Annotated in this window: 57 protein-coding genes and 1 tRNA gene (2 of these 58 cut by a window edge); 23 read left to right on the plus strand and 35 right to left on the minus strand. The window is 68.0% G+C overall.

Going from position 1 to position 56,035, the window contains the following annotated elements:
• The 3 genes from DW307_RS05880 to DW307_RS05890 form a co-directional block, all read left to right on the plus strand.
• On the plus strand, positions 1-515 hold the end of the coding sequence (locus DW307_RS05880; RefSeq protein WP_136024282.1) for a sensor histidine kinase. It extends 748 nt beyond the left edge of the window; only the last 515 of its 1,263 coding nucleotides appear in the window; its start codon lies beyond the left edge, outside the window; it ends in the stop codon at positions 513-515.
• Positions 512-1,183, plus strand: a complete 672-nt coding sequence (locus DW307_RS05885) for a response regulator (RefSeq protein WP_029260246.1) — start codon at positions 512-514, stop codon at positions 1,181-1,183. Before DW307_RS05880 ends, DW307_RS05885 begins: the two co-directional genes overlap by 4 nt.
• Positions 1,184-1,281: 98 nt before the next feature.
• Complete coding sequence (locus DW307_RS05890) at positions 1,282-2,607, plus strand: acyltransferase family protein (protein ID WP_136024283.1); 1,326 nt, start codon at positions 1,282-1,284, stop codon at positions 2,605-2,607.
• A gap of 1 nt (position 2,608) precedes the next feature.
• Here DW307_RS05890 and DW307_RS05895 read toward each other — a convergent pair whose 3' ends face one another.
• Together DW307_RS05895 and DW307_RS05900 are read right to left on the minus strand one after the other, a co-directional pair.
• Positions 2,609-3,202 (minus strand): CbiQ family ECF transporter T component, encoded by a 594-nt coding sequence (locus DW307_RS05895; RefSeq protein ID WP_136024284.1) that lies wholly within the window; start codon positions 3,200-3,202, stop codon positions 2,609-2,611.
• Positions 3,199-3,897 (minus strand): energy-coupling factor ABC transporter ATP-binding protein, encoded by a 699-nt coding sequence (locus DW307_RS05900; protein ID WP_029260243.1) that lies wholly within the window; start codon positions 3,895-3,897, stop codon positions 3,199-3,201. The genes DW307_RS05895 and DW307_RS05900 overlap by 4 nt, the downstream gene beginning before the upstream one ends.
• A 62-nt stretch (positions 3,898-3,959) precedes the next feature.
• On the opposite strand from DW307_RS05900, the gene DW307_RS05905 reads away from it, so the two are divergent.
• On the plus strand, positions 3,960-4,544 hold the full coding sequence (locus DW307_RS05905; protein ID WP_136024285.1) for a TetR family transcriptional regulator: 585 nt from the start codon (positions 3,960-3,962) through the stop codon (positions 4,542-4,544).
• Here the strand turns inward: DW307_RS05905 and DW307_RS05910 are convergent.
• The 7 genes from DW307_RS05910 to sufB form a co-directional block, all read right to left on the minus strand.
• Entirely contained in the window at positions 4,507-5,877 is a 1,371-nt protein-coding gene (locus tag DW307_RS05910; RefSeq protein WP_029265032.1) for an MFS transporter, read from the minus strand. The two genes, DW307_RS05905 and DW307_RS05910, sit on opposite strands and share 38 nt — an antisense overlap.
• Positions 5,874-7,028, minus strand: coding sequence for a MalY/PatB family protein (locus tag DW307_RS05915; protein WP_029265031.1), 1,155 nt, complete (start codon positions 7,026-7,028; stop codon positions 5,874-5,876). The genes DW307_RS05910 and DW307_RS05915 overlap by 4 nt, the downstream gene beginning before the upstream one ends.
• Before the next feature lie 89 nt (positions 7,029-7,117).
• Entirely contained in the window at positions 7,118-7,447 is a 330-nt protein-coding gene (locus tag DW307_RS05920; RefSeq protein WP_021200756.1) for a metal-sulfur cluster assembly factor, read from the minus strand.
• 9 nt (positions 7,448-7,456) lie between these two features.
• Positions 7,457-8,227: a Fe-S cluster assembly ATPase SufC gene (gene sufC, locus DW307_RS05925; protein ID WP_021200757.1), complete on the minus strand. Its 771-nt coding sequence runs from the start codon at positions 8,225-8,227 to the stop codon at positions 7,457-7,459.
• A gap of 3 nt (positions 8,228-8,230) precedes the next feature.
• A complete protein-coding gene (locus DW307_RS05930; RefSeq protein WP_017830403.1) occupies positions 8,231-8,557 on the minus strand; it encodes a non-heme iron oxygenase ferredoxin subunit in 327 nt (108 codons plus the stop codon).
• Positions 8,554-9,771 (minus strand): Fe-S cluster assembly protein SufD, encoded by a 1,218-nt coding sequence (gene sufD / locus DW307_RS05935; RefSeq protein WP_136024286.1) that lies wholly within the window; start codon positions 9,769-9,771, stop codon positions 8,554-8,556. The genes DW307_RS05930 and sufD overlap by 4 nt, the downstream gene beginning before the upstream one ends.
• Positions 9,771-11,189 (minus strand): Fe-S cluster assembly protein SufB, encoded by a 1,419-nt coding sequence (sufB, locus tag DW307_RS05940; protein WP_021200759.1) that lies wholly within the window; start codon positions 11,187-11,189, stop codon positions 9,771-9,773. Before sufB ends, sufD begins: the two co-directional genes overlap by 1 nt.
• Before the next feature lie 233 nt (positions 11,190-11,422).
• Here sufB and DW307_RS05945 point away from each other — a divergent pair, with 233 nt between their 5' ends.
• Together DW307_RS05945 and DW307_RS05950 are read left to right on the plus strand one after the other, a co-directional pair.
• Entirely contained in the window at positions 11,423-12,529 is a 1,107-nt protein-coding gene (locus DW307_RS05945) for a COX15/CtaA family protein (protein ID WP_021200760.1), read from the plus strand.
• Between the two features lie 66 nt (positions 12,530-12,595).
• Positions 12,596-13,102: a tetraspanin family protein gene (locus DW307_RS05950; protein ID WP_136024287.1), complete on the plus strand. Its 507-nt coding sequence runs from the start codon at positions 12,596-12,598 to the stop codon at positions 13,100-13,102.
• Positions 13,103-13,178: 76 nt separating this feature from the next.
• Here DW307_RS05950 and DW307_RS05955 read toward each other — a convergent pair whose 3' ends face one another.
• Positions 13,179-14,084, minus strand: coding sequence for a heme o synthase (locus DW307_RS05955; protein ID WP_136024288.1), 906 nt, complete (start codon positions 14,082-14,084; stop codon positions 13,179-13,181).
• Between the two features lie 220 nt (positions 14,085-14,304).
• Between DW307_RS05955 and tkt the strand changes: the two genes are divergently transcribed.
• Genes tkt through pgl form a run of 6 tightly spaced genes read left to right on the plus strand, consistent with a single transcriptional unit; the run spans position 14,305 to position 22,418 of the window.
• Positions 14,305-16,416 (plus strand): transketolase, encoded by a 2,112-nt coding sequence (tkt, locus tag DW307_RS05960; RefSeq protein ID WP_031207717.1) that lies wholly within the window; start codon positions 14,305-14,307, stop codon positions 16,414-16,416.
• Entirely contained in the window at positions 16,413-17,525 is a 1,113-nt protein-coding gene (tal, locus tag DW307_RS05965; RefSeq protein ID WP_136024289.1) for a transaldolase, read from the plus strand. The genes tkt and tal overlap by 4 nt, the downstream gene beginning before the upstream one ends.
• On the plus strand, positions 17,522-19,129 hold the full coding sequence (locus DW307_RS05970) for a glucose-6-phosphate isomerase (RefSeq protein WP_029265026.1): 1,608 nt from the start codon (positions 17,522-17,524) through the stop codon (positions 19,127-19,129). The genes tal and DW307_RS05970 overlap by 4 nt, the downstream gene beginning before the upstream one ends.
• A gap of 21 nt (positions 19,130-19,150) precedes the next feature.
• On the plus strand, positions 19,151-20,701 hold the full coding sequence (gene zwf, locus DW307_RS05975; protein WP_021200766.1) for a glucose-6-phosphate dehydrogenase: 1,551 nt from the start codon (positions 19,151-19,153) through the stop codon (positions 20,699-20,701).
• Positions 20,698-21,633 (plus strand): glucose-6-phosphate dehydrogenase assembly protein OpcA, encoded by a 936-nt coding sequence (locus DW307_RS05980; RefSeq protein WP_029260234.1) that lies wholly within the window; start codon positions 20,698-20,700, stop codon positions 21,631-21,633. The genes zwf and DW307_RS05980 overlap by 4 nt, the downstream gene beginning before the upstream one ends.
• A 5-nt stretch (positions 21,634-21,638) precedes the next feature.
• A complete protein-coding gene (pgl, locus tag DW307_RS05985) occupies positions 21,639-22,418 on the plus strand; it encodes a 6-phosphogluconolactonase (protein WP_029260233.1) in 780 nt (259 codons plus the stop codon).
• A 52-nt stretch (positions 22,419-22,470) separates the two neighbouring features.
• On the opposite strand, the gene DW307_RS05990 is transcribed toward pgl, so the two are convergent.
• Positions 22,471-23,580: a DMT family transporter gene (locus tag DW307_RS05990; RefSeq protein ID WP_036330954.1), complete on the minus strand. Its 1,110-nt coding sequence runs from the start codon at positions 23,578-23,580 to the stop codon at positions 22,471-22,473.
• A 61-nt stretch (positions 23,581-23,641) separates the two neighbouring features.
• Here DW307_RS05990 and def point away from each other — a divergent pair, with 61 nt between their 5' ends.
• Together def and DW307_RS06000 are read left to right on the plus strand one after the other, a co-directional pair.
• Positions 23,642-24,208 (plus strand): peptide deformylase, encoded by a 567-nt coding sequence (gene def / locus DW307_RS05995; protein ID WP_084487383.1) that lies wholly within the window; start codon positions 23,642-23,644, stop codon positions 24,206-24,208.
• A 168-nt stretch (positions 24,209-24,376) separates the two neighbouring features.
• Positions 24,377-24,844 (plus strand): septum formation family protein, encoded by a 468-nt coding sequence (locus DW307_RS06000; RefSeq protein WP_231479813.1) that lies wholly within the window; start codon positions 24,377-24,379, stop codon positions 24,842-24,844.
• 60 nt (positions 24,845-24,904) lie between these two features.
• Here the strand turns inward: DW307_RS06000 and DW307_RS06005 are convergent, their stop codons facing one another.
• A complete protein-coding gene (locus tag DW307_RS06005; protein ID WP_136024290.1) occupies positions 24,905-26,323 on the minus strand; it encodes a PucR family transcriptional regulator in 1,419 nt (472 codons plus the stop codon).
• Positions 26,324-26,436: 113 nt separating this feature from the next.
• Here DW307_RS06005 and DW307_RS06010 point away from each other — a divergent pair, with 113 nt between their 5' ends.
• Both DW307_RS06010 and DW307_RS06015 read left to right on the plus strand, forming a co-directional pair.
• Positions 26,437-27,534, plus strand: a complete 1,098-nt coding sequence (locus DW307_RS06010) for an alcohol dehydrogenase catalytic domain-containing protein (protein WP_021200773.1) — start codon at positions 26,437-26,439, stop codon at positions 27,532-27,534.
• Positions 27,535-27,590: 56 nt separating this feature from the next.
• Positions 27,591-29,027 carry an APC family permease gene (locus DW307_RS06015; RefSeq protein WP_136024291.1) on the plus strand — a complete coding sequence of 479 codons (1,437 nt, stop codon included), beginning with the start codon at positions 27,591-27,593 and terminating at the stop codon, positions 29,025-29,027.
• A gap of 228 nt (positions 29,028-29,255) precedes the next feature.
• Here the strand turns inward: DW307_RS06015 and DW307_RS06020 are convergent.
• The 5 genes from DW307_RS06020 to dusB all read right to left on the minus strand — a co-directional run bounded on the left by DW307_RS06020 (position 29,256) and on the right by dusB (position 34,627).
• Positions 29,256-29,331: transfer RNA gene (locus DW307_RS06020), tRNA-Asn, on the minus strand.
• A gap of 97 nt (positions 29,332-29,428) precedes the next feature.
• Positions 29,429-30,202 carry an ATP-binding cassette domain-containing protein gene (locus DW307_RS06025; RefSeq protein WP_029265019.1) on the minus strand — a complete coding sequence of 258 codons (774 nt, stop codon included), beginning with the start codon at positions 30,200-30,202 and terminating at the stop codon, positions 29,429-29,431.
• A gap of 36 nt (positions 30,203-30,238) precedes the next feature.
• Entirely contained in the window at positions 30,239-32,098 is a 1,860-nt protein-coding gene (gene dnaG, locus DW307_RS06030; protein ID WP_136024292.1) for a DNA primase, read from the minus strand.
• Positions 32,098-33,483, minus strand: a complete 1,386-nt coding sequence (locus DW307_RS06035) for a deoxyguanosinetriphosphate triphosphohydrolase (protein WP_096359506.1) — start codon at positions 33,481-33,483, stop codon at positions 32,098-32,100. The genes dnaG and DW307_RS06035 overlap by 1 nt, the downstream gene beginning before the upstream one ends.
• Entirely contained in the window at positions 33,473-34,627 is a 1,155-nt protein-coding gene (gene dusB / locus DW307_RS06040) for a tRNA dihydrouridine synthase DusB (RefSeq protein ID WP_021198588.1), read from the minus strand. The genes DW307_RS06035 and dusB overlap by 11 nt, the downstream gene beginning before the upstream one ends.
• A 59-nt stretch (positions 34,628-34,686) precedes the next feature.
• Between dusB and DW307_RS06045 the strand changes: the two genes are divergently transcribed.
• The gene (locus tag DW307_RS06045; RefSeq protein ID WP_021198587.1) at positions 34,687-35,181 is read left to right on the plus strand and encodes a glutathione peroxidase; all 495 of its coding nucleotides are present in this window, start codon (positions 34,687-34,689) and stop codon (positions 35,179-35,181) included.
• Positions 35,182-35,214: 33 nt separating this feature from the next.
• Here the strand turns inward: DW307_RS06045 and DW307_RS06050 are convergent, their stop codons facing one another.
• Complete coding sequence (locus DW307_RS06050) at positions 35,215-35,901, minus strand: DsbA family oxidoreductase (RefSeq protein ID WP_021198586.1); 687 nt, start codon at positions 35,899-35,901, stop codon at positions 35,215-35,217.
• 69 nt (positions 35,902-35,970) lie between these two features.
• Here DW307_RS06050 and DW307_RS06055 point away from each other — a divergent pair, with 69 nt between their 5' ends.
• Positions 35,971-36,582, plus strand: a complete 612-nt coding sequence (locus DW307_RS06055) for a hypothetical protein (RefSeq protein ID WP_021198585.1) — start codon at positions 35,971-35,973, stop codon at positions 36,580-36,582.
• Here the strand turns inward: DW307_RS06055 and DW307_RS06060 are convergent.
• Positions 36,522-37,325, minus strand: coding sequence for an isoprenyl transferase (locus DW307_RS06060; RefSeq protein WP_136024293.1), 804 nt, complete (start codon positions 37,323-37,325; stop codon positions 36,522-36,524). The two genes, DW307_RS06055 and DW307_RS06060, sit on opposite strands and share 61 nt — an antisense overlap.
• Positions 37,322-38,065: a DNA repair protein RecO gene (gene recO / locus DW307_RS06065; protein ID WP_021198583.1), complete on the minus strand. Its 744-nt coding sequence runs from the start codon at positions 38,063-38,065 to the stop codon at positions 37,322-37,324. Before recO ends, DW307_RS06060 begins: the two co-directional genes overlap by 4 nt.
• Positions 38,066-38,099: 34 nt before the next feature.
• Here recO and DW307_RS06070 point away from each other — a divergent pair, with 34 nt between their 5' ends.
• Positions 38,100-38,798: a trimeric intracellular cation channel family protein gene (locus tag DW307_RS06070; protein ID WP_021198582.1), complete on the plus strand. Its 699-nt coding sequence runs from the start codon at positions 38,100-38,102 to the stop codon at positions 38,796-38,798.
• Between the two features lie 19 nt (positions 38,799-38,817).
• Here DW307_RS06070 and DW307_RS06075 read toward each other — a convergent pair whose 3' ends face one another.
• Positions 38,818-39,552, minus strand: a complete 735-nt coding sequence (locus DW307_RS06075; protein WP_136024294.1) for a TetR/AcrR family transcriptional regulator C-terminal domain-containing protein — start codon at positions 39,550-39,552, stop codon at positions 38,818-38,820.
• Between the two features lie 67 nt (positions 39,553-39,619).
• Between DW307_RS06075 and DW307_RS06080 the strand changes: the two genes are divergently transcribed.
• Complete coding sequence (locus DW307_RS06080; RefSeq protein ID WP_029260223.1) at positions 39,620-40,000, plus strand: VOC family protein; 381 nt, start codon at positions 39,620-39,622, stop codon at positions 39,998-40,000.
• An 82-nt stretch (positions 40,001-40,082) separates the two neighbouring features.
• Here DW307_RS06080 and leuA read toward each other — a convergent pair whose 3' ends face one another.
• The gene (gene leuA, locus DW307_RS06085) at positions 40,083-41,837 is read right to left on the minus strand and encodes a 2-isopropylmalate synthase (protein WP_029260222.1); all 1,755 of its coding nucleotides are present in this window, start codon (positions 41,835-41,837) and stop codon (positions 40,083-40,085) included.
• A gap of 193 nt (positions 41,838-42,030) precedes the next feature.
• Here leuA and DW307_RS06090 point away from each other — a divergent pair, with 193 nt between their 5' ends.
• Together DW307_RS06090 and DW307_RS06095 are read left to right on the plus strand one after the other, a co-directional pair.
• Positions 42,031-42,678, plus strand: coding sequence for a hypothetical protein (locus DW307_RS06090; protein WP_029260221.1), 648 nt, complete (start codon positions 42,031-42,033; stop codon positions 42,676-42,678).
• A gap of 56 nt (positions 42,679-42,734) precedes the next feature.
• Positions 42,735-43,235 carry a hypothetical protein gene (locus tag DW307_RS06095; RefSeq protein WP_136024295.1) on the plus strand — a complete coding sequence of 167 codons (501 nt, stop codon included), beginning with the start codon at positions 42,735-42,737 and terminating at the stop codon, positions 43,233-43,235.
• 52 nt (positions 43,236-43,287) lie between these two features.
• On the opposite strand, the gene DW307_RS06100 is transcribed toward DW307_RS06095, so the two are convergent.
• The 12 genes from DW307_RS06100 to hrcA form a co-directional block, all read right to left on the minus strand.
• Complete coding sequence (locus tag DW307_RS06100; protein WP_205810404.1) at positions 43,288-44,244, minus strand: NADP-dependent oxidoreductase; 957 nt, start codon at positions 44,242-44,244, stop codon at positions 43,288-43,290.
• A gap of 15 nt (positions 44,245-44,259) precedes the next feature.
• Positions 44,260-44,733 (minus strand): hypothetical protein, encoded by a 474-nt coding sequence (locus tag DW307_RS06105; RefSeq protein ID WP_136024296.1) that lies wholly within the window; start codon positions 44,731-44,733, stop codon positions 44,260-44,262.
• The gene (locus DW307_RS06110) at positions 44,730-45,710 is read right to left on the minus strand and encodes a hypothetical protein (protein WP_136024297.1); all 981 of its coding nucleotides are present in this window, start codon (positions 45,708-45,710) and stop codon (positions 44,730-44,732) included. The genes DW307_RS06105 and DW307_RS06110 overlap by 4 nt, the downstream gene beginning before the upstream one ends.
• The gene (locus DW307_RS06115; RefSeq protein ID WP_021198573.1) at positions 45,703-46,230 is read right to left on the minus strand and encodes an RNA polymerase sigma factor; all 528 of its coding nucleotides are present in this window, start codon (positions 46,228-46,230) and stop codon (positions 45,703-45,705) included. Before DW307_RS06115 ends, DW307_RS06110 begins: the two co-directional genes overlap by 8 nt.
• A gap of 54 nt (positions 46,231-46,284) precedes the next feature.
• Positions 46,285-47,181 carry a GTPase Era gene (era, locus tag DW307_RS06120; protein ID WP_029260215.1) on the minus strand — a complete coding sequence of 299 codons (897 nt, stop codon included), beginning with the start codon at positions 47,179-47,181 and terminating at the stop codon, positions 46,285-46,287.
• Positions 47,174-48,469 (minus strand): hemolysin family protein, encoded by a 1,296-nt coding sequence (locus DW307_RS06125; protein ID WP_021198571.1) that lies wholly within the window; start codon positions 48,467-48,469, stop codon positions 47,174-47,176. Before DW307_RS06125 ends, era begins: the two co-directional genes overlap by 8 nt.
• Positions 48,466-48,924 (minus strand): rRNA maturation RNase YbeY, encoded by a 459-nt coding sequence (gene ybeY, locus DW307_RS06130; RefSeq protein WP_021198570.1) that lies wholly within the window; start codon positions 48,922-48,924, stop codon positions 48,466-48,468. The genes DW307_RS06125 and ybeY overlap by 4 nt, the downstream gene beginning before the upstream one ends.
• Entirely contained in the window at positions 48,921-49,946 is a 1,026-nt protein-coding gene (locus DW307_RS06135; protein WP_208323627.1) for a PhoH family protein, read from the minus strand. Before DW307_RS06135 ends, ybeY begins: the two co-directional genes overlap by 4 nt.
• 79 nt (positions 49,947-50,025) lie before the next feature.
• Positions 50,026-50,376 carry a histidine triad nucleotide-binding protein gene (locus DW307_RS06140; RefSeq protein WP_021198568.1) on the minus strand — a complete coding sequence of 117 codons (351 nt, stop codon included), beginning with the start codon at positions 50,374-50,376 and terminating at the stop codon, positions 50,026-50,028.
• Between the two features lie 67 nt (positions 50,377-50,443).
• Entirely contained in the window at positions 50,444-51,172 is a 729-nt protein-coding gene (locus tag DW307_RS06145; RefSeq protein ID WP_136024298.1) for a 16S rRNA (uracil(1498)-N(3))-methyltransferase, read from the minus strand.
• A gap of 2 nt (positions 51,173-51,174) precedes the next feature.
• Complete coding sequence (gene dnaJ / locus DW307_RS06150) at positions 51,175-52,290, minus strand: molecular chaperone DnaJ (protein WP_029260212.1); 1,116 nt, start codon at positions 52,288-52,290, stop codon at positions 51,175-51,177.
• Between the two features lie 37 nt (positions 52,291-52,327).
• Positions 52,328-53,359, minus strand: a complete 1,032-nt coding sequence (gene hrcA / locus DW307_RS06155) for a heat-inducible transcriptional repressor HrcA (RefSeq protein WP_029260211.1) — start codon at positions 53,357-53,359, stop codon at positions 52,328-52,330.
• Between the two features lie 103 nt (positions 53,360-53,462).
• On the opposite strand from hrcA, the gene DW307_RS06160 reads away from it, so the two are divergent.
• Positions 53,463-54,881 (plus strand): carboxylesterase/lipase family protein, encoded by a 1,419-nt coding sequence (locus tag DW307_RS06160; protein ID WP_240750525.1) that lies wholly within the window; start codon positions 53,463-53,465, stop codon positions 54,879-54,881.
• Positions 54,882-54,894: 13 nt separating this feature from the next.
• Here DW307_RS06160 and hemW read toward each other — a convergent pair whose 3' ends face one another.
• A protein-coding gene (hemW, locus tag DW307_RS06165; protein ID WP_136024300.1) for a radical SAM family heme chaperone HemW crosses the window boundary here: on the minus strand, positions 54,895-56,035 show its 3' portion. 77 nt of this gene lie beyond the right edge of the window; only the last 1,141 of its 1,218 coding nucleotides appear in the window; the start codon falls outside the window, past its right edge; it ends in the stop codon at positions 54,895-54,897.

Below are 56,035 nucleotides of genomic sequence, written 5' to 3' on the forward strand. Positions count from 1 at the left end.
CCGCCCGGACCTCGCTCACGGAGATGCGACGCATGCTCGGGGTGCTCCGCACCGAAGACCAGAGCGCCGAACTGGCCCCGCAGCAAGGCGTCGACGACATCCCCGCCCTTGTCGACAGCATCCGCCGCGCCGGTGTCGACGTCGGACTCGTCCTCGAAGGAACCGAAACCGCCTCCGCCACACCTGCTGTCCAGATCGCCGCCTTCCGCGTCGTGCAGGAGGCATTGAGCAACGCCGTGCGACACGCACCCGGTGCGCGCATCGCTGTGCGCGTGCGCGCAGAGGCGCGCAGCATCCACATCCAGGTGCACAACGACGCACCGCCGCACCGCGCCGAGAGTCACGGCACCGGCTACGGGCTCCGGGGCATGCGGGAGCGCGCCGAGATCCTCGGCGGCAGTCTCTCCGCCGGCCCCGCGTCCGACGGAGGATGGGATGTCGACGCCGTCCTCCCCCTCGACGCCGCCCCGGCCGGCACGCTTTCATCCCCTTCCCCTGACAAGGAGAGCCTGTGACCATCAGCGTCCTCATCGCCGACGACCAGGCCATGGTTCGAGCGGGGTTCGCCGCGCTCCTCGACGCCCATGACGGCATCCATGTCACCGGGCAGGCGGCGAACGGTGCGGAAGCGGTCACCCTCGCCGCGCGTCTCGATCCCGATGTGATCCTCATGGATGTGCGCATGCCGGAGCTCGACGGGATCGAGGCGACGAGGCGCATCCTCGGCCCCTCCTATCCGGCCGCGCACGTACCTCGAATCCTGATGCTCACCACATTCGACATCGACGACTACGTGTACGACGCGCTCGAGGCCGGCGCCAGCGGCTTCCTGCTGAAGGATGCTCTACCGGAGGAGCTCGTGCACGCGGTTCGGGTCGTCGCGGACGGCGATGCGCTGCTCGCGCCCAGCGTGACGCGCCGCATGATCGAGCAGTTCGCCGGCCGCCGCCCCCGCGCACCGCGCTCGGCGACGGCTCTCGCCGAGCTCACGGATCGCGAGCGCGAGGTGCTCGTACTCATCGGTCGAGGTCGTTCCAACACCGAGATCGCCGCCGATCTCTTCATCGCAGAGCAGACCGTCAAGACGCATGTCGGCAAGGTGCTCGCCAAACTGAGCCTGCGAGACCGCGTGCACGCCGTGATCCTCGCGTACGACACCGGACTCGTCGAACCGTCGTCCTGACTCACCCCGTCGTAGGGGGTCGTGACGGCACCCACGGGTGATGCCCTCGCCGGCACCACCTCCATAGTCTCCTGGAACACCGCTTCCGAGGAGGACTCATGGCCATCGTCCAGGCACCGCGCGCCGTCAGCACCACGGCTCCCCCACGCGCATCCCGCGACACCGGGATCGACTTCCTCCGGGCCCTCTGCGTCCTCGGGGTCGTGCTCCTGCACGCCATCATGGTCGGCGTCACCGTGACCGATTCCGGACCGGTCTTCGCCAATGCCAGCGACGGGACCGGATGGATCGCGCCGCTCAGCTGGTTCCTCCAGGTGATGCCCCTGTTCTTCGTCATCGGAGGGTTCTCGGGTCTGCTGGCCTACCGGCGGATGCATCAGCGCGGAGGCACGGCCATCGGCTTCGTCGCCGGCCGTGTGCATCGACTGCTGCGTCCGGCGATCTTCACGATCGCGGTCATCGCACTCGCACTCGCGCTGCTCACGGTCTTCGGCGTTCCCGCCGACCTCATCGCGACGGCGGGATTCCGATACGGGCAGCCGCTGTGGTTCCTGGGCGTCTTCCTGCTCTGTCAGGCTCTGCTCCCTCTTCTCGCCTCCGCCCATGAACGCGCACCGCTGCGCACGATCGGCGCGCTGGTGCTCGCCTCGATCACCGTCGACGTGCTGCGCACAGCCACCGGCATCGACGGGCTGGGGTTCCTGAACCTCGCTTTCGTGTGGATGACCCTCCAGCAGCTCGGGTTCTTCCTGGCCGACGGCAGCATCGACCGCCTCGCCAGGCGCGTACGCGCCACCGCCGGGATCACGGCCCTCCTTCTGCTCGTCGCGACCTTCGCCTTCGGCATCTACTCCCCCGACCTCATCGCGAACATCAACCCGCCGACCGCGGCGCTCCTCCTCGTCGGAATTGCGCACACCAGCCTGCTGTCACTGCACCGCGAGCGTCTCGAACGGTTCAGCCGTCGGCCGCGGGTCGCCGCGTTCACCGCCTTCGTGACGGTGCGCACCATGACGATCTACCTCTGGCACATGCCGGTACTGCTCCTGATGGCCGGTGTCACCGCAGTGTACGCACTCGTCGCCGGAGCCAGCCTGCCGGCGTTGGACAGCGCGGGATGGTGGGCCGGGCGTCCCCTCTGGCTGGCGACGGCTCTCGCTCTCACCGCTCTCGTCGCCGTCGCCTTCACGCGATTCGAGTCGCAGCCCGCGCCCTCGGCGACGACCTCGATGCACCGCATCGTCATCGGAACCTTGAGCGGTCTGGTCGGGATCGTGCTCCTTCTGGTGCTCGGCACCTCGGTATCGACCGCGCTGATCGCGATCGCGCTGATCGGCGCCGCGCTGCGACTCTCGTCGCTGTCGACTTCTCAGCGACCGACACAGCGAGCACGAGTCGCAGTCAACGCGCCCGTGCCGGCCTGAGTCAGACGATGCCCCGGGCCGCCAGCGCTTCGCCGACGTCATCCGCGTGCCGCAATGCGAGCACCAGCAGCGGCACGACGGTGCGGATCCCCAGGCGCACATCGCGGGCCTGCTCGGCTTCTCGCACGCGTGCGGCGAACCCGGCGATCACCGGGACTGTCGTGAGGGTGAGCGATATCGTCAGCGCCACCGCCTCCGGATCGACCCCCATGCTGCGAAGCGGACGGAGGAGACGATGGAGCACCGCGAGAAGGTCCGACATCCGAGTGGTCAGGGTCAGCAGGCTCGCCAGGAGGAGCACCGCCACGACCCTCCCTGTGCTGATCCACGCGGCGACGGGCGACACGAAGATGAGCAGCGCCGCGGCGAGGACGAGGACGATCCAGCGCAGACGCCAGGCCTCCGTGACGAGCACACGGAACGGCAGTCCGCTCAGGCCGTACAGCCCCACGACGATCGCGAGCGAGACGCCGATGCTCAGCGAGTCGTGCGGATACAGCGAGAGCACGAGGGCGCCGACAGCCAGGGCCGCGAGTTTGAAGCCTGCCGGCGCTCGATGGATGAGCCCCGTTCCCGGACGGTAGAGCGGGATCATGCGCACGCCCGCCGGTAGGCGTCGATCACGCGCGCCGGCTCACCGGAGGCGGCGATCCTCCCGTCCTCGAAGAGCAGCGCGGCGTCGCAGCGGGCAGCGAGGTCGAGGTCGTGCGTGACCACCACCACCTGCGCCTGCTGTGCGAGCAGGAGGTCGCCGATGCGGCGGGCGTTCCGTAGATCCAGCAGCGTGGTCGGCTCGTCGGCGACGATCACGCGCGGTTGCGCGATGAGCACCGACGCCAGCGCGAGCATCTGCTTCTGCCCACCGGACAGCATCGATGCCGGGACCTCGGCGTGCGCGCCCAGTCCGTTCGTCTCGAGGGTCTCCTGGACGCGCGCGGCCACTTCCGCCTTCGGGCGACCGCGCAACGACAGCGCGAGATCCTCGGCCGGTGTCGGCATGAGGATCTGCGCATCCGGATTGGTGAAGACGAAACCCACGAGGCGGCGCACCGCTGCACGCTCCTGCACGGTGTCATGTCCGTGCACACGCACGGTGCCGCTGTGGGGTGTGACGAGTCCGTTCAGCAGCCTCGCGAACGTCGACTTCCCCGAACCGTTCGCCCCGATCACGGCGATCGTGGAAGCCGTGAGCTCGACGCTGATGTCATGCAGCACCGAACGTCCGTCGAGTTGCACCGACACCCGCTCGAGCGTGATCGGAGCCCCGGCGACCTGAGGGCACCCCGTCATCTGATCTCCCCGTCACGGTCCTGAACACTGTTCACCTGAACGTCGTTCACTATAATCGGAGCATGAGTCCCGAGCACAATCCGGCACGTCACGACCGCGACAGCGTGGCCAGGTGCGCTCTCGCCCTGCTCGACGAGGTGGGACTCGCCGATCTCTCGATGCGGCGCATCGCCGCCGGGCTCGACGTGCAACCCAGCGCGCTCTACTGGCACTTCGCGAGCAAGCAGGAGCTGCTGGCCGAACTCGCCGACCGGATCACCGCATCGATCCCTCACGGGAGCACCGACGTCCTCACGACCGCGCGCGGCATCCGCGACGCACTCTTCGCCTACCGTGACGGCGCCGAACTGGTCCTCAGCACCTATGCGCTCCAACTCGGCTCGTCGCAGGCGCAGACCGCGCTGACCGATGCGCTCCGCGCGCAGGGAGCCCCCGATGCGGATGACCGTGGAGCCGCGATCCTGCATTTCGTGCTCGGACACGCAACGCTCGTCCAACAGCGCATGCATGCCGACAGCCACGGCGCTCTGCCCGACGCCGGCGCTCTCGACGTCACCGCCGGACTCGATGGCGTGTTCGACCTCGGGGTCACCGCCCTCGCGGGAGCCCTCAGCGCGCCGGCGCCTCCGCCGCGTGCCCGAGTCTGAGCCCGGGTACGACAGCCAACGCGACGAGAGCGATACAGAACGCGAAGACCGCGCTGAACGCCCCGGCCTCGCCGCCGAGCGTCGCGACACCGAGACCGGCGAGTGCGATGGCGACGGCCGATCCGGCCGCGTCCGAAATCGACAACGCGGAGGAGTTGAACCCCTGATTGGTCTCGTCCGAGTAGGCCAGGGTCAGGACGGTGAGGCGTGGATAGAGCAGTCCCATCCCGCCGCCAGCGAATGCCCAGCCCACCACCACGACGGCCGCCGAGACGTCGAACATGGCGGCGGTGAGCACGCACAGCATCGCGACCAGGAGTGACCCCAGGCTGATCGTCGTGATGCGGTGATTGCCGAGTCTCTCGCCGAACCGCCCCTGCAGGGCCGAGGCACCCGCCCACGCGAGGGCCGCGAGCATGAGGGCGACGCCCGCCCAGGTCGCGCTGAAGTCGAACTTCTTCATCAGCAGATAGGGGATGTAGGCCTCCGCAGCGAAGAAGGCTCCCGCCACGATTCCTCGCATGAGCACCACGCTGGGAAGCCCCAGCCCTGCCCGCAAGGTACGCCGCGGCAGCAGTGGCAGCACGGCGAAGCCGATCGCCAGCACGGCGCCGAGCGCCACCGGCCATCTGATCGAGGGGGTCATCTCGGCGGAGAAGCCGACGACGACGGCGAGGACCGCGACGACGACCGCGAGCAGCAGGCGGACGATGAGCGTACGGCGATCCTGCGGCTCGCCACGCCCGAGGTCGACCCCACGGAGGCGGACGGCGATCATCAGGAACGCCGCAGCGGTGAGCACGGCCACGCCCAGGAAGGCCCAGCGCCAGTCGAGATACTCGGCGACGGCGCCCGCCAGAAACGGACCGACCATGGACGGCACGACCCACGCCGCGGCGAAGGCGGCGAAGATCCGACCGTGCAGATGGGGCGGATACAAGCGTGCGACCACGACGTACAGTGCGACCGTCTGCCCTCCCGTCCCGAGCCCCTGGACGAGGCGTCCGACCAGGAACTGATGCATCGTGACGGCGAAGCCCGAGAGGAGCAGACCGATGATGAAGAGCGTCACCGCGACGTAGAGGGCGCCACGGGGGCCGCGGGCATCCGACCAGGCTCCGGTCGCGACCATGCCGATCACGCTCGTCGCGAGGGTTCCCGCGAAGGCCACGGCGAACAGCGCCTCCCCATCGAGAGCCTCGCTGACGATCGGCATCACCGTCGTGACGGCCAGAGCCTCGATCGCCGCGAGGAAGATCAGCGCGACCGCGCCGAGAGTCACCCAGATCCGTTGGCGGTCCCAGATCGTCGCGTCGTCGGCGGCGACGGTCATCGGCCGACGAGCGACGCGATGCGTTCGATGGCCTCGGTGAGGATCTCCGGACTGGTGCCGAAGTTCAGTCGCACGTGGCCCGCGCCCTCCGCGCCGAACGACGGCCCGAAGTGCAGGGCGACCTTGGCGTCCTTGAGGATGCGTCGAGCAGGGTTGTCGCCCCACTCCAGTGCGGAGAGATCGATCCAGGCGAGGTAGCCCGCATCGGGGATGCGGTAGCGCGCGCCGGGAAGACGGGCGGAGAGAAGATCCTCGAGCAGCACGCGGTTCTCGTCGAGAGTGCGCAGCAGACCGTCGAGCCACTCATCGCTCTCCTCCGAGAACGCCGCGACGGCCGCGAGCAGCCCGAACTGCCCCGTTCGCCATTCGACCTCGACCGGAAGACCTCGGACGACGGCGCTGGTCGCGTCGTCGGCCGTGACCATGAGGGCGCACTTGAGCCCGGCGAGGTTGAACGCCTTGCTGGCGCTCACGACGGCGTAGCCCACCCGCTGCGCGGAGTCGCTCACGGACAGGAAAGGGGTGAACCCCGTGCCCGGCTGGGCGAGCGGAGCATGGATCTCGTCCGAGACGACCGCGACGCCGTACTCGTCGGCCAGCTCCGCCAGCGCAGCAAGACTGTCCCGATCGTGCACCGTGCCGGTGGGGTTGTGCGGGTTGCAGAGCAGGATCGCCGTCGCACCGTCGTCGAACGCCGCGCGGATCCCGTCGATGTCGAGCTCCCAGCCGGTGCCGGTGTCGCGAAGCGGTACCCGTTCGACCTCTGCACCGGCCTCGGCGACCAGATCATAGAAGGGCGGGTACACGGGCGGCGTCACGACGATCCGCTCCCCCGGCTGCGTCACGCGACGCAGGATCTCCACGATCCCCATGCTCACGTCAGCCGTGCTGCGCATCCGGGCCGGGTCAGGGTCCCACCCGTAACGTCGGCTCGCGAAGGCCGCGAACGACTCCGCGAGTGGCGTGCGTGAGGCGACATACCCCGTGTCACCGATCTCCACCGCACGCTGCAACGCCGTCGAGATGGCCGGAGCCAACGGGAAATCGGTCTCCGCGACGAACAGCGGCAAGACGTCGGCGGGGTACTCCCGCCACTTCTCGCTGCTGCGCTCGCGGAGTTCCGCAAGAGGCAGGGCCTTCACCTGAAGCATTGGTTCTCCCGAGGTTCCGACACGCGCCGTCGCGGTGCCATCCGATCCGACGCACGCCGATGATGCCTTCCGGCAATGCTCCTGCGGGGTCAGATAGCGAAGCCGAGGGCGCGCATCATGTCGCGTCCGTCATCCGTGATCCGCTCCGGGCCCCACGGTGGCATCCAGACCCAGTTGATCCGGAAGCGATCGACGACGCTGTCCAGAGCCTGGGCGGTCTGGTCCTCGAGGACGTCCGTGAGCGGGCAACCGGCGCTGGTCAGCGTCATGTGGATGACGAGAGCATCGTTCTCGTCATCCCAGGCGAGGTCGTAGATGAGGCCGAGGTCGACGACGTTGATCCCGAGCTCGGGGTCCATGACGTCTTTGAGAGCCTCGGTGACCGCGTCGTACTTCTCGTCCGTGAGGGTCGCTGTCATGCGATCAGCCTACGCCTCGATGGGGGCTGCAGGGTCGAGGAAACGGTCGTATCCCTCGTTCTCCAGCCGGTCCGCGAGCTCGGGGCCACCCTCTTCGACGATCTTGCCCGCGACCACCACGTGGACGAAGTCGGGCCGGATGTAGCGGAGGATGCGGGTGTAGTGCGTGATCAGCAGCACGCCGAGCCCGGTGGACTCCTTCGCACGGTTGACGCCCTCGGAGACGATCTTGAGCGCGTCGACGTCGAGGCCGGAGTCGGTCTCGTCGAGGATCGCGAACTTCGGCTTCAGCACCTCGAGCTGCAGGATCTCGTGACGCTTCTTCTCGCCACCGGAGAAGCCCTCGTTGACGTTGCGCTGCGCGAACTTCGGGTCCATGCGCAGGTTCGACATGGCCGCCTTGACGTCCTTGGTCCAGCCGCGGATCGCCGGCGCTTCGCCGTCGAGTGCCGTCTTGGCCGTGCGCAGGAAGTTCGTCACCGTGACGCCGGGGATCTCGACCGGGTACTGCATCGCGAGGAAGAGGCCGGCGCGGGCCCGCTCGTCGACGCTCATCTCCAGGACATCCTGCCCGTCGAACGTGATCGAACCGGAGGTCACCGTGTACTTGGGGTGCCCGGCGATCGTGTAGGCCAGCGTCGACTTGCCAGAACCGTTGGGGCCCATGATGGCGTGGGTCTCACCCGTGTTCATGGTGAGGTTGATTCCGTTGAGGATCGGGGTGGTCCCCGCATCGGTCTCGACCGTCACATGCAGGTCGCGGATCTCGAGAACAGACATTCTTCAGACTTCCTTAATCACAGTCGGATCGATGAGCACGTCGTCGCCGTCGATCTGGACGACGTAGACGGGGACGGGCTCATATGCGGGGAGATTCTGGGGCTTGCCGGTGAGCAGCGAGAAGGCGGAGCCATGGGCCCAGCACTCCACGGTGTCACCCTCGACGAAGCCCTCGGACAACGAGATGTCGCCGTGGGTGCAGGTGTCGCCGATGGCGTGGATGACGCCCTCGCCGTCTTTGATCACCGTGATGGGGACGCCGCCCGGGTCCACGCGCAGCGGCATGTCCTGTTCGAGGTCGGCGACGCCGCAGACGCGCTCGGCGGTCATGCGCTCACCTCGGCGAGCTCCGTCTCGATCGCTGCCAGCAGTTCGGTCTCGAGGGCGGGGATGCCGAGGCGCTGCACGATGTCGGTGAGGAACCCGAGCACGACCAGACGTCGCGCCTCCTCCTCGGTGATGCCGCGAGCCTGCAGGTAGAACAGCTGCTCGTCGTCGAACCGACCGGTGGCACTCGCGTGTCCGGCGCCGAGGATGTCACCGGTCTCGATCTCGAGGTTCGGGATGGAGTCGGCACGCGCGCCCTCCGTCAGCACCAGGTTGCGGTTCGCCTCGTAGGAGTCGGTTCCGGTCGCGTCGGCGCCGATCAACACGTCGCCGATCCACACGCTGTGCGCGCCCTCACCCTGCAGCGCGCCCTTGTAGAGGACATCACCCTTGGTGTGGGGTCCCTTGTGGTGCAGGTAGACCTGACTCTCGAGGTGCTGCCCGGCATCCGCGTACGAGAGCCCGTACAGGTACCCCTCGGACCCGGCGCCCGTCAGCTCGACGCTCGGGTTGACGCGGACCACTCCGCCGCCGAAGCTGATCACGAAATGCCGGAGTGTCGCGTCTGCTCCGACCGTCGCCTGGTGAGCGGACGCGTGAACCGCGTCGTCTTCCCAGCGCTGGAGACTGACGACGGTGAGCTTGGCTCCGTCGCGCACGATGATCTCGACGTTCTGCGCATACTGCGCGGAACCGGAGTGCGCGAGCACGATGGTGCCGCGCGAATGCGGGAGGGCTTCGATGAGGATCTGCCCGAAAGCGCGCTTGTCTGCGCCCTTCCCCTCGACGGGGACGATGATCGGCTCGCCGAGTTCGGCCTCGGCAGGGATCTGGATGTGCAGACCGCGGGGGCTGTGCTTCCACGCGAGAGCGCTCGGCAGATCCTCGGGGCGGAAGAACTCGCCGTACGGGCCCTTCTCGTCCGCAGACGGCTCGAGGAACGCTTCGGCCGCGCCGAGACCATAGGTCACCGCGTCCTCGTCTCCCTGCTCGTCGGTGAAGAGTCCGCCGAACTTCGCGACCGGCGTGTGCTTCCAGTTGACCTCGCGCCCGGTCGGGGCGCCGAAATCAGCGGGGTCGAAGGAGTGCGGGCGCTCCGAGCGGGTCTGCACGGGGACGAATCCCGCGGAGGCGACCTGTGCCGCCGGATCGATGTGCGCGCTCGCGGGCGCGTCGGTGTTCTGCGCCTCGGCGGGCGCTGTCGTCGAGGCCGTCACTAGCCGACCGATCCTTCCATGCCCATCTCGATGAGCTTGTTCAGTTCCATCGCGTACTCCATGGGAAGCTCCCGTGCGATCGGCTCGATGAAGCCGCGCACGATCATCGCCATCGCCTCGTCCTCGGGCATGCCGCGGGACTGCAGGTAGAACAGCTGCTCCTCGCTCACCTTCGAGACCGTGGCCTCATGGCCGAGCTGCACGTCGTCGACGCGGATGTCGATGGCCGGGTAGGTGTCGGAGCGGGACTTGGTGTCCACGAGCAGAGCGTCGCAGCGCACCGTGTTGGCGGAGTGGTGCGCCGCCGCGTCGACGCGCACCTCGCCGCGGTATCCGGCACGTCCGCCACCACGAGCGATCGACTTCGAGACGATCGACGACTGCGTGTAGGGCGCCATGTGGATCATCTTGGCGCCGGCATCCTGGTGCTGACCGGGACCGGCGAAGGCGACGGACAGGGTCTCGCCCTTGGCGTGCTCGCCCATCAGATAGATCGACGGGTACTTCATCGTGACCTTGGAGCCGATGTTGCCGTCGACCCACTCCATGGTCGCGCCCTCGTACGCCACGGCGCGCTTGGTGACCAGGTTGTAGACGTTGTTCGACCAGTTCTGGATCGTCGTGTACCGAACGCGGGCGTTCTTCTTCACGATGATCTCGACGACGGCCGAGTGCAGGGAGTCCGACTTGTAGATCGGAGCCGTGCAGCCCTCGATGTAGTGGACATAGCTGTCCTCGTCGGCGATGATGAGCGTCCGCTCGAACTGCCCCATGTTCTCGGTGTTGATGCGGAAGTAGGCCTGCAGCGGGATCTCGACGTGCACGCCCTTCGGGACGTACACGAACGAACCGCCAGACCACACGGCGGTGTTCAGCGCAGCGAACTTGTTGTCGCCTGCGGGGATGACGGTGCCGAAGTACTCCTCGAAGAACTCGGGGTGCTCGCGCAGTGCCGTGTCGGTGTCCATGAAGATGACGCCCTGGGCTTCGAGGTCTTCGCGGATCTGGTGGTAGACGACCTCGGACTCGTACTGAGCCGCGACGCCGGCCACGAGGCGCTGACGCTCGGCCTCGGGGATGCCGAGGCGCTCATAGGTCTCGCGGATCTCGGCGGGAAGGTCCTCCCACGTCTGCGCCTGCTTCTCGGTGGAGCGGACGAAGTACTTGATGTTGTCGAAGTCGATCTCGCTGAGGTCTGCACCCCAGGTCGGCATCGGCTTGCGCCCGAAGAGCTGGTACCCCTTGAGACGGGTCTTCAGCATCCATTCGGGCTCATTCTTGAGGCTCGAGATCCCACGGACGACGTCTTCGGAGATGCCGCGTTTCGCGATGGCACCCGCAGCATCCTCATCGTGCCAGCCGAATTCGTACACCCCCAGACCGTCAAGCTCCGGGCGGTCGATCAGCACATCCGACATCCAACACTCTCCTCACAGGTCCCAAACGGTGTCATCCGCCCCGACACACCTGATCCCCGTCGAGTCTGCGGGAGCGGGTGCCGTTGGTGGGCCCTCATCACCGGCGCTTCCATCGCGCCTAAACTGTTGACGATGCTTCAGCGCTGTCAGCGCTCATCGCAACAATCCGATTCTACAGGTTCCGCCTGACAGACGGGCCATGCCCGCCGCGTCCCGTGCGGTCCGGAGGACTTATGCCCGAGACGATGATCCCCGCCAGCTCGACGACGCCGGCGGTCCCCGCCCGTTCCTCGTCCTGGGGGCGCGCGTTGACGGTCTTCGCGTGGTTGTCGTTCATCAGCGAGACCATCATCATCGGCACCGGCGGCGCCGTCCGTCTCACCGGATCGGGCCTGGGATGCTCGGACTGGCCCCTGTGCACGCCGGACTCACTGGTGCCGATCCTCGAGGTGCAGGGCATCCACGGGATCATCGAGTTCGGCAACCGTCTGATGACCGGCGTGGTCGGGATCATCGCGCTGGTCGTGGTGCTGCTGGTGCTGCGTCTGTTCAGCGGGAAGCGCGGCCTCGTCAACGCGCTCTGGTTCGCGGCCGGCGGCCTCGTCGCCGCGGGTGTCGCCTACGCCATCGCCGCTCCGTTCCACATCCCCGCCTTCCCGATCGCCTCCGGTGTCCTGCTCATCGCGGTCATCGCCGCGGCTGTCCGATCCGTGCGCACGACTCCCGCGAGACGGGACCTCGTCCTGCTCGCCTGGCTCACGCTGATCGGCGTGGTCGCGCAGGCGCTCGTCGGCGGCATCACGGTCCTCACCGGACTCAACCCGTTCATCGTGGGCTTCCACTACACCTCGTCGCTGCTGCTCGTGTGCATCACCGCGGCCTTCCTCGTGCGGTTGAAGACCTCCCCCGGACCGCGCGAGCGTGCGGTGCCCTCCTGGTTCGCCGTCGTCACGCACGTGACCGGCCTGGCTCTGGCCGTCACGATCGTCTTCGGCGTGCTGACCACCGGTTCCGGCCCGCACTCGGGCGACGCCGATGTGCTGCGTCACGGGTTCGACGCGACCGTGCTGGCACACGTGCACTCGTGGCCGGGCTACATCCTGGCGGCGCTAGTGCTGTTCCTCACGGTCGCGGCGTGGGTGCTGCGACTCGAGCCGCGCCGGTGGCTGCTCGTCCTCGTCCTCGCGATCCTCGTGCAGGTCGGCGTCGGCGTCTGGCAGGCCAGAGAGGGCCTCCCGCCTCTCCTCGTCGGCATCCACATGGTCTTGGCCTCGCTCTCCGCCGCGACCTACACCGTGGTCGTGCTGCACCTCAAGCGCACAGCCGCAGCCGCGGACTGACCCCGCACAGGCGATCCACAGGCGGCGCATCGTCGACTCATCAGGATGTCGGCGATGATGGTCCGCATGAACAAGTCACTCACACGAAGCATCGGATTCTGGCTCCTCCTGGTCGTGTCCCTCGCCACGACGGCGGTCGGCGCCTGGCTGATCTCCGGTCAGATCGGCACGATGACGACCACGCTGCTCGATGGCACCGCCACCGGCGTCGAGGTATACGTCGGTCAGTCGCTCGTCGTGGTGGGTGCCGGCGTGCTCGCAGCCGGAATCGTCGGCATCCTGCTGACCCTCGGACTCGTCGCTGCACGTTCACTCGTCCCCACGCCCGCCCCGGCCGTCGTCGAAGCGATCGACTGGACCGTCGAGACCGACGAGACGCCCGCCCCCGTCGCGGTCGCCCCAGCGGTCGACACCACGCCGTCGACCGACGCCACTCCTGTGTCCGAGGACGTGGCGACCGACGCCGTTCCCGAGACCGCGGCCACGAACGACACGGCCCCGAATGACGCGGCCACGAACGGCGCGCCCGCGATCGACGCCGAGCCGGACAGCACTCCGCCGATCACCCGCTGATCGTCGGAACGGATGACGACGGAGCGGCGCCGAGGAATTCCTCGGCGCCGCTCCGTCGTCTCAGACGTAAACCGGGTCAGAACGGCAGCAGCGGGTCGACCGCAACCGCCACGAAGATCAGCGTGAGGTAAGTGATCGACGCGTGGAAGACGCGCATCGGACGCGGTTCGGTTCCGTGGACCGCACGGTTGTAGAGGCGGTGCGACTCGTAGATGAACCATCCGCCGAACACCGTGGCAGACACGGTGTACACCAGCCCCATGTTCGCGATCGGGATGAGGAGAAGCGAGCAGGCGACGGTGGCCCACGCGTAGAGGATGACCTGGAGGCCGACCTGCGAGGCGTTGCGCGTGACGCCCAGCATCGGAACGTCGACGTCTTCGTAGTCGTCCTTGTACTTCATCGACAGCGGCCAGTAGTGCGGCGGCGTCCACAGGAAGACGAGGAGGAACAGGATGAACGCCGGCCAGTCGAGCGAACCGGTGACCGCGGACCATCCGATGAGCACCGGGAAGCAACCGGCGATCCCGCCCCAGATGATGTTCTGCTCGGTGCGGCGCTTGAGGATCATCGTGTAGATCACGACGTAGAAGAAGATGGCCGTCGCCGAGAGGGCCGCCGTGAGCCAGTTCGTCGTGACGAGGAGCCAGACGGTCGAGGCGACGGCGAGCGTCCACGAGAAGACCAGGGCGCCGCGCGGGCTGACCTCGCCGGTCACCAGCGGGCGGTTCTCGGTGCGGTGCATGTGCGCATCGATGTCGCGGTCGAGGTACATGTTGAAGGACGCCGCGGAACCGGCGCTCAGCGAGCCGCCGATGACGGTGGCCAGCACGAGCCACAGGTTCGGGAGTCCGCCCTGCGCCAGGAACATCACCGGCACCGTCGACACGAGCAGCAGCTCGAGGACACGCGGCTTGGTCAGCGTGACGTAGGCCTTCACCGTGCGACCGATGGACGACTTCCTCACGGTCTGATCAGACATCGTCGAGATCTCGATCGCCTCCTCCGCACGTGTGACCGGACAACCTCTCCAGTGTATGACACGGGATGACGTGTTCCGGCTCGCGGGCCCGCGTAGCGCAAGGCACGTCACCGCTATGCTGAAAACACTCGCGCGCCCGGCGATGTGCACACTTCTCCGTGATGATGCGGATGCGCCAGGGAATACGGGCGCCCTCGAAACTGTCGGAAAGGGCATGAACGTGTCGGAATTGCAGTGGGATGAGATCGATCGACGCGCGGTGGACACCGCTCGAATCCTGGCGGCCGATGCCGTGGAGAAGGTCGGTAACGGTCACCCCGGCACAGCCATGAGCCTCGCTCCGGCCGCGTATCTCCTCTACCAGCGGGTGCTGCGTCACGACCCGACCGATGTCGACTGGCTCGGTCGCGACCGGTTCATCCTTTCGGCCGGACACTCCTCCCTCACCCAGTACGTCGAGCTGTACCTCGGCGGCTTCGGTCTCGAACTGGACGACCTCAAGGCGCTGCGCACCTGGGGCTCGCTGACCCCGGGCCACCCGGAGTACGGCCACACCAAGGGCGTCGAGATCACCACCGGCCCGCTCGGTCAGGGCCTCGCTTCCGCCGTGGGCTTCGCGTACGCCGCCCGCTACGAGCGCGGTCTCTTCGACCCCGAGGCTGCGGCCGGCACGAGCCCCTTCGACCACTTCGTGTACGTGATCGCCGGTGACGGCGACCTGCAGGAGGGCGTGACCAGCGAGGCCTCCTCGCTCGCGGGCCACCAGCAGCTCGGCAACCTGATCGCGATCTACGACTCCAACCAGATCTCCATCGAGGACGACACGAACGTCGCCTTCACCGAAGACGTCGCGAAGCGCTACGAGTCCTACGGCTGGCAGGTGCAGGTCGTCGACTGGAAGAAGACCGGCGAATACGTCGAAGACGTCGCCGAGCTGTTCGCTGCGATCGAAGCCGCCAAGGGCGAGACCTCGAAGCCGTCGCTGATCATCCTCAAGACCATCATCGGCTGGCCGTCGCCTGGCAAGCAGAACTCCGGCAAGATCCACGGCTCCGCTCTCGGCGCCGACGAGCTCGCCGCGACCAAGAAGGTGCTCGGCTTCGACCCCGAGCAGAACTTCGTTGTCGCTGATGACGTGCTCGCACACACCCGTGGACTCGCAGCTCGCGCCGCCGATGTCCGTGCCGCCTGGCAGGAGTCGTTCGATGCCTGGGCCGCCGCGAACCCCGAGAAGAAGGCCCTGCTCGACCGCCTGGAGGCGCACGAGCTGCCTGGCGACATCACGAGCGCGCTGCCCGTCTTCGAAGCCGGCAAGGAGGTGTCGACCCGCGCCGCGTCCGGCCAGGTCATCAACGCCCTCGCTGCCGAGCTCCCCGAGCTGTGGGGCGGTTCGGCCGACCTCGCCGAGTCGAACCTCACCACGATCAAGGGCGCGCCCTCGTTCATCCCGGCGGAGTGGTCGACCCACGAGTGGTCGGGCAACCCCTACGGTCGAGTGCTCCACTTCGGCATCCGCGAGCATGCCATGGGCGCGATCATCAACGGCATCGTGCTCCACGGCCCGACGCGCGCCTTCGGCGGGACCTTCCTGATCTTCAGCGACTACATGCGCCCGCCCGTGCGTCTCGCGGCGCTCATGAACGTGCCCAGCATCTTCGTCTGGACCCACGACTCGGTCGCCCTCGGCGAAGACGGTCCGACCCACCAGCCCGTCGAGCAGCTCGCGACGCTCCGCGCGATCCCGAATTTCACGGTCGTGCGCCCCGCGGACGCGAACGAGACGGCAGCGACGTGGCTGGAGATCCTCCGCCGCCACGAAGGACCCGCCGGCATCGCCCTGACTCGCCAGAACATCCCGGTGTTCGAACGCGGCGAGGGCGCAGCCTCCGGCGACACCTTCGCCTCGGCTGTCAACGCCGCCAAGGGCGCCTACGTCCTCGCTGAAGCACCCAACGGCACCCCGGACGTCATCATCGTGGCCACCGGCTCGGAGGTGCAGCTCGCGGTGAACGCCCGCGAGGCACTCGCTGCGGAAGGCGTGAACGTGCGGGTCGTCTCCGCTCCGTCGTTGGAGTGGTTCGACGAGCAGGATGCGGAGTACCGCGAGAGCGTGCTTCCCGCCTCCGTCACCGCCCGTGTCTCGGTCGAGGCGGGATCCGTGCTCAGCTGGCGCGGCATCGTCGGCGACCGCGGCCGTTCGGTCGGCATCGACCACTTCGGCGCCTCCGCCGACTACAAGACCCTCTTCGAGAAGTTCGGCATCACCACCGAGGCCGTCATCGCGGCCGCCCGCGAGACCATCGCGGCCAACAGCACCAAGGAGAACGCATGAGCACCCCCACCGCACAGCTCGCCGCCGCCGGCGTCAGCATCTGGCTCGACGACCTCTCCCGCACGCGCATCTCCTCGGGTAACCTCGCCGACCTGATCTCGTCGCGCAACGTCGTGGGCGTGACGACCAACCCGACGATCTTCGCGAACGCGATCACCGACAAGAACGACACGTCGTACGACGCTCAGGTCACCGAGCTCGCCGCCTCCGGCGCCACTGCGGAGGAAGCGGTCTTCGCCGCGACCACCCAGGACGTCGCTGCCGCCCTCGACGTGTTCCGCCCGGTCTGGGAGGCATCGAACCACGTCGACGGCCGCGTCTCCATCGAGGTCTCCCCCGACCTGGCGCATGACACCGCCGGCACCGTGGCACAGGCCAAGGAGCTGTGGTCCAAGGTCGACCGCCCGAACCTGCTCGTCAAGATCCCGGCGACCAAGGCCGGTCTCCCCGCCATCGCCGAGGCGATCGGGGCGGGCATCAGCGTCAACGTCACGCTGATCTTCAGCCTGGAGCGCTACGCCGAGGTCATCGAGGCATACCTGACCGGCCTCGAGACCGCCAAGGCCGCGGGCATCGATCTGTCGACGATCCACTCCGTCGCCTCGTTCTTCGTGTCGCGCGTCGACACCGAGACCGACAAGCGCCTCACCGCGATCGGCACGGAGGCCGCAGAGGCCCTCAAGAGCAAGGCTGGGCTCGCCAACGCACGCCTCGCCTACGAGTTGTTCGAGAAGACGTTCGCCGGCGAGCGTGCCACGGCTCTCCTCGACGCGGGCGCGAACCTGCAGCGTCCGCTGTGGGCGTCCACCGGCGTCAAGGACCCGGCCCTGCCCGACACGCTCTACGTCACCGAGCTCGTCGCCCAGGGTGTCGTCAACACGATGCCCGAGAAGACGCTCGAGGCCACGTTCGACCACGGTGTCGTCACGGGCGACACCATCACCGGTGGCTACGAAGAGGCCCGCGCCGTGTTCGCCGGGCTCGCCGAGGTCGGCATCGACTTCGCCGATGTCACCCAGGTGCTGGAAAACGAGGGTGTATCGAAGTTCATCGACTCGTGGCACGATCTGCTGACGCAGGTCGCCGAAGGACTGGAGTCGCAGCGATGACGTTCTCGATCCACGCATCCGGCGCGCCCCGCGCCGCGATCGATGAGACGGTACCCAGCCTCGTCCATGATCTGATCGCCTCGCGCATCACCGGCGGAGACGCGACTCTCTGGGGCCCCTCGGCCGAAGCCGAGGCCTCCGTGCGCCTCGGATGGGTGGAGGCCGTCTCGGTCTCCCGTCCGCTCGTCGCCGAGATCGTCGCCCTGCGCGCCGATCTCGAGGCCAAGGGCGTCACCCGCGTCGTGCTGGCGGGCATGGGCGGTTCGTCGCTCGCGCCCGAGGTCATCGCGCAGACCGCGGGCGTCCCCCTCACGATCCTCGACTCCACGGCTCCGGGACAGGTGCTCGCCGCTCTTGACGAGGGCCTCGCCGACACCGTGCTCGTCGTCTCGTCGAAGTCCGGCTCCACGGTCGAGACCGACTCGCAGCGGCGCACGTTCGAGGCGGCGTTCCGCGACCTCGGCATCGACCCCGTCGAGCGCATCGTGGTCGTCACCGATCCCGGCTCACCGCTCGACGCCTCGGCTCGCGAGGCGGGTTACCGCGTCTTCAACGCGGACCCGAACGTCGGCGGACGCTACTCGGCGCTCACCGCCTTCGGCCTGGTGCCGTCCGGGCTCGCGGGAGTCGACATCGATGAGCTGCTGAACGAGGCCGAGGCCTCGCTGCTCGAGGTCGCCGTCGACTCGGCCGAGAATCCCGCCCTGCGCCTGGGCGCGGCGATCGCCGCGACGAACCCCCGCCGCGACAAGCTCGGGCTGATCACCGACGGCACGCACATCAAGGGTCTCCCGGACTGGATCGAGCAGCTCATCGCCGAATCCACCGGCAAGGAGGGCACGGGCATCCTCCCGGTCGTCCTGCTCCCGGTCTCCCCCGAGCTCGATCCCGTGCCCGCCGACCTGCAGATCGTCCGACTGGTCGATGACGCCAACGAGTTCCACCTGCACGAGCGTCACGAGGGCGAGATCCTCGTCAGCGGAACGCTGGGCGCCCAGCTGATCGTGTGGGAGTACGCCACGGCGATCGCCGGACATCTGCTGCACATCAACCCGTTCGACCAGCCCGACGTCGAGTCGGCCAAGGTCGCTGCTCGCGGCCTCCTCGACGCGCGTCCGGAGCCGACCGCTCCCGCATTCGTCGAGAACGGCGTCGAGGTCCGCGTGTCGGATCCGGCTCTCGCCGTGTCCGGCAACGTCGAGGGCGTGCTCGATGCTCTCTGGGCCCAGCTTCCGGCAGACGGCTACGTGTCGATCCAGGCCTACGTCAACCGTCTCGAGGTGCCGCAGCTCCAGGGCCTGCGCGAGCTGGTCGCGGCAGACTCCGGAAGACCCACCACGTTCGGATGGGGGCCGCGGTTCCTGCACTCGACCGGCCAGTATCACAAGGGCGGCCCCGCGCAGGGCGTGTTCCTGCAGATCCTGGAGCGCACCGAGGTCGACCTCGAGATCCCGGACCGTCCCTTCACCTTCGGGCAGCTCATCCAGGCCCAGGCCGCCGGTGACGCTGCTGTGCTCGCCGAGCACGGCCGCCCCGTCGTCACGCTGACGATCACGGAGTCCTCCGACGACGTGCTCGCCCTCTTCGAAGCCGCACAGAAGTAACAGCAGGAGAATCCCCCACCGATGTCTGTTCCCATCTCGCGCGGGCACAACCCGCTGCGTGACCCCGATGACCGCCGTCTCAACAGGATCGCCGGGCCCAGCGCCCTGGTGATCTTCGGCGTCACCGGAGACCTGTCACGCAAGAAGCTGATGCCCGCGGTCTACGACCTCGCGAACCGCGGCCTTCTCCCTCCCGGGTTCGCCCTGGTCGGATTCGCCCGCCGAGACTGGGAGGACCAGGACTTCGCGCAGGTCGTCTACGATGCGGTCAAGGAGCACGCTCGCACGCCGTTCCGTGAGGAGACGTGGACCCAGCTGCTGCAGGGCATCCGGTTCGTCTCAGGTGAGTTCGACAATCCGGACTCGTTCCGCAAGCTCCGCGAGACCATCGAGAAGCTCGATGTCGAACGCGGAACGATGGGCAACCATGCGTTCTACCTGTCGATCCCGCCCAAGGACTTCCCGCTGGTCGCCAAGCAGCTGAAGGACTCCGGCCTCGTCGGCGAGAACAGCGACGACGACGAGCGCTGGCGCCGTGTCGTGATCGAGAAGCCCTTCGGGCACGACCTCGAATCGGCGCGCGCACTCAACGCCGCGCTCGAGGTGGCCTTCCCGGCCGACTCGATCTTCCGCATCGATCACTACCTCGGCAAGGAGACGGTCCAGAACATCCTGGCGCTGCGCTTCGCGAACGAGCTGTACGAGCCGATCTGGAACCGCAACTACGTCGACCACGTGCAGATCACCATGGCCGAGGACATCGGTGTGGGTGGACGCGCGGGCTACTACGACGGCATCGGCGCGGCACGCGACGTGATCCAGAATCACCTTCTGCAGCTGCTGGCCCTCACCGCGATGGAAGAGCCGATCAGTCTCTCGGCGGAGCACCTGCGCGCCGAGAAGGAGAAGGTCCTCGCCGCAGTCCACGTTCCGGACGACCTTTCCCTCGCGACCGCGCGCGGTCAGTACGCGGGTGGGTGGCAGGGCGGCGAGAAGGTCACCGGTTTCCTGGAAGAGGAGGGGATGAACCCCGAGTCCACCACGGAGACGTATGCCGCGATCAAGCTCGAGATCGATACGCGCCGCTGGGCGGACGTGCCGTTCTATCTGCGCACGGGCAAGCGCCTCGGACGGCGCGTGACCGAGATCGCCGTCGTCTTCAAGCGCGCACCGCAGCACCTCTTCGGGCGCGGCAACGCCTCGGAGCTCGGACAGAACGCTCTGGTCATCCGCGTGCAGCCGGATGAGGGCGTGACGATCCGCTTCGGCTCCAAGGTGCCGGGCAACGGCACGAACGTGCGCGACGTGACCATGGACTTCGGATACGGTCACGCCTTCACCGAGGCGAGCCCCGAGGCCTACGAACGCCTGATCCTCGACGTCCTCCTGGGCGATCCGCCGCTGTTCCCGCGGCACGAGGAGGTCGAGCTCTCCTGGAAGATCCTCGACCCCGTGGAGAAGTACTGGGCAGCCGAGGGCGGTCCGGTCGAGCAGTACGCGCCCGGCTCGTGGGGACCGGCATCCGCCGACGACCTGCTGGCCCGCGATGGACGAGTCTGGAGACGCCCGTGATCATCGACCTTCCCGACACCACCGTCAGCCAGGTCGCGAAGCAGCTGGTCAAGGTGCGCGAAGAGGGCGGCGCCGTTGCCCTCGGGCGTGTGCTCACCCTTGTGATCGCCGCACGCAACGGCGTCGCCGAAGCGGCGATCGACGCGGCGAACGACGCCTCACGAGAGCACCCGATGCGCGTGATCGTGATCACGACGGGCGAGGGCGACTCTCGTCTCGACGCGCAGATCCGCGTCGGCGGAGACGCCGGCGCCAGCGAGGTCGTGGTCCTCCGCGCCTTCGGGGACGCCGCCAGCAACGAGGAGAGCCTGATCACCGGACTCCTGCTGCCGGATGCTCCCGTGGTCGCCTGGTGGCCCGAAGCCGCCCCCGTGGCACCCGCCCAGTCACCCCTGGGCAAGATCGCCCAGCGCCGCATCACCGATGCCGCGACGGCGACCGACGTCCGCGACCGGCTCGCCCTGCTCGGCGAGACCCACGCCCCTGGCGACACCGATCTGGCGTGGACCCGTCTGACCCATTGGCGCGAACAGCTCGCGGCCGTGCTCGACCAACCGCCGTACGAGCCGATCACCGGCGTCGAGGTGCGCGGAGCCGCGGCATCGCCGTCGACCGCTCTGCTGGCCGCCTGGCTGCAGATGGCCCTCGACGTTCCGGTGCGCTGGTCGTACGAAGACCCCGAGCACTGGGCGGAGGGCATCAAATCGGTGCGCCTGACTCGCGAGTCCGGGGACATCCTCCTGGAGCGTCCGACTCCCGGCGTGGCCGTGCTCACGCAGCCCGGGCAGCCGAACCACGATCTGCACCTGCCGCGACGCACTCTTCGCGAGTGCCTGGCGGAGGAGCTGCGTCGACTCGACCCCGACGTCCTGTACGGTCGAGTCATCACCGAGGGCTGGGAGAAGTTGGGTCCGCCCGAGACAGGAGAGTGACGTCGATGACGACATCGTCCGCCGAGAAGCGGGTCGTGGTGGAAGCCACGCCTGCCGCCCTCGCCACCCGTGTGGCCGACCGATTCCTCACGCGGGTGCGCGCGCGCACCCGCAACGGTCGGATCGCACACATCGCCCTCACCGGTGGTTCGATGGGTGGAGCGGTGCTGCGTGCGGCGTCCGAGCACCCGCGGGCGACGGAGATCGACTGGTCACTCGTGCATTTCTGGTGGGGTGACGAGAGGTTCGTGCCGCGCGACGACGTCGACCGCAACTCGCTGCAGTCACGACAGGCCCTCCTCGATCACATCCCGGTGCCCGTCGAGAACGTGCATGAGGTCGCGGGGCCAGACAGCGGTCTGACATTGGACGAATCCGCGGCGGCCTACGCCGCCGAACTCGCGCGGTTCGGCACCGAGGAGCATGCCTGGCCCTCGTTCGCCGTGTGCTTCCTCGGCGTCGGTCCCGACGGCCACATCGCGTCGCTCTTCCCCGATCGGGAAGAGGTCACGGTGACGGATGCGGCCGTCCTCGCCGTCCGCGACTCACCGAAGCCGCCGCCCGAGCGCGTCACGCTGACCCGCCCCGTGCTCAACTCGTCGAAGCGCGTGTGGCTCGTGCTGACGGGTGCGGACAAGGCATCAGCCCTGGGGCTCGCTCTCGCGGGAGCGAGCTACACGAGCGTGCCCGCTGCCGGGGCCAAGGGGCGCAAGCGCACGGTGTTCTTCGTGGACGAGGCTGCGGCCGCCGAGGTGTCGGTCGACCTGATCGATCAGGCGTACTGAGTCCGTATCGCCACGGGCGACCGGCACACCTCCACGGACGAGCGGAGCGGCGCTAGGGCCGGTCAGCGGAGCCGTCGTACGGCGGCGGAGTCTCCGGGCTCACCGACCCGCTCGAGCGCTCAGGCGCAGCCGTGGAGGAGGAACTCGATGATGCTGCGCCCTCCGTCCCGCCCTGCCCAGCTCCGCCCGGGGTGCTGCCACCCGGGGTGCTGCCGCGTTGGATGCCCAAGTCCTGGCTGTCGCTGAGCACCTGAGGATGGTAGCGGGCCAGGCCGACCACACCCCACACGGCGATGGCTCCGGCGACCGCGAAGATCACGAGCACCCACCACGGTGCCGCAGCGGCCTCGCCCAGCACGACCATGCCGATGAGCACCGCGACGAGAGGGTCGACGACCGTGAGCCCGGCGATCACGAGGTCGGGTGGACCTGAGCTGTACGCCGTCTGCACGAAGTACGCACCGACCGCGGCTGCCGAGACGAGCGCGAGCACGCAGATGCCGGTGATCCACTCGAACTGACCTGCTTCGATGCGCTTGATGACCACCTTCGCGAGCGTGGCGACGAATCCGTAGAGGATGCCGGCGCCGATCACGTAGAAGAGCGCCCGCATGCGATGGCGCAGGATGAGCCAGCACGCGCCGAGCACGATGATCACGACCAGGAGGAGCGCCAGGATCACGAACAGCTCGCGATCGGTGACGTCCTGCTCGGTCGCGTAGATCGCCGCGAAGAAGACGAAGAGGAAGATGCCGCCCACACAGGCCACGATCGCGGTGAGCGACTGCTTGGTGGGCGAATGACCGGAGACGCGGGCGTTGAGCAGAGTGGTGATGACGAGCGCGATGGCGCCCAGCGGCTGCACCACGATGAGCGGTGCCTTCACGAGCGCGGCGAGCTGGCAGATCACGGCGAGCCCGAGCATGAGTGTGCCGATGAGCCATGATGGGCGGGTGAGAAGCCGTTTGAGCTGATCGAAGCTCAAGCCCGACGCGCCGTTGGCACCGCTGAGACGCTCGACCTTCTCGACCCCGCGGTGCTGGTACTGCGCTCCGAGCGACATGAAGACGGCACCGGCGAGAGCGAGGGGGATTCCGAGCAGAAGGCCCGGGTTCTGGAAGGCGCCGACGAGCTGATCGCCGACATCCTCGACCGCGTTCATCCATACCCCGGCATTCACAGTACGACCCTACCTGCCGACTGCCGCCGACTAGGGTTGTGACGTGGCTGTACTTCCGATTCGCATCATGGGCGACCCCGTCCTGCACTCCCCTGCTTCCCCCGTCGACGAGATCACGGAGGACATCCGCACCCTCGTGGCCGACATGTTCGAGACCATGGACACGGCGCCTGGAGTCGGCCTCGCCGCTCCACAGGTGGGCGTTCCCCTGCGGATCTACACCTACGCGTACGTCGATGACGACGACCAGCCCTGGCGTGGCGTTCTCATCAACCCCGTGCTCTGGATGGTGCCCCTCGAGCCCGGCGATCCGGACCCCGACCTCGAGTCCGAAGGCTGCCTCTCCTTCCCGGGCGAGCGGTTCCCGCTGCGGCGGTCGGAGCGGGTCCACGTGACGGCGACCGACCTGGAAGGCCAGCCGGTCTCGATCGACGTCGACGGCTGGCGCGCACGCATCATGCAGCATGAGTTCGATCATCTCGACGGCATCCTCTACGTCGATCGCCTCTCCGACGGCGATTGGAAGACAGCCCAGAAGGTCGCCCGCAAGCGCGGTTGGGGCCGCCCTGGATCGAGCTGGATGCCCGGCGTCGACGACCTCGAAGGCTGAACCGCTCTCAGCCGAACCACAGGCTCCTCGAAGTTGCATCACAGACTCGCGAACGGCTAGCGTGTTCGCGGCGGGGGCTTTTCGCATGCCTCCACATCACGCTTCGGAGGGGAACCAATCATGATGAAGATGCGCACGCGACGCGCTCTGATGCTCGCAGGATCCGCAGTGGCACTCTCAGTCGCCCTGAGCGGCTGCAGTGCTCTCAACAGCCTTCTCGGCAGCGGCTCCGGCGACGCCAACCGCGATGAGGAGACCGGCCAGGTCACGGAGAGCGCGAACGTCGGCGTCTTCTCGGTGAAGCTGGGCGACTGCATGCTCGACACCGGCTCCGGCATGCTCACGGACGCCAACGTCCTCCCGTGCACCGACCCGCACGACCAGGAGGTGTACTACGAGATCACCATGCCCGACGGCGAGTTCTCCGACTCCGACGTCGACGCGGCGACGCAGGAGTGCATCGGCGATGCCTACACGACCTTCGTCGGTGTGGCCTACCAGGACTCGGCCCTCGACGTCACCACGCTCGTTCCCACCAAGGACTCCTGGGAGCAGAACAACGACCGCGTGATCCAGTGCATCATCTTCGATCCGGCCGGACAGACCACCGGATCGCTGGCCGGCGCCGCACGCTGACCGACAGCCATCAAGGAGGGTCTCGCCAATCGGCGGGGCCCTCCTTCGTGCACGCGCGCATCAGTCGTCAGAGGCACGTATCGCGAGCCAGGCGGCCACCCGATCATCGGGATCGGCGAATGACAGCCCGATCAGGTCTTCGATCCGTCGGATGCGCGCTGCCAGAGTCTGCCGGTGAATCCGCAACCGCGTGGCGCTCTCGCCCCAGGCGCCGTTCGTGGCGAGGAACACGCGCAGGGTCTCGATGAGCTCGCTCCGCTGCTCGGCGGCCCTCAGCGGATCGAGAAGCCGCGCGATCCTCTGCGTCTGGTCCGCATCCAACTGCCCGAGCACGAACGACACCGTCGGGATCGACGCGTAGCGGACGACGCGCTCCCCTCCCGCGCGAGCCGTCTCGCAGGCTTGACGGGCTTCATCGACACTGCGGGCGAGCGCATCCGTCGTGGCGGGCCGACCGAGCCCGAGATAGAGCGTCGAGGCGAAGGACCGCGCCCGATGCGCAATCTCCTCCGCATGTTCCTCGCGCACGACGCCGCGGATCAGACCACGCTGCGCGGCGAAGACATGCTCCGCCCCGAGCTCATCCAGCCACAGCGCCAGCAGATGCTCCACGTCCACGCCACTGGTGCGCGAGGTCAGGACGAATCCCACCAGGCTTCGTTCGTGCACGCCCCAGCGACGCAGGAGACGCGTCGCCTCCTCCCCTCCCTCGAGCACGGTCTCCAGCATCATGGATCGGCCGAGACGCTCGAGGTGGCTGCTGTCCCGCGTGCGCATCAGAAGATCGAGCAGTGCCGCGGCCTGCGAGCTGAGCTCCCTCCCCCGACCCGAGCTGTCGTTGCGGGGTGCGGTGACGAGTTGAGCGGTGATGTCCTGCCCCGGGCCGACCGGATGCACCTGGAGCGCGCGATGGCGCACGCGAACCGGGCGCCCCACGGCGACCGCCACGGCGTCGTCGATGTGCAGGCTTCCCGCTCCCGCCGTCGTGATCACCTCCCCGTGGCGGTCGAGGAGCACCGCCCATCCGTCGATCCGATGCGCGAGCTCGGCGATGACCCCCGTGATGCCGCTGCGGCGTGCGGCCAGGGTCAGCACCCGCATCGCCGAGGTGATCGCTCGGGCCTCGGCTGCCTGGTCGACGGCGAGCAGGGCCGTCAGCATCGGCGTCAGCAGCTCGCCCGACGTTCCTGCCCCGACGATCGCCGTGATGCCTCCGTCCTCGAGCAGACGTCGGAAAGAGGGCGTGTCCGCATCCGTCACGACGACCACGTCCCGGAGCAGGGCGACCCGCTCCGCATCGTCGGCGAGCCGGTCCAGTTGCCAAGCGTCGACGGTGACGAGAGTGGTGAAGAGACTGTCGGTCGGGGCGCCGAACACTTCGAGCGCGACGACGGAATTCACATGTCGCGAACTCGGAACGCGCCCGTGCAGCAGCTCCCCTTGGAGGTATCGCGCCACGGAGGCGACATCACGAGCCACCTCCTGATCATACAAAGTGTGAAAACGTTCTCTGCAATCCACATATTTGTCGGATGCCTGCGGTCCCGCACTCTCCTAGCATCGTCGGCAGCCCCCTCCACCCGAAGGATGTCATGAAAGCTGTTGTCTTCCGCGATCCGCAGTCCCCGATCGAGTTCGTCGACGTCGACCTCGCCCCGCCGCGTGCAGGTGAGGTTCGAGTACGCATCGCCGCTGCCGGCGTGTGCCACTCCGACCTCCACGTCAAGCGCGGCGAATGGGATGCGGCCGCTCCCCTGGTCATGGGACACGAGGGTTCCGGTGTCGTGACCGAACTCGGTGAAGGTGTCACCACACTGGCCGTCGGCGATCACGTCGTCCTGAGCTGGGTGCCGCCGTGCGGTGAGTGCCGCTACTGTCGCGCCGGCCACGAGGCCCGCTGCCAGAAGGTCGCGACCGTGGTCGCTCCCCTCGGCGTGCTGTTCGACGGCACCTCGCGCCTCAGCCTCGACGGCGAACCGCTGCACCACTATCTCGGAGTCTCCTCGTTCGCGGAGGAGGTCGTCGTTCCCGCCTCGGGGGCCGTCAAGGTCCGTGACGATGCGCCGCTCGATGTCATCGCCGTCGTCGGCTGCGCGGTGGCCACGGGCGTCGGCGCCGTTCTCAACACGGCGGCGGTCGAGCCCGGTTCCACCGTCGTCGTGATCGGCTGCGGCGGCGTCGGCCTCAATGTCGTGCAGGGCGCGCGCCTGGCCGGCGCCGAACGCATCATCGCGATCGACGTGCGTCCGGAGAAGACGCAGATGGCGCTGCAGTTCGGCGCGACGGATCGCATCGATGCCTCGCTGGGCGACCCCGTCGCCCAGCTGCGCGAACTCATCCCGGACGGCGTGGACTACGCGTTCGACGCGATCGGCCGCACATCGACGACCGAGCAGTCGATCCAGATGCTCGGCCTCGGCGGTGCCGCCGTGATCGTCGGCCTCCCTCCCACGGGAGCCCGTGCCTCGTTCGAACCCCTCGTCCTCGCCGAGGCCGACCAGCGCATCCTGGGATCGAACTACGGCTCCGTGCGTCCCTCGATCGATGTCCCGGCGCTGGTGGACCGCTACATGGACGGCCAGCTCAAGATCGATCCGCTCATCTCCGGTCGACGTCCGCTCGCCGAGGCCGCTGCGGCGCTCGACGATCTCGAGACCGGCTCCGCGCTCCGCACGCTTCTCATCCCCTGACCGCACGCCACCCGCAGCCTCCACCCCATCCCCGGAAACCCGAATCCAGGAGAACCATGTCAGACACCGTCGTCGCCCCACCCGGCACGCCCACCGATGCCGGTCTTCGCACCGGCGTCATGAGCGGACCGGAACTCGCCGCCCAGGCCATCGCGAACATCGCCCCCAGCGCCGTCATCGCGTTCACCGCTGCGGCTATCTTCCTCGGTGCCGGCAACGGCACCATCTACGCCTTCGCACTCGCGACCATCGTCATCCTGTGCGTCGGCTACTGCGTTGTCGTGTTCGCCCGCAAGCACGCCTCTGCGGGATCGCTCTACACCTATGTCTCCAAGGGGCTCGGTCCGTTCGGCGCATTCCTCGCCGGCGTCACACTGCTGATCGGCTGCTTCGGCATCGCTGCGGCTTCGCTCAGCGGCTCCGTCAGCTACATGGCGCAGTTCCTCACCATGCTGGGCCTCCCCGCCCAGGGCCTCGGGTGGGACATCGGCCTCGCCGTCGTCCTCGGCGGCCTGGCGACGCTGTTCACGATCCGCGGGATCCGCCTGTCCGCCCGGGTCTCGCTCGTGCTGGAGCTCGTCTCGGTGGGAATCATCCTCGTTCTCCTGATCGCCGCGCTCGTGTGGGCCGGCCCCGCCGCGTGGGACCCCGCGCAGGTGCTCGCTTCCGGATCGTCGTTCCAGGGGGTCGCGTCCGGCATGGTCCTCGGCATCCTCGGCTTCGTCGGCTTCTCCTCCGCCGACGCGCTCGGTCGCGAGGCCAAGGAGCCGTACAAGGCCATCCCCCGCGCGATCATGTGGAGCGCCCTCGGTGTGGGGGTGCTGTACGTGTTCGCCGCCTACACCCAGATCACGGTACTCGGTGACGACCTCGCCACCTCGTCCAGTCCCCTGGAGAGCATGTCCGCACTGATCGGGATGCCCGGCTGGTTCGCGGCCGTGCTCACGTTCGGTGTCTCCGCGTCGTTCTTCGCCGTGGTCGTCGCTCCGCTCAACGTGATCGGTCGCATCGTGTACGTGATGGGCAAGGAGGGCGTCGTCGCCGAACGATTCGGACGCACCCACGAGCAGCATCTGACGCCTCACCGCGTCCTGATCATCGCCGGCGCTGCAGCCGTGGCAGTGGACATCGTGCTGCTGCTCTCGGGCGCGGCGACCGGCGAGATCCTCGTCTGGGTGAACACCTGGGGCACCTACGGCTACATGGTCGCCTACGCACTCGTCGCGATCGCCTGTGTCGTCTACACGCAGCGCGCGAAGATGCGCAATGGACTCGTGAAGGTCTGCGCGACGGTCGCCGTCGTCACCATGGCCTACGTCTTCTTCGCGAACGTCTGGCCGGTACCGGTCTTCCCCTACAACGTGATCCCCTACGTGTTCCTCGTGACGGTCGCCCTGGCCCTCACCCGGTACGCCTACCTGGCCCGCCGTCGGCCCGACGTCATCGCCCGCATCGGCAACACCGAGACGAGCGCGATGGAGGGCGTCGGCTGATCCGACCTCCTCGGACGAGAAGAGCCCCTTCCGATGAAGGGGCTCTTCTCGTCCCTCGGCTGATCGACGTCGGCTCTTCGACGGCGCCTGCTCGACGGCGCCTGCTCGACGGTGCCTGCTCGACGGTGCCTGCTCGACGGTGCCTGCTCGACGGTGCCCGCTCGACGGTGCCCGCTCGGTGCACGGGAAAACGAGAGAAGCCCCCTCCGTGGAGGGGGCTTCTCTCGTTGGCTCCCCGGCTTGGACTCGAACCAAGAACCTGCCGGTTAACAGCCGGCTGCTCTGCCAATTGAGCTACCGAGGAATGTGCACCGCTGAGCGGGCAACTCGACAAGCTTAGCAAACTCCCGGACCTGTTCACGACACCGGGGCACCGTTCGCGGATGCCGGGCGTGTCGGGGTCAGTGGCGCGAATCCGCCTCCGCGTTCGGCACCCACAGCAGGTCCTTGCCCACGCCGCGCGCGACGACATGTCCGTTGCGGAGCATGAGCGTCTCGGCGTTCAGCTCGCGGATGAAGTCGGCGTCATTGGTGACGAGGAGAGCGGCCATCGACTGCTCCTTGCGACGACGGGTGATCGCATCGAACACGACCGGCCGCACCTCGAGGTCGAGATTCGCGAGCACCTCGTCGGCGATGAGCACCTTCGGCTCCAGGACGAACGACCGCGCGATCGCCACGCGCTGACGCATGCCCGCACTGAGCTCGTAGGGGAACTTCGCGGCTGTTCCGAGAGGAAGGTGCAGCTCGTCGAGCAGAGTGGCGACGCGGATCGAGAGCGCCTTCGTGTTCACCCGCCGCTCGCGCATGAGGATGGGCTCCGCGATCACCTCGTTCACGGTGAGTCGCGGCGGCAGATCGGCGCCGGCGCCCTGCGGTACGAATCCGGTGCGGTAGGTGAGGATCCGATGCTTGCGACCCGGGCGACGCACATCCACCCCGCACACCTCGGCGCGCCCGCCGACGACCTTGACCGAGGGATCGGTGGAACCGGCGAGAGCGGCGACCAATGTCGATTTGCCCGAACCCGTGGGGCCCGCGACGCAGATGAGTCCGCCCGGGGCAAGGGAGAAGGTGACGCCGTCGACGGCCCGAGTCGGGATCCCGTGGCCGATGCGGTCGATCACCAGATCGGAGCAATCGATCGCGTTCGTGGATACGGGCCTGCGGGACATGACTCCATCCTGCCCTCTGGGCGATGCCGGTACGCGTTACGACTCGGCGAAGCGCTGACGCTCTGCGTCGATGTCGCGCAGACGCATCCGCAGCGCGCGACCACCGTCGGAATCGGCGGGCACGCGCTGCACCGCACCGAGGAGCTCCTGCTTCTCGTGCTCGAGCTGGCGGAGCACGAGCCTGCGGGCGAGGTCGGCCACGGTGGCGACGGCCCGCTCTTCCGTCCGCTCCGGGAACGGCGTCATCAGCAGCTCCCCCGCGAGCGAGCGGTAGGGCTCGCGGACGCCGTTCACGGCCTCGGTCACCCAGCCGGCCCTGGTGCGGTCGGGAGCCGTGGCGACGGCCTCGCGCACGGCATCCAGTGCCGGGGTGCGGAACGGCGCCTCCAGAGCCCTGTTGAGGAGGGCCTGATCGACCTGATGCCCGTACTGCAGGGCTCCCATCAGCGCATCGCGTTCGACCGCGACGTCGGGGCTGCGGGGCAGGGTCGCGAGAGTGACCGGAGCGACGAGGGGAGCGCCGGTCACCGAGTCGATCTGCGGAGCCTCCCGACGCACCTGATGCGGTGCAGGTCCCCCACGAGCCGCGCGTTCGACTTCACTGCGCACCTCGGTGGGATCCATCCCGAGCCGACGCGCCAGCACACGCTCGTATCCCGGCCGGAGGAGCTGGTCACGGATCTCGGCCACGATCGGAGCGGCGGCCCGCAGAGCCCCGACCCGACCCTCTACCGTCGAGAGGTCGAAGCCACTCAGCTTGCGGTCGATCGCGAACTCGAACATCGGCTGCTTCGCGTCCATCAGTCCGCGAACCGCGGCGTCTCCGCGCTGAAGACGCAGATCGCACGGGTCGAGGCCGTCGGGCGCGACGGCGACGAAGGTCTGCGCGTTGAAACGGTCGTCCTCCGTGAAGGCACGCAGCGCGGCCTTCTGCCCCGCCTCGTCACCGTCGAACGTGAAGACGACCTCACCGGATGCGTTGTCGTCACCCATCACCCGGCGCAGCACCTTGATGTGATCGGTGCCGAAGGCCGTGCCACATGTCGCGATCGCCGTCGTGAGACCGGCGAGGTGACAGGCCATCACGTCGGTGTATCCCTCGACCACGACCACACGGCGAGGGTCGCCGCGAGCGATGTCGCGCTTGGCGAGGTCGAGTCCGTACAGCACCTGCGCCTTCTTGTAGATGGGCGTCTCCGGGGTGTTCAGGTACTTGGGTCCCTGGTCGTCGTCGAAGAGCTTGCGCGCGCCGAATCCGATGGTCTGCCCCGAGACATCCCGGATCGGCCACACCAGACGCCCGCGGAAGCGGTCGTAGACCCCGCGCTGCCCCGTGGAGACGAGACCCGCATTGCTCAGCTCCTCACGGGTGAACCCCTGTGCGGTCAGCGCCTTGAGCATCCCGTCCCACCCGCGCGGAGCGAAGCCGACTCCGAAATGCGCCGCAGCTCCGGCGTCGAATCCTCTCTCACCGAGAAAGCGCCGTCCTGCCTCCGCATCGGGGGTGAGCAGCTGCGCACGGAAGAACTCCGCCGCCGCGGTGTTCGCCGCGTACAGCCGGCTGCGGCCGCTCGTCTCGGGGGCTGCTCCCCCGTCTTCATAGTGCAGTGTGTACCCGATACGCCCGGCGAGACGCTCGACCGCTTCCGTGAAGCTGACGTGATCCATCTCCCGCAGGAAGGAGTAGACGTCCCCCGACTCCCCGCATCCGAAGCAGTGGTAGTACCCCACCTGCTGGCGCACATGGAAGCTCGGGCTCTTCTCATCGTGGAAAGGACACAGCCCCTTGAGCGACCCGACACCCGCCGACTTGAGAGCGACACGCTCCCCGATGATGTCGGCGATGTTCGTACGCGCCTTCACCTCATCGACATCGGCCTGCCGGATCCGCGGCATCAGTGCGCCCTTTCGGCGACGGGCAGCCGCTCGGCGTGCGCCTGGGCTCCAGGGCGGGCGTGACGGGGAGTCCAGATCCCGACCTCGGCCGGATCGATCTCGCCGACGAGGCGGTTGTGCCAGTCGATCGCGCTCTGGTCGGTGAGGCTCGCGATCTGGTCCACCACGACTCTGGCGCGTTCGGCGTCGTTCTCCGCCGCGACGAAGTCCGCGGCGAACGCGGGCTCGAGCACATCGGACCCGGCGGACCACAGCGCGTCGGTCGACCAGAGGGCGTCGGCGAGTCTCTTCAGCACCCGCCGCTGCTCCTTGTAGACGCCCTTGCGGGCTTCGATCGTGACGATCGCCTGCCCCATGATGCCCTTGAGCACGGCGATCTCGACCTCGATCACTCGCGGGACGACGACATGGGCGTTGTAGCGGACGAGTGCTGTCGTGCCGTAGGCCTCCGTGGTCGCGGAGACCGAGGCTCGGGCGAAGCGTCCGATCAGATCGCTCGTGAGGTTCTTGAGACGGGCCAGTGCCTGGCGAGAGCGGTCGAAGGACGAGAGCCACATCGGCTGCGACGCGAGGCGGTAGAGCGCATCGGCGAGTTCATCGCGAGTGAAGTCGTATCCCACCCACTGCTGGATCCGTCCGACGAGAGCGTCGTGCTGACGGGGATCGGCGAGCTGAGCGACGTCGACATAGCCGTTCACGATGGCGTCCTCGAAGTCGTGGACCGAGTACGCGATATCGTCGGAGAGATCCATGATCTCGGCTTCGATGCAGCGGAGACGCCCCGGCGCCCCTTCGCGCATCCAACGGAAGACAGCCTCGTCCTCGGGGTACACCCCGAACTTCAGCCGACCACCCGGGTCCGGCACCGGACTGTCGACCGTCCACGGGTACTTGCACGTGGCGTCGAGGCTGGCACGGGTCAGATTCAACCCCACGGAACGGTCGTCGTCGTCGAGGACCTTCGCCTCCAGCCGCGAGAGGATGCGCAGGGACTGGGCGTTCCCCTCGAAGCCCCCGATGGGCTCTGCCCACTCGTTGAGAGCTCGTTCGCCGTTGTGACCGAAGGGAGGATGCCCCAGGTCGTGGCTCAGGCACGCCGTGTCGACGACATCCGCCGAGACGCCGAGGGCGACAGCGAGCTCGCGCCCGACCTGAGCCACCTCGAGGGAATGCGTCAGCCGGTTGCGGGCGAAATCCGCGGTGCTGGCGGGACTGAGCACCTGCGTCTTCGCGGCGAGTCGGCGCAGCGCGGCGGAGTGCAGAACACGGGCACGATCGCGAGCGAAATCGTTGCGCTCGGAACGATGGGTTTCGGCGAAGAAGCGTTCGGCGTCTCGCGCGTCGTAGCCGTCGGCGCGCAGGCCTGCCTTGGGGTCAACCGCCACTGTTCTCGATCTCCGCTCCACGCATCATCTCCGAGGTGTCGGATGCGATCTCCCGCGACTCCAACCACTTCTCCGGCAGGGCGGTGCGCTTCGGGTGTCCCGCTCGACCGCGCTGCCCCTCGGCGTCCGCACCGGGATAGGGCGCCGTGTGATCGAGCCGGCCGAGGAGGTCGTCGATCTCGGCGAGGCTGGATGCCGTGGCGAGTCCGGTGCGGATGTCGCCCCCGACCGGGTAGCCCTTGAAGTACCAGGACACGTGCTTGCGGATATCCCGGCACCCGCGGTCCTCATCCTCGAAGAACTCGACCAGCAGCTCGGCGTGGCGACGGAAGGCGTTCGCGACGAAGCCGAGTGTCGCATCGACGGTCTTCCCCTCCCCACCGAAGGCCGTGGCCAGCTCGCCGAACAGCCACGGGCGTCCGAGGCAGCCACGCCCGACCACGACACCGTCGCAGTCGGTCTGCGCCATCATGCGCACGGCGTCGTCGGCCGACCAGATATCGCCGTTGCCGAGCACCGGGATGCTCGTGACCGCCTGCTTCAGCTCGCCGATCGCGTTCCAGTCCGCGAACCCCGAGTAGAACTCGCCAGCGGTCCTGGCGTGCAGCGCGACCGCGGCCGCCCCTGCATCTTCAGCCGCTCGCCCGGCATCGAGGAAGGTGAGGTGGTCTTTATCGATGCCCTTGCGCATCTTCACCGTGAGCGGGATGTCGCCTGCGGCTTTCACCGCCTGGTCGACGATGTCGGCGAACAGCTTCGACTTCCACGGCAGCGCCGCTCCCCCGCCGCGGCGCGTGACCTTCGGCACCGGGCACCCGAAGTTGAGGTCGATGTGGTCGGCGTGGTCCTCGGCGACGATGATGCGGACGGCCTCGGCGATGGTCTTCGGGTCGACGCCGTACAGCTGGATGGACCGCGGCGTCTCCGACTCGTGGTGGCGGATCAGTCGCATGGTGGTCTCGTTGCGCTCGACGAGAGCGCGCGAGGTGATCATCTCGCTGACGTACAGCCCGGCGCCGTACTCACGACACAGTCGCCGGAAGGCGGTGTTGGTGATCCCCGCCATGGGTGCGAGGACGACCGGCACGTCGAGATCGATCGGACCGATGCGAAGGGGGCGGGCAGGTGCGGTGGCGAGAGTCATGTCCCCTCTATTCTCCCAGACGCGGAGCCCACGGGGATGCGGCGATCTAAGCTGTGAATATGACCGAATCCGCGCTCCGCACGATCCCGTTCACCGACGCGAAGGGCGAGGAGAAGACGCTCGACGATCTCGGTGCCGACGTGGTGCTGGTCGTGAACGTCGCCTCCAAGTGCGGCCTGACGCCGCAGTACGAGCAGCTCGAGGAGCTGCAGCGTCTGTACGGCGACCGCGGGTTCACGGTTGTCGGCTTCCCGTGCAACCAGTTCTTCGGCCAGGAGCCCGGCTCGGTGGACGACATCCTCGAGTTCTGCTCGACGACGTACGGCGTCACGTTCCCGGTCAACGACAAGGTCAAGGTGAACGGCAAGAACGCCGCGGAGCTCTACAAGGCACTCAAGGAGACCCCGGACGCCGGCGGAAAAGCCGGACGGGTCGAGTGGAACTTCGAGAAGTTCCTCGTGCTGCCGGATGGGGACGTCCTGCGCTTCCGCCCGAAGCAGAAGCCGGACGCCCCCGAGATCGTCAGCGCCATCGAAGCCGCGCTGACCCGCTAGATCGAGCCGAGCGGTCGGACCGGCGCCGAACGGTCAGACGGCTGCCGTCTCCGTCTCGGCTTCTCCGCGCTTCGACCAGAGGTCGCGGAGGACGTTCTCGAACGCCGCCGGTGGCTGCGCCCCGCTGATGCCGTACTGGCCGTCGACGACGAAGAACGGCACACCCTGGATGCCGTAGGCGCGGGCCTGGGCCTGATCCTGACGAACCGCCGGCAGGTACTGCTCGCTCTCGAGCGCCGCGCGAGCGCGATCTGCGTCGAGGCCGACCTCGGTCGCGAGCTCGACCAGGTCGTCGATACGGCCGACGTGCTTGCCTTCGGTGAAGTAGGCGGACATGAGCCGCTCCTCCAGCTCGTGCTGCAGGCCCTCGGCCTTCGCGAAGTGCAGCAGCTCATGAGCCTTGACCGTGTTGGTGTGCTGCAGCAGGTCGAAGCGGTACTCGAGTCCCGCGTTCGCGGCGACACCGGTCACATTCGACAGCATCTGCTCGACCTGCTCGCGCGGCATTCCCTTGTGCCCGGCGAGGAAGTCGATCTCGTCGCCGTCAAAGTCGACGGGGGTGTCGGGCGAGAGCTCGAAGGAGTGGAAGGTGATGTTGACCTGCGGTGCGTCCTCGTCGGCGGCGACCGCTTCGAGACCCTTCTCGAGGTTGCGCTTGCCGATGTAGCACCAGGGGCAGGCGATGTCGGACCAGATGTCGATGGAGATGGGTTCAGTCACACTCTCATGCAACCGCATGCGCCTATGAGCTATTCCGAGGCAGCCACAGCTCGCGGGTAGGCTTCTCGGATGCTCTCCGCCGACGACCCGCTGCCGCTCCGGCCGGAGCGGGTTCTGGTGGCGGGCGTCTCCGGCTCGGGGAAGACGACCCTGTCGCGGCGTATCGGCACGATGTGGAGCCTGCGCCACGTCGAGATCGACGGTCTGTTCCACGGACCGAACTGGACTCCTCGCCCCGAGTTCCTCGACGACGTGCGCGCCTTCGCGTCCGACGACCGTTGGGTCACCGAGTGGCAGTACACGAGCAAGGGCACGGATGCGATCCTCACGCCGCGCGCGCAGCTCGCCGTCTGGCTGGACTATCCGCACCGCGTCGTGCGCGCCCGTCTGATCCGGCGCACGCTCGCCCGCGGCATCCTGCGACTCGAGCTCTGGAACGGGAACCGCGAGAAGGGACCGTGGAACCTGCTGAACCGCGATCCCGAGGAGAACATCCTCGCGTGGCAGACGGCGACGCTCCACAAATGGAGCGAGCGGTTTCCGGCCCTGCAGGAACACTTCCCCCACCTCGTCGTCGTGAGGCTGCGCCATCCGCGGGAAGCCGAGAGGTGGCTCCGGGCTCAGGCCGAGGCCTCCGGCGTGTCGATCGCGCCGCCGAAACGACGATCGCGCGACAGGTAGATACCGATGGCGCGCCACAGCTCCTCACGCGAGAAATCGGGCCAGAGGGTGTCGAGGAACACCATCTCGGCGTAGGCCGACTCCCACAACAGGAAGTTCGAGGTGCGTTGCTCCCCCGAGCTGCGCAGGAACAGGTCGACGTCCGGCATGTCGGGCACATACAGGTTCCGGCGGATCATCTTCTCGGTGATCGCCTTCGGCTTCACCCGCCCGGCGGCGACATCCTCGGCGATCGCCCGCATCGCATCGACGAGCTCCACCCTGCCGCCGTAGTTCACACACATGGTGAGGGTGAGCACGTCGTTGTCACGAGTGAGCTGCTCGGCGTGCTGGAGCTCCTTGATGACGCTTCCCCACAGACGCGGCTTGCGTCCGGCCCAGCGGATCCGCACGCCCCATTCGTTGAGCTGATCACGGCGTCGGTGCAGCACGTCGCGGTTGTATCCCATCAGGAAGCGGACCTCCTCGGGAGAGCGCGCCCAGTTCTCGGTCGAGAACGCGTACACGGAGAGATGCTTCACCCCGGCCTGGATCGCGCCGGCGACCACATCGAGAAGCACCTCCTCCCCTGCCTTGTGACCTTCGATCCGGTTGAGACCCCGGCGGTTGGCCCAGCGGCCGTTGCCGTCCATGACGATCGCCACGTGCTCCGGCACGGCCCGGAACGCAGGGGGATGCACGCCGGTCCAGTCCAGCGGGCGATAGGCCACGGCGTCCTTGTGCGTATACGGCTTCGGGCTCACCGTTCTCCTTCCGAAGGGATGTCGGACACGTGGGCGAGGGAGCGGATCCCGCGTTCCAGATGCCATTGAGCGTAGGCGGAGACCAGGCCGGACGCAGCGGCCGTGTCGGCGGGCGAAGACCCGTCGATGACGTCCCACTCGCCGGCGATCAGCGCCCGGAGCAGCGCCAGGGTCTTCTCGGCGACGCGGGGGCTCCCGGCAGGGGCGCAGTTCTGGCAGACCAGTCCGCCCAGCTGCGCGACGAACCGGGAGTGCGGACCCGGAGTGCCGCAGCGCGCGCATTCGTCGAGGGAGGGCGCCCATCCGGAGAGGGACATCACCCGCAGCAGATACGAGTCGAGGATGCTGCGGGCGACATGCTCTCCGCGGGACAGCGCACGCAGCCCGCCGACGAGGAGCAGGTACTGGTCGGGCGTCGCCTCCGAGTCGCTCAGGCGATCGGCCGTCTCGACCATCGCGTTGGCCGCCGTGAACCGGTCGTAGTGCGCGGCGATGTCCGTTCCGTAGGAACCGAGCGACTCGGCCTGCTGCACGATGTCGAGCGAGCGGCCTTGATACAGCTGCACGTCGGCGACCATGAACGGCTCGAGTCTGGCCCCGAACTTCGACGAGGTCCGGCGCACGCCCTTCGCGACCGCGCGAACCTTGCCATGACGCCGCGAGAGCATGATGACGATGCGATCCGCCTCACCGAGCTTGTGGGTGCGCAGGATCACCGCTTCGTCTCGATAGGTGGGCACCCTCCGATTATCCTCCGTGCGCGAGAATGGAGGCGTGACCGAACCGCTCTTCACCATTCCGCTGTGGGCGGACCTCCTCGGCGTCGGCCTCGGTGGCGTCCAGGGCGCGATGTTCGCATCGGGGTTCCAGGGGCAGCGTCGACTCGACTGGCTCGGCGTCTCGATCATCGGCATCATGATCGGGATGGGTGGCGGTCTCATCCGCGACATCCTGCTGGGACAGACGCCCGCCACCCTGCAGAATCAGTGGTATCTGGTCACCGCCGGCGGGGCGGCCCTGCTCGGCATGCTGCTCGCGGGCCTCTTCACCCGGCTGAACACCGTGATCGTGGTCCTCGATGCCGTGGTGATCGGCATGTTCGGCGCCTTCGGGACGAGCAAGGCCCTCGCATTCGGGATCCCCGAAGTCCCGGCGGTCTTCATCGGCGTCTGCGCCGCGGTCGGTGGCAGCGTGCTCCGCGACATGCTCATGGGGCTTCCGACCGCGATCATGCACGTCGGTTCGCTCTACGCGGTCGCCGCGGGGGCAGGATGCACCTTCATCGTGATCGCCGTCGCCCTCGGAATGCCGATCACTCTCGCGGCGGTCATCGGCATCGCCGTCACCGCCGTCATCCGGGTCCTCGCCGTCACGTTCGACGTCTCCCTGCCCGAGCAGCGGCGCATCTACCGCCGCAAGGTGGCCGCAGAGACCGGCGCGATCGCGATCGTCAAGCCCAGCGCCGACCTCTGAGAACCAGCACGACACGCTCTCAGCGCGGCGAGGAATCCGAGACGATGCCGGCGAGCCCGTCGATCAGCCGTGCCACACCGAAGTCCCATGCGACGTCGGCGTCGTAGGGGCCGTCCATCGCTTCGCCGGCTGCTTGACCGACCGCCTGAGCAAGGGGGAAGTCCGCGCCGAGATATCCCGTCACGCGCGGCGCGGCGTCGGCCCAGAACGGCCCGAAGCGCTCCCGCTCTGCACTCCCGCGCATTCTCGCCGCCGTCGCCCTCACGAAGTCGAGGACGAAGGACAACGCCGCGTCACGCTCGACAGCAGACAGTCCGGCGTCATCGAATGCCCGCAACTCGCGGTCGTACTTCGCTATCGTTCCCGGACCCACGACGACTCGAGCATCATCGACGTCCAGCAACCACGCATGGGCGCGGAACAGGGCGAGATTCTCATCGGCCACGCGACGCACGCGGGCTCGCCACCCCGCTCCGTCCGCCGGCGACGTCGCCATCCTCGCGTGCGCCTCGTCGACCATCAGGACGAGCAGGTCCGCCCGACTGTTGACGTGCGTGTAGACGGACATCGCCGTGAGGTCGAGCGACTGCGCCAGCGCACGGATCGTCATCGCCTCGGCCCCACCGGCGTCCGCGAGTTCGATCGCCCCGGACACCACGGCGTCGACGGATACGCGAGAACGCGGCCCGCGATGCCCGTCCGCTCGCTCGGACGCGTCCTTGCGCCAGAGCAGGTCCACGAGATTCTTGGCCATTTCGGAATACCCTCCCGCGTCGACGACTTAACTCTATACGTTGTACGTAGTTTATGACAGGAGAACTGTGAACATCACTCAGACCGCCATCTCGCTCAACGTTCCCGACGTCGCCGCCTCGGCGTCCTTCGCCAAGACCCACTTCGGCTTCGAGGAGGCGATGTCCGCCGAGGGATTCGTCTCCCTGCAGCACCCGGACTCGCCACCGAACATCATCTTCCTCGAGACCGGACTGAGCACGTTCCGCCCGCAGGAGATCTCCGGCTCCGCAGGGGAAGGCACCCTGGTCGTGTTCGTCGTCGACGACATCGACCGGGAGTTCGCGCGCATCTCCGACGCCGGAGCGCGGGTCATCACTCCCCCGGAGACCGAGCCGTGGGGTGAGCGCTACTGCCAGTTCGCCGATCCGAACGGTCTCGTCTGGCAGCTGGTGCAATGGGTCGCATAGCCCCCTGACCAGAGGTGCACACACAGACGACGGCGGCCGGGGTCCTCGGGGGATTCCGGCCGCCGTCGTCGAGACGCGTCGATCAGACCGCCGCGAGCTCCTGCTGACGCGTGCGGATCGAACGGTTCACACCCGACACGATCGCCTTGAGGGACGCGGTCGAGATGTCGCCGTCGATGCCGACGCCCCACAGACGCTGATCGCCGACCTGCAGCTCGACGTAGGCTGCCGCCTGCGCGTCGCCACCGGCGCTGAGCGCATGCTCGACGTAGTCGTACACCGTGATGTCGAAGCCCTGCCCACGCAGCACCTCGACGAAAGCGGCGACAGGCCCGTTGCCGTTGCCGGTGACGGACACCTGCTGATCGTCGTCGCGCAGGACCACGTCGAGGGCGACGTCGCCGGACATGTCACTGCGGGTCTGCGTGGCGAGGAGCTCGAAGCGTCCCCACTTCGCCGCCGTGTCGACCGCCGGAAGGTACTCGTCGTTGAAGATCGACCAGATCTGCTCGCTCGTGACCTCTCCACCCTCGGCATCCGTCTTCGCCTGCACGACGCCCGAGAACTCGATCTGGAGCTTGCGGGGCAGATCGATCGCGTGGTCGGCCTTCAGCAGGTAGGCGACACCGCCCTTGCCGGACTGCGAATTCACGCGGATGACGGCCTCGTAGGAGCGACCGAGGTCCTTCGGGTCGACGGGCAGGTACGGTACGGCCCACTCGATGTCGTCGACCGTCACACCCTCGGCCTCGGCACGCACGGCCATGGCTTCGAAGCCCTTCTTGATCGCGTCCTGATGCGATCCGCTGAAAGCGGTGAAGACGAGGTCGCCCGCCCACGGGCTGCGCTCCGGCACCGGCAGCTGGTTGCAGTACTCGACCGTGCGCTTGACCTGGTCGATGTCGCTGAAGTCGATCTGCGGGTCGATACCCTGCGTGAAGAGGTTGATGCCCAGCGCGACGATATCGACGTTGCCCGTGCGCTCGCCGTTGCCGAACAGGCATCCCTCGATGCGATCGGCGCCGGCCATGTAGCCGAGCTCAGCCGCTGCGATCGCGGTACCGCGGTCGTTGTGCGGGTGCAGCGACAGGATCACGTTCTCGCGGTGCGCGAGGTGACGGCTCATCCACTCGATCGAATCGGCGTAGACATTGGGCGAGGCCATCTCGACCGTGGCGGGCAGGTTGATGATCACCTTGCGGTCGGGAGTGGGCTCGAAGACCTCGATCACCTGGTTGCAGATGTCGACGGCGAACTCGAGCTCCGTGCCGGTGTAGCTCTCGGGCGAGTACTCGTAGTAGACCTTCGTGTCGGGGATGGTCTTCTCGAACTGCCGGCACAGGCGCGCCCCCTCGAGCGCGATGTCGATGATGCCCTGTTTGTCGGTGCGGAAGACGACCTCGCGCTGCAGCACGCTCGTCGAGTTGTACAGGTGAACGATGGCCTGCTTGGCGCCGGCGATCGACTCATAGGTGCGCGCGATGAGGTGCTCACGCGCCTGCGTCAGCACCTGGATGGTGACGTCGTCCGGGATCAGGTCCTCTTCGATGAGCTGACGGACGAAGTCGAAGTCGGTCTGGCTCGCCGAGGGGAAGCCGACCTCGATCTCCTTGTACCCCATGCTGACGAGCAGCTCGAACATCACGCGCTTGCGCTCGGGCGACATCGGGTCGATCAGGGCCTGGTTGCCGTCACGGAGGTCGACCGCGCACCAACGGGGCGCCTTGGTGATGCGGGCGTCGGGCCAGGTGCGGTCAGGCAGGTGGACGTTGATCTGCTCGTGGAACGGCCGGTACTTGTGGATCGGCATAGCGGACGGGCGCTGAGTGTTCTGCATGATGGGGCTTCTTCTCTTCGTCAAGATGAACGGGCCAACACAAGCGCCGCGACGAGGAAGGCCCTAGCTTTAGGACTCGTCGCGGCAGCTAAGAAGAAGCAGACCGCCGAAAGGCATGAGGTCATGCTAGCAGGGATGCGATCGCGGTACCGACGTGTCTGAGACGATCCGGATCCCACCGACACTCGTCGGTATGAGCACATCGCAGCGTCGCCTGTCCATCGCCGCCGCCTCAGGCGTCGCCCTCCTGTTCCTGAGCGCATGCACGACGGGCCCCGGCACCTCGCCGGCGCCGACGAGCACGACGGCGTCATCCGAGCAGCGCATCGAGGACGCCCGGCCCGATCTCCCCGAAGGGCGCGTGATCGGGGTGGGTACGGTGCTGGACGTGGGTGGCGACGTGCAGCTGTGCATGGGAGCGATCATGGAGTCGTCTCCTCCGCAATGCGACGGCGTCCCCGTCGACGGCTGGTCCTGGGACGACGTGGAGGGTCGCGAGTCCAGCGGGGAGACGACGTGGGGTGCATACGCCGTGTATGCCACCTACGACGGCGAGCGACTCACGAACACCGATCCGCCGATCATGCTCGCACTCTTCGACCCGATCGCCCCGGAGGATCCGACGGACGGTGTCGACGGCACGACGCCGCCCGGAGAACTCAGCCGCATCCAGGACGACATCTCGGCCCGCCTCGGGGATGAGGCGGTCACGCTCCGCACCGATCGCGGTTACGTGTGGCTCGATGTCGTCTGGGATGACGGGACGATCCAGGATGCCGCGGACGCGGAGTACGGAGACGGTGTCGTGATCGTGACGTCCGCGCTCCGGGAGATCGACTGAGCGCCCGCCGTCGTGTGCGATCATTTCCACATGCATAGACCTCCGGTCGCGATGCGATGAGAATCGAGTTGCTCATCGGCGGGTTCGCCATCCTCATCGGCATCCTCGCGTCGATCCTGTCCCGGCAGACCACCGAGCTCATCATCGCGGGGAACTACGTGATCGGATCACATCGCGGATCCGTGGCGAATGCCACGCAACGACCATGGATGACACGACTGATCGGCATCGTTTTCGTGATCGTCGGAGCAGCCCTCGTGGTGTACGGCGTCGATGACGCGCCTGGTCCCCGCCCCGCTCCTGCTGAGCAGTGGGAGCTCATCCTGCCGCTCGTGTCCTCGGGTGTTCTGGGAGCCTTCGGGCTCGGCGTCCTCGCCTCACGACGCCGCCTCACCGCCCTTGCCGCCGAACGGTTGAAGGTGAATGGTGCTGAGATCTATGAGGGCGATCAAGCGGAGAGGAGTGCCCGCATGATCGTGTTGACGTTCGCTATCTGGATCTTCGTCGTCTCCGCATTGATTTCTGCGGCCGGGATCATCTTCTACCTGCGGGCCTGAGCCGGAGGACGCTGAAGCAGCGGACACACATCGGACAGACAACGCCCCTGCACTAGGGGATCAGAGCGATCTTGCCGCCGGGATGGCCGGTGGCGAGAAGCCGATGCGCCGCCGGTGCGTCGGCCAGGGGGAAGGTGCGGGCCAGAGGGACCACGAGATCGCCGTTCTGCGCCAGCGCGACCAACTCTCCCCGCACCTCGTCGCGGAAGCGGGCGCTCTGAGGCATCGACCCGGCGATGAAGCGGATGCCGTCACCCTCCGCGCGACCCGCGGCGGCTATCGTGACGATCCGTCGACGGTCGGTGACGAGTTCGAGGGACGCGTCCACGGCTTCCCGCGTTCCCGCCGTGTCCAAGGCCGCAGCGATCGGAACATCCGCAAGGTCGCGGACGCGGCCGGAGAGCCCGGGGCCGTACTCCACAGGGACGCCCCCGAACCTTCGGACTTCGCCGAAGCGGGCTGGGCTCGCCGTTCCGATGACGCGGATGCCGCGGAGCCGCGCCTGCTGCAGCACGCTCACGCCGACGGCGCCGGAAGCGCCGTGGAGAAGGATCGTCTCCCCTGGTGCCGCAGCGGTGACGGCGAGCATCTCTGCGGCCGTGGTGCCGACGAGCAGCAGATTCGCGGCCTCGGGGTGCGTGAGCGTCGACGGCTTGGCGAACACCTTCTCGGCGGGCACGGTGATCTCGGTCGCGTAGCCACCGCGCACGCGGAAGGCGATGACCTCGTCGCCGATGTCGACGGCCCCCGAGCCGGTCCGGCTGTCCGCGCCGATGGCCGAGATCTCCCCCGAGACCTCATACCCGATCGGGACGGGCAGCTCGATGCCCGTGCGGGGAGCCGCGACATGCTTCGCGTCTGCGGGGTTCACCCCCGCGGCGAGGACACGGATCGTGACCTCGCCGGGCTCGGGAGTGCGCAGCTCATGCTCGACGAACGCCCAGGTCTCGGGCGGGCCCCACACCGGCGCGGTCCACTGCCACGCGCGGAACGGATCAGTCGAGGCCACGGCGCGCGATGCTTCTCAGAGGACGCAACGCAGGTTCGTGACGGTGCCCGATACGTTGGACCAGTTGCCCGCGTAGATGGTGGCGAGCACCGATGATCCGTTTCGCGCCTGCATGTAGCCGGAGGTCCGTGCATTCGCGGCTGACCTGGTCACGAAGCTCGCTGGCACGGCGTTGACGCTGCACGAGCTGAAGCTCAGGATGCTCCCGCCGAGTGACGCGAGATTGAATGCGCAGGTCTTGCCGGTCGCGCAGCCGCCGACTGTGCGCGCGGAGATGCTGGACGCGCCGCGGATCTGCAGCTCCATGCCGAGGTCGGGCCACACCGCTCGCGTCGCATCGATGACGATGCCGCCCGGCACCTCTTCGAGCATCGCGGTGACGGCAGGATCGACCTCACGATCGCCCGGGTCTGCGGCCATCGCCGGAGTCGCTCCGAAGGCGACGAGCAGCCCGAGGACGATCGCCGCGAGAGCAGTCGAGCGCTTCATCGGAACACATCCTCCTCCACGTCCCACATCTGATACGAGATGATCGAGCCCGCAGCGAAGAGCTCGTCGGCGATCAGCACGGTGCGCTCCACTCCGACGATCCTTCCCGTGTCGCGGGACACCAGCACCACGTCGCTCACCGCCCCGTCGGGCGACTGCACACGGATGCCGTCGACGGGTCGCCCCAGCCGATCCGTCGTCGTTCCGAGCGCCTGACCGCCGCCGGCTTCCTCGAGGAGGAGCAGCAGCTCGCGGTGCTGCGCATTCGTCAACGTCCATTGGCCGAGGACGGAGGTGAATGCGGTCTCCACGTCGAATGCCGTCGGGTCGTCCGGCATGCCGAACGCACGGAGCATCGCCACCATGTCGTCGTGCGCCTCACCGGGCACAGCGGTCCAGGGAGTGGTGAAGTCCCCCGGTGCCATCACCAGATCGTTGACCACTCTTCCGCTGCTGGTGACCTCTGCAGCATTGCTCGCCGCCGCGTCCGAGGGGTCGTACGGAACACCGTCGATGGTGGTCGCACGTCCGGAACCGTCCGGTTCCCACGTGAGCGTCGAAAGCTGGGGAACGACGGTCGTGGTCTTCGAATCGACCTCGACGTTGAACCCCCATGAGGCGGCCCTGACCGATCGCACCGGCTCACCGGGACCGGGGCTCTCGGCGAGGCTCGCTTCGGCCCCGTCGACGACCTGAGCGACAGTGACCGAGCCGTCGAACTCGAGCGGTGCCGGCATCCCGGCCACCGCCGCCCCCTGCGGGGAGAGCACGGCGAAGGCCAGAGCCGCCGAGGCTGCGACCGCGGTCAGACCGGAAGCCCAGCCGAGTGCACGCCGACGGCGACGCCTCGGTGCGGTGCTCGTGCGGAGGATGCGGTCGCGAGTCGCGAGGGCCCGCGCGTCGGGCGCAGCGTCACGTGGAGTCGGTGCGGGATCGGCATCGCTCAGCATCCGTTCGAGCACGGCGTTGTCAGTCATCACCCGTCGTCCGCCCCTCCAGGCCCAGCTCCGCACACAGGCGATCCTGCGCGCGTCCCAGCGTCTTCCGCACTCGCAACTCGGAAGCGCGCAACAACTCCGCGATCTCCCCCACCGTGAGTCCGTCCCAGTACGTGAGCATGATGATACGCCTCTGACCTGGAGTGAGGACAGCCAAAGCCCGCAGGACCGCGAGGCGACTGTGCTGATCCGGTCCGCCCTCTTCGCCGGAGAGCCCCAGATGCACAGCGTCGAGCGCACCGTAGGGCGTCGACGCCCGGCCGGAACGAGCCCGCAGCCGCCGATCCGTCGCCCGCAACAGCCAGACACGGCTCGGCGGTCGTGCAGGTCTGAGCTTGGTCCAGGCGAGCAGGAACACTTCGGAGACGATCTCGGTGACCTCGTCCTCCGCGCCGACGACGCCCTCGATGTGATGCCGCACTGCTGCCCAGTGCTCATCGAACACTCGGGTGAAGACCTCGTTGCGCAGCGGATTCGGGTCTTCGCTGCGACCACTCATGTCGCCGGGGTCGGCGGCCTGCCCGCCGCCATCGACGTGATGCCGGATGTCATCTCAGAATCCGAGCCTGCCGAGCTGCTTCGGATCGCGCTGCCATTCCTTCGCGACCTTCACATGCAGCCCGAGGAAGACGCGCGTGCCGAGCAGCTCCTCGATGCCGACGCGCGCTCGCGCCCCCACCTCGCTGAGTCGCTTGCCCTTATGCCCGATGATGATCGCCTTCTGACTGTCGCGCTCGACCACGATCGAGGCGTGCACGTCGGTGAGGTCCGTGCCCTCACGGGGCGCGATGTCGTCGATGACGACGGCGATCGAGTGCGGGAGCTCGTCACGCACCCCCTCCAGGGCGGCCTCTCGGATCATCTCGGCGATCCGATCCTCCTGCGACTCGTCCGTCGTGATGCCCTCCGGATAGAGTGCCGGCCCCTTGGGCATCAGCGTCAGGATCTCGTCCGAGAGCACGTCGAGCTGCTCGCGCGTCAGGGCGGACAGCGGGATGACAGCGGCCCAGTCCTCACGCAGCGAATCGACCTCCAGGAGCCGCTCGGTGACCTCATCACGAGCGGCAGCGTCCATCTTCGTCACGATCGCGATCTTCTTCGCACGCGGGTAGCCATCGAGCGAGGCGGCGATCCGTCGATCCCCCGGACCGACCTTCTCGTTCGCGGGCACGCAGAAGCCGATGACGTCGACGTCGCCCAGCACCTGCTCGACGAGATCGTTCAGCCGCTCGCCGAGCAGCGTGCGCGGCTTGTGGATTCCAGGGGTGTCCACGATGACGAGCTGACCCTCGGGACGGTTCACGATGCCGCGGATCGCCCGACGCGTGGTCTGCGGCTTCTCGCTGGTGATGGCGATCTTCTCGCCGACGAGGGCGTTCGTCAGCGTCGACTTCCCGACGTTGGGGCGGCCGACGAATGTCACGAACCCGCTTCGAGTATCGTCAGTCATCGTCTCGATCTCCTTCATCCTGCGAAGCGTCGGGTTCCCCCGCCGCACGTTCCACGAACACCGTCGCGATACCTCTGCCACGGCCGCGCGACGCGCCGCCCGTGAGAACCAAACCTTCCACGGTGGCCGTTGCACCGGGCTGCGGAACCTGTCCCAGCGCTTTGCCGAGCAGCCCACCGATCGAGTCGACATCCTCGTCCTCGAGCTCGAGACCGAAGAGATCGCCGACGTCCTCGAGCGAGAGGCGGGAGCTCACGCGGTATCGTCCGTGACCGAGATCGACGAACTCCGCCGACACCTGATCGTACTCGTCCGAGATCTCGCCGACGAGTTCCTCGATCAAGTCCTCCAGCGTCACCAAGCCCGAGATCCCGCCGTGCTCGTCGATCACCAGACACACATGCACGGCGTCGCGCTTCATCTGCTGGAGGAGGGTCTCGGCGCGCATCGACTCGGGGACGAAGGTCGCCGGGCGCGCGATCGGCCGGATCGAGGCCGCGCGCCACGCGCTGTCGTCACGATAGGCGAACTGCACGAGGTCCTTGAGATAGAGCACGCCGACGACGTCGTCCGCATCGTCATCGACGACGGGCATGCGCGACACACCCCGGTTCAGGAACAGCGACATGGCCTCATCCGTCGTCGCCGTGGCATCGACGGTCACCATCTCGGTGCGGGGCACCATCACGGCGCGGACGAACTGATCGGTGAAGTCGAATACCGAGTGGATGAGATCGCGGTCGTCCTCCTCGATGAGGTCGTTCGACGCCGCCTCGTCGACCATGCTGAGCAGCTGGTCCTCACTGGTGAACGAGCTGCGGCCGGTACCCGGCGTGACGCGGTTGCCGAGCACGACGAGTCCCTGGGCGAGGGGGCCCAGGAAGATACGGAGTCCACGCACGACCGAGGCCGTGCCGCGGATCATGCCCTCAGCGTGCTGGCGCCCGAACGAGCGCGGGCTCGCCCCCACGAGAACGAAGGTGATCGCGGTCATCAACAGGGCGGCGGCGAGCATCGCCCACCAGTTGTTCTCGATCAGGATGGTGAACGCCACCGTCACGAGCACGGCGGCCGTGACCTCTGCCAGCACGCGGATGAACGCCACGGCGTTCACGTGCGCATCGAGGTCCGCGGCGATGCGACCCAGAGCCTTGGCCCTGCGCCCTTCCGTCGCCATGTCGGCCAGACCCGCCCGTGAGGTGACACCGTATGCCGCATCGATCGCGGACATGAGACCGCCGAAGGCCACCAGCAGCACGGCGGCGATCAGCAGGAGAGCCGCGGTCATCGCCGGCGTTCAGCTGCGGCGAAGCCCTGGATCAGTTCCTTCTGCAGCCCGAACATCTCACGCTCCTCGTCAGGTTCGGCATGATCGAATCCGAGAAGGTGAAGCAACCCGTGCGTGGTCAGCAGGATCAGCTCGTCCATCAGAGTGTGTCCCGCGGCCTGCGCCTGCGCTTCCGCGACCTGCGGGCAGAGGACGATGTCGCCGAGCAGACCGGGAGCGGTCGGGCGATCCTCGGTACCGGGGCGCAGCTCGTCCATCGGGAAGCTCAGCACGTCTGTGGGACCGGGCTCATCCATCCACTGCACGTGAAGAGCCTCCATGGCGCCCTCGTCGACGAGAACGATCGCCACCTCGGCGTCCGGGCTCACGTGGAGCTGTGCGAGGTTGAAGTCGGTCAGTCGCTGCAGCACGGTCTCATCGACGTCGATGGCCGACTCGTTGTTGATCTCGATCATGAGAGTCCTCGTTTCGGGGCGCGATCACGCGGTCCTGGTCGTTGCGCTCCTCGGCGCTCGGCACGATTGGCGAACTCGGCCGCCTGTTCGCGCTCGAACCGCTGCGCGGTGCGCTTCTCGTCGTACTCGCTGTACGCGTCGACGATGCGGCCGACGAGCGAGTGGCGCACCACGTCATCGCTGGTGAGGCGGGAGAAATGGATGTCGTCGATTCCGTCGAGCACACGGGTGACCAGACGGAGACCGGATGCACCCTGCGGAAGATCGACCTGCGTGATGTCGCCGGTGACGACCATCCGCGTGCCGAAGCCGAGGCGCGTGAGGAACATCTTCATCTGCTCGGGAGTCGTGTTCTGCGCCTCATCGAGCACCACGAAGGAGTCGTTGAGGGTGCGGCCGCGCATGTAGGCGAGCGGGGCGACTTCGATCGTGCCCGTCGCCATCAGTCGCGGCACGATCTCGGGGTCCATCATCTCGTTCAGCGCGTCGTACAGCGGGCGCAGGTACGGATCGATCTTGTCCGTGAGGGTGCCGGGGAGGAACCCGAGCCGCTCCCCCGCCTCGACGGCGGGACGGGTGAGGATGATGCGGGTCACTTCCTTGCGCTGCAGGGCCTGCACCGCCTTCGCCATCGCGAGATAGGTCTTGCCCGTACCGGCGGGACCGATGCCGAACACGATCGTGTTCTCCTCGATCGCGTCGACGTACTCCTTCTGACCGAGGGTCTTCGGACGGATCACCTTGCCACGGGTGGTCAGGATCGCCTCGCCCAGCACCTCGCTCGGACGCGGTCCGCCCTCCTGACGCAGCATGCGCGCGGAGCTCGACACATCGCTCGGGGCCAGGTCGTGCCCCGCCCTCGTCATGGCGAGGAGCTCGTCGACCAGCGCTTTCGCCTTCGCGACCGCATCGGTGCTGCCGCCGAGCGTGATCTCGTTGCCGCGCACGAGCACCTGGACGCCGGGGTGCTCCTTCTCGAGCATCCGCAGAAGCCGGTCCTGGGGCCCGAGCAGCTGCACCATCGCGACGCCGTCGGCGTAGATCTTCTCGACGGCCTCGGGAGGCTGACCTCCCCGGCTGCGCTCCTGGGGTTCGTGGTTCTCAGGCACCGACGCTCTTCTCGGTCAATCCGCCGCCCAGCACATGCGCGTGGACGTGGAACACGGTCTGCCCGGCGTTCGCGCCGGTGTTGAAGACGAGGCGGAAGTCGCCGTCTTCGGTGTGCTCCGCGGCGAGCTCCCCCGCGAAGGCGATCATGTCGGCCAGCAGAGTGGCATCCCCGGCAGCGAGCTCGGTCACGTCGCGGTACTCCGCGGTCTTCGGCACCACGAGCAGATGCACGGGCGCCTGCGGCGCGATGTCGCGCAGAGCGAAGAGGCGGTCGGTCTCGCCGATGATCTCGGCAGGGATCTCCCCGTTCAGAATGCGCGTGAAGATCGAGGGTTCCGTCATGCCGTCAAGTCTACTGACCACAGGGCGCTCGCAGTCCGGTGCCCGTAGGCGGCAGGGCGAGTCGCGTTCACCATCGGCCGAGTGCGACCGACAGCACGGCGATCGCGGCAGGCCCTGCCGTCGAGGTGCGCAGCACGGTGTCGCCCAGGAGCACCCGCTCGGCCCCCGCCTCCGTCAGGCGGTGGAGCTCCTCTTCGGAGATCCCGCCTTCCGGCCCAACGACGATCACCAGGTCTCGGCCGTCCGTCACGATCTCGGACAACCGCTCGGGGGCCGTCGGGTCGAGGAGCAGAACACGCTGCGAGCTGACGCGCTCGGCGAGCTGCTTCGTCGAGACCGGCGCGGCCACCTCCGGGACCCACGCGCGGTGCGCCTGCTTCGCGGCCTCGCGCACGATGCTCGCCCAGCGCTCCCTCCCCTTCACCGCCTTCGGACCTTCCCAGCGCGACACGCTGCGACTCGCCTGCCAGGGCACGATCTCGTCGACGCCGAGCTCGCACGCGGCCTGTACGGCGAGCTCATCGCGATCGCCCTTCGCGAGCGCCTGCACCAGGACGATCCGCGGACGGGGCGCGGGACGCTCGACGCGCTCTGCGATGCGCACGTCGACGCGAGCGGGCGACACCTCCTCGGCGACACCGGCCAACCACACTCCGGCACCGTCGCCGACCGTGACGGCCTCGCCGACGCGAAGCCGTCGTACGACGGCCGCGTGCTTGGCTTCGGCTCCGGTCAACGACACGATGTCGCCGACTCCGGCATCGGTCGACGAGTCGACGAGGAAATGCAGGGCCATGGTCAGTGGCTGCGGAAGCGGTCGCGGAGCTTCGAGAACAGTCCCTGTTGGAACTGCGCGAGCTGGGGCTCCGGCGACTTCGTCTTCTTGGCGAAGTCCTCGATCAGGGCCCGCTGCGCGGAGTCCAACCTGGTCGGGGTCAGCACCTGCACGCCGACCCGCAGATCGCCGCGCTGCGTGCCACGCAGCGGAGTGATGCCGCGGCCCTTGATCGTGAGCACGTCGCCGGACTGCACACCGGCACGGATCTCGAGGTCCACCTCACCGTCCAGTCCCTGGATCTTCGTCTCCGTGCCGAGGATCGCATCCGTCATCGACACCTCGAGCGTGGCGAGCAGGTCGTCGCCCTCACGGCTGAACGCCGCGTGCGGGTTGACCGTCACCTCGACGTACAGGTCTCCGTTCGGTCCGCCCGCCTTGCCGACCTCGCCGGAACCGGGAAGCTGCAGACGGAGCCCCGTCTCGACGCCGGCCGGGATGTCGAGCGACACGGTACGGCGCGAACGCACGCGGCCCTGGCCACCGCACGTGCCGCAGGGGTAAGGGATCGTCGTGCCGTAGCCCTCGCACGTGCCGCAGGGCTGAGAGGTCACGACGTTGCCGAGCAGGCTGCGCACCTGACGCTGCACGTGACCGGAGCCACCGCAGATGTCGCAGGTGACCGGAGAGGTGCCCTCCTGGCAGCAGGATCCCTGACACGTCTCGCACAGCACCGCGGTGTCGACGTCGATGTCGCGGTGCGCACCGAACACCACATCGCCGAGGTCGAGGGTCACGCGGACGAGGGCGTCCTGGCCACGCTCGCGACGCGAACGCGGACGCGCGCCACGTCCGCCACCCTGCGAGGCCCCGAAGAACGTCTCGAAGATGTCGCCGAAACCGCCGAAGCCGCCGAAGTTCCCTGCCGCACCGTCTCCGCCGCCCATGTCATAGCGCCGGCGGGAGTCGTCGTCGCTGAGCACGTCGTACGCATGTGTGACGAGCTTGAACTTCTCCGCCGCGTCCTCTCCCGGGTTCACATCCGGGTGCAGCTGCCGGGCGAGGCGCCGGTACGCCTTCTTGATCTCATCGGTGGAAGCGTCTCGGGACACCCCGAGAACCTCATAGTGGTCCGCCACAATCGCCTTTCTTGCGTGTGTCTCGGTGGCGACCGCGTCAGCGGCCGGCCTCGTCTTCATCGAGCATCCGCGACAGGTAGCGGGCCACGGCCCGCGCTGCGGCGAGGTTGCTCGGGTAGTCCATGCGCGTCGGTCCCATCACTCCGACGCGCGCCGTGCCGCTCGGGGCGGCGTAGTTGCTGGCGACGATCGACGCCTCGCCCAGGCCGAACGGGGCGTTCTCCGTGCCGATGCTCGCGGCGAGTCCGTGCTCGTCAGTCACCATCTCGCTCATCAGACGCAGGAGCGTCACCTGTTCCTCGATGGCTTCGAGGAGGGGGTGGATGCTGCCGCGGAAGTCCTGCTCCCGGCGCGCGAGGGTCGCCGCTCCCGCCATCACCAGTCGCTCCTGGCGGAAGCCGCCGAGTTCGTCGACGATCACCGCAGCAAGCGTGCGCAGCACGGCATCCTGGGGCTTCTCCTCGGCGACCAGCAACGCCTGCAGCCGATCGGATGCCTCCCCGATGCCCTGACCGGTGATCGACGCGGACAGCCGTGCGCGCAGCACAGCCATGTCAGCGTCGTCGATCGGCTCCGGGAGGACGGCCATACGCTGCGAGACCCCGCCGGCATCGGTCACGAGCACGATCAGAAGCCGGTTCGGCGCGAGCGCGACCAGCTCGACGTGCGTGACATGCGCGCGGGCGAACGAGGGGTACTGGGCGAGCGCGACCTGGCCGGTCAGCTGTGTCAGCACCCGCACCGTTCGCGCCATCAGGTCGTCGAGGTCGGCCGGCTCGCCGAGGAAGGACTCGATCGCCGAGCGCTGAGCCGACGAGAGCGGTCGCAGCTGGGCGAGGTGGTTCACGAAGACGCGATAGCCCTTGTCGGTGGGCACACGGCCGGACGAGGTGTGCGGAGCCGTGATGAGCTCTTCGTCCTCGAGCAGCGCCATGTCGTTGCGGATCGTCGCCGCCGAGACGCCGAACGAGTGCCGGTCGACGATGGAGCGGCTGCCGACGGGTTCGTGGGTCTCGACGTAGTCCTGCACGATCGCTCGGAGAACCTGGAGTCCTCGCTCTGTGACCATCGCCCTTCCCTTCCGCTGGCACTCGGACGTTCAGAGTGCCAATCCTACCCCGTGCAGCTCGGGATTCTCCGTACCGCGGGCGCACGACCCTAGGATGACGCTCATGACCACCTCGCCCCTGGCCACCCTGTCGAACGGCCTCGTCCGCGGCACCGAGGAGGCCGGGGTGGTCCGCTACCTCGGCATTCCCTATGCCCAGGCTCCGTTCGGGGAGAACCGCTTCCGCGCACCGCAACCCGTCCCGGCCTGGGAGGGCGTGCGAGAGGCGACGCAGTTCGGGCCGACACCACCCCAGGTCCCCTACGCCGGAGCGATCGGCGAGCTGCTGGGATCTGTGCGCATCGACGGCGACGACATCCTCACCGCGAACGTGTGGGCTCCCGCTGATGCCTCTGGCGCGCCCGTCCTGCTCTGGATCCACGGCGGCGCGCTCGAGCGAGGGACCGCCGCGCTACCGCTGTACGACGGCACCGTGTTCGCCACGGCAGGCCTCGTCTTCGTCTCGATCAACTACCGACTCGGTTCGGAGGGCTTCTCGGTGCTGGACGGCGCCCCGCGGAATCTCGGCCTGCGCGATGCCGCCGCCGCTTTGGAGTGGGTGCACCGAGAGGTCCAGGCGTTCGGCGGCGACCCGGCGCAGATCACCGCCATGGGCGAGTCGGCCGGTGGCGCGATCGTGGCCGGTCTCCTCGCGCGGGACACCTCCCGTGAACTGATCAGCCGCGCGATCATCGAGTCCGGCCCACTTCGCGCCCAGACCGCGCGGAAGGCAGGAAGAGTGACCGCGCAGATCGCGAAGCGACTCGGTGTGCGGGCCGACCGTGAGGCCTTCGCCGCGCTGACACCCGACCAGCTGCTGGACGCACGCACGGCGCAATCGGCGGGATCGTCACCCCTCGGCGGGGCACCGGGGTTCCAGTTCGCGATCGACGCCGAGAGCCTTCCCCGCTCGCCGCATGAGGTGCTCGGGGAGATCGACACCCCGCTCCTCATCGGCAGCAACACCGACGAGTATCGGCTCTGGTTCCCGCCGGAGGCGCTGGCCGCCATCGGCGGGATGAAGCTGCAGGCCGCACGGCTGCTGTCACGCATCCCCCGGCGCGCGGTGACCGCGTACCGATCCGCATTCCCCGACGCGAGCACCGGGGAGATCTTCGGGCAGCTCGTCACGGACATGATGCTGCGTGCGCCCCTCAGCCGTGTGGCGGCGGCCCACCCGGACACGACCTACGTCTACGAGTTCGCCTGGCCGAGTTCGGTGCGTGACCTGCGGGCGGCCCACGCACTCGAGCTCGGGTTCGTGTTCGATCGGCTCGATGATGCCGAGGCCGAGCGACTGGCGGGTCCCGATGCTCCGCGCCGGCTCGCCGCCGAGATGAACGCCGCCTGGGTCGGGTTCGCGACCGCCGGAGACCCCGGGTGGCCCGCCTATGGGCCGGACCGCCGGACGCGTGTCTTCGATGCGGACAGCGCGACGGTGACGCAGCGGCGGACAGCGGGCATGGATCTGCTTCCCGGATGATTCCGAGAAGGAATCAGTCGGTCAGCTGGCGGACCACGGCATCCGCGAGAAGACGGCCCCGCAGTGTCAGTTGGATGCGCCCCTGCAGCGCTGCAACGGGGTCGACGAGCCCGTCGGCCATGAGCCCGGCGACCCTGCTCCGGTTCGCACTCGGCACGTCGTCGACGGCGATGCCCTCACGGATACGACTGAGCAGCAGGATGCGCTCGAGCGTGCGCGACTCCTCGTCCGGGCGCTCGGTGCCGGCTGCCGGAGACTCGGATGCCGAGAGACGCTGCGCGTACGCGGCCGGGTGCTTCACGTTCCACCACCGCAGGCCGGCGACGTGGCTGTGCGCACCAGGACCGAAGCCCCACCAGTCGCTCCCCCGCCAGTACGCGAGGTTGTGCCGCGACCGGCGATCAGGCGTGCGCGCCCAGTTGCTCACCTCGTACCAGTCGAAGCCACCGTCGGCCAGGCGCGCATCGGCGAGCTCGTACATGTCGGCCTGCAGGTCGTCGTCCGGCGTCGGCACCTCGCCGCGGCGGATCTGGCGGGCCAGCTTCGTACCGTCCTCGATGATGAGCGCGTACGCGGAGATGTGATCGGGTTCGAGCGCGAGGGCAGCATCGAGAGAGGCCTCCCAGTCGGACAGCGACTCCCCCGGTGCGCCGTAGATCAGATCGACGCTCACGGCGAGACCTGCATCCTTCGCGGCGGCGACGGCGGTGCGCACGTTCTCGGGGCGATGGGTGCGATCGAGCGCGGCGAGCACATGGGGAACGGCGGACTGCATCCCCACCGACATCCTCGTCACCCCGGCGTCCGCGAGAATGCGGGCCACCTCAGGTGTCACGGTGTCGGGGTTCGCCTCCACCGTGACCTCTGCACCCTCGGCCAGGCCGAACGCGTCGCTCGCCGCGTCGAGCATGCGTGCGAGGTCATCCGCGGGAAGAAGGGTGGGCGTACCTCCGCCGAAGAAGACCGTGTCCATGGGCCGCTGTGCCCCGGCGTCGTCCAGCACACGACGGGCGAGGGCGATTTCGGAGATCAACGTGGATGCGTAGTCCTCCTGCTTCGCCCCGCGCAGCTCGGTCGATGTGTACGTGTTGAAGTCGCAGTACCCGCAGCGCACCGTGCAGAACGGAATGTGCAGGTATGCCGAGAACGGAACG

The sequence above is a fragment of the Microbacterium sp. K27 genome (assembly GCF_004794435.1).
GTDB classification, from domain to species: domain Bacteria; phylum Actinomycetota; class Actinomycetes; order Actinomycetales; family Microbacteriaceae; genus Microbacterium; species Microbacterium maritypicum_A.

Bases quoted from the DNA above. Each gene is read 5' to 3' on its own strand.
- DW307_RS05905 (WP_136024285.1), top strand. From the start codon at position 3,960: ATGAGTCCCGAGCACAATCCGGCACGTCACGACCGCGACAGCGTGGCC.
- DW307_RS06045 (WP_021198587.1), top strand. From the start codon at position 34,687: ATGACCGAATCCGCGCTCCGCACGATCCCGTTCACCGACGCGAAGGGC.
- DW307_RS05930 (WP_017830403.1), bottom strand. From the start codon at position 8,557: ATGACCGCCGAGCGCGTCTGCGGCGTCGCCGACCTCGAACAGGACATG.
- DW307_RS06125 (WP_021198571.1), bottom strand. From the start codon at position 48,469: ATGACCGCGGCTCTCCTGCTGATCGCCGCCGTGCTGCTGGTGGCCTTC.
- dnaG (WP_136024292.1), bottom strand. From the start codon at position 32,098: ATGCCGCGGATCCGGCAGGCCGATGTCGATGAGGTGAAGGCGCGTACG.
- DW307_RS05920 (WP_021200756.1), bottom strand. From the start codon at position 7,447: ATGACAGCGACCCTCACGGACGAGAAGTACGACGCGGTCACCGAGGCT.
- zwf (WP_021200766.1), top strand. From the start codon at position 19,151: ATGTCTGTTCCCATCTCGCGCGGGCACAACCCGCTGCGTGACCCCGAT.
- DW307_RS06075 (WP_136024294.1), bottom strand. From the start codon at position 39,552: ATGGCCAAGAATCTCGTGGACCTGCTCTGGCGCAAGGACGCGTCCGAG.
- DW307_RS06010 (WP_021200773.1), top strand. From the start codon at position 26,437: ATGAAAGCTGTTGTCTTCCGCGATCCGCAGTCCCCGATCGAGTTCGTC.
- dusB (WP_021198588.1), bottom strand. From the start codon at position 34,627: ATGACTCTCGCCACCGCACCTGCCCGCCCCCTTCGCATCGGTCCGATC.
- DW307_RS06095 (WP_136024295.1), top strand. From the start codon at position 42,735: ATGAGAATCGAGTTGCTCATCGGCGGGTTCGCCATCCTCATCGGCATC.
- leuA (WP_029260222.1), bottom strand. From the start codon at position 41,837: ATGCAGAACACTCAGCGCCCGTCCGCTATGCCGATCCACAAGTACCGG.
- DW307_RS06110 (WP_136024297.1), bottom strand. From the start codon at position 45,710: ATGACTGACAACGCCGTGCTCGAACGGATGCTGAGCGATGCCGATCCC.
- DW307_RS06135 (WP_208323627.1), bottom strand. From the start codon at position 49,946: ATGGTGCAGCTGCTCGGGCCCCAGGACCGGCTTCTGCGGATGCTCGAG.
- sufB (WP_021200759.1), bottom strand. From the start codon at position 11,189: ATGTCGGATGTGCTGATCGACCGCCCGGAGCTTGACGGTCTGGGGGTG.
- DW307_RS06090 (WP_029260221.1), top strand. From the start codon at position 42,031: ATGAGCACATCGCAGCGTCGCCTGTCCATCGCCGCCGCCTCAGGCGTC.
- DW307_RS06140 (WP_021198568.1), bottom strand. From the start codon at position 50,376: ATGACGGAACCCTCGATCTTCACGCGCATTCTGAACGGGGAGATCCCT.
- DW307_RS06105 (WP_136024296.1), bottom strand. From the start codon at position 44,733: ATGAAGCGCTCGACTGCTCTCGCGGCGATCGTCCTCGGGCTGCTCGTC.
- DW307_RS05990 (WP_036330954.1), bottom strand. From the start codon at position 23,580: ATGAACGCGGTCGAGGATGTCGGCGATCAGCTCGTCGGCGCCTTCCAG.
- DW307_RS06015 (WP_136024291.1), top strand. From the start codon at position 27,591: ATGTCAGACACCGTCGTCGCCCCACCCGGCACGCCCACCGATGCCGGT.
- DW307_RS06025 (WP_029265019.1), bottom strand. From the start codon at position 30,202: ATGTCCCGCAGGCCCGTATCCACGAACGCGATCGATTGCTCCGATCTG.
- DW307_RS05910 (WP_029265032.1), bottom strand. From the start codon at position 5,877: ATGACCGTCGCCGCCGACGACGCGACGATCTGGGACCGCCAACGGATC.
- ybeY (WP_021198570.1), bottom strand. From the start codon at position 48,924: ATGATCGAGATCAACAACGAGTCGGCCATCGACGTCGATGAGACCGTG.
- DW307_RS06145 (WP_136024298.1), bottom strand. From the start codon at position 51,172: ATGGCCCTGCATTTCCTCGTCGACTCGTCGACCGATGCCGGAGTCGGC.
- DW307_RS06115 (WP_021198573.1), bottom strand. From the start codon at position 46,230: ATGAGTGGTCGCAGCGAAGACCCGAATCCGCTGCGCAACGAGGTCTTC.
- DW307_RS05895 (WP_136024284.1), bottom strand. From the start codon at position 3,202: ATGATCCCGCTCTACCGTCCGGGAACGGGGCTCATCCATCGAGCGCCG.
- hrcA (WP_029260211.1), bottom strand. From the start codon at position 53,359: ATGGTCACAGAGCGAGGACTCCAGGTTCTCCGAGCGATCGTGCAGGAC.
- DW307_RS05890 (WP_136024283.1), top strand. From the start codon at position 1,282: ATGGCCATCGTCCAGGCACCGCGCGCCGTCAGCACCACGGCTCCCCCA.
- DW307_RS05950 (WP_136024287.1), top strand. From the start codon at position 12,596: ATGAACAAGTCACTCACACGAAGCATCGGATTCTGGCTCCTCCTGGTC.
- DW307_RS05955 (WP_136024288.1), bottom strand. From the start codon at position 14,084: ATGTCTGATCAGACCGTGAGGAAGTCGTCCATCGGTCGCACGGTGAAG.
- DW307_RS05900 (WP_029260243.1), bottom strand. From the start codon at position 3,897: ATGACGGGGTGCCCTCAGGTCGCCGGGGCTCCGATCACGCTCGAGCGG.
- pgl (WP_029260233.1), top strand. From the start codon at position 21,639: ATGACGACATCGTCCGCCGAGAAGCGGGTCGTGGTGGAAGCCACGCCT.
- DW307_RS06160 (WP_240750525.1), top strand. From the start codon at position 53,463: ATGACCACCTCGCCCCTGGCCACCCTGTCGAACGGCCTCGTCCGCGGC.
- DW307_RS05915 (WP_029265031.1), bottom strand. From the start codon at position 7,028: ATGCTTCAGGTGAAGGCCCTGCCTCTTGCGGAACTCCGCGAGCGCAGC.
- era (WP_029260215.1), bottom strand. From the start codon at position 47,181: ATGACTGACGATACTCGAAGCGGGTTCGTGACATTCGTCGGCCGCCCC.
- DW307_RS05970 (WP_029265026.1), top strand. From the start codon at position 17,522: ATGACGTTCTCGATCCACGCATCCGGCGCGCCCCGCGCCGCGATCGAT.
- DW307_RS05945 (WP_021200760.1), top strand. From the start codon at position 11,423: ATGCCCGAGACGATGATCCCCGCCAGCTCGACGACGCCGGCGGTCCCC.
- sufC (WP_021200757.1), bottom strand. From the start codon at position 8,227: ATGTCTGTTCTCGAGATCCGCGACCTGCATGTGACGGTCGAGACCGAT.
- tal (WP_136024289.1), top strand. From the start codon at position 16,413: ATGAGCACCCCCACCGCACAGCTCGCCGCCGCCGGCGTCAGCATCTGG.
- DW307_RS06055 (WP_021198585.1), top strand. From the start codon at position 35,971: ATGCTCTCCGCCGACGACCCGCTGCCGCTCCGGCCGGAGCGGGTTCTG.